Raw genomic sequence first — 57671 nt, 5'->3', positions numbered from 1 at the left:
CATTAGGGATTACTATTTCTCTGAAAGACTGGGAAAGATTACGCAAAAACATTAAGAGAAATACAATCTTGAAGATGGAATTGCGCAATGAAGGTGGCGTAGAAGAAAAACCTGTCATGATAAAAGATATACAGAGAGGAATCCTGAAGGATGAAGTTCTCCATATAGATTTCCTGCAGGTATCAATGGAAAGAAAAATTGAGGTGGAAATACCGATACACCTTACAGGCGAAGCGATCGGGGTGAAAAATAGCGGTATCGTAGAGTTGCACCTCCGAACGATCATGGTTGAATGTCTCCCATCGATGATACCGGAAAAAATTGATTTAGATGTGACGAACCTTGATATAGGTGACTCCATCCATGCAAATGAAATTTCAATACCCGGTGTAAAGATTCTTGAGCATATGGATGTTGCAATTGTTACCATAATTCCGCCATCAGGTGGTGAGGAAAAGGCTGTAACGGCAGAAGCGGTAGAGGTTGAAAAGAAGGAGGAATAAAGATATTTTCGTTTCTATTATGCGGTCTCGGGAACAAGGGTTTTGAATATTCGTACACAAGACATAATATCGGCTATCTTGTTATAGACAGATATTCGGAAAAATTCAATATTCCCCTGACAAAAAAGAGATATGGATGTAAGACGGGTGCCCAGGATAATGTCCTTCTTGCAAAACCCGATACATATATGAACCTTTCGGGTACTCCTGTATCTTCTCTTATCAGGAATATGAATATACCACTGGAGAATTTTATCCTCATCCATGACGATCTTGATATGGATTTCGGGCGTATCAAAATAAAATGGAATGGAGGCCATGGCGGACATAAGGGGGTAGGGTCGGTTATCGGCGCACTTCAGTCCAATCTGTTCCACAGGGTTAAAATAGGTATCGGCAGGAATCCCTCTATGACCCCTGAAGATTATGTTCTTTCAAGATTTCAGAAAGAGGATGCAGAGACACTTCGCGAATCTCTCGATAGTGTAGCAGAAGCACTCCATGTATTTATCTATGAAGGAAAAGAAAAGGCGATGAGTATGTACAACAGGCAGTAAGCCAATGCTGAGAACTTGATTCTTGCCTCTTTTATAATCCTTGTTGATGCCAGTTTTGTGATGACTGTGATATCCTCAAGGGGCAGGTAATGGAGGATTGAGGAATCAAAAAGCATTTTTAAAGCAGGGGCAAACTCTTCATCTCCTTCCCACAAAATAAAGGTGATGGGAACTTTCGGAAATACATAAAGGGTGAAGGATGTATCACCGTAATCCTCTTCTGTTCCGCCAAGTCCCAGACCCGCTTCAAGAAAGGCATGTTTATCTAACCCAAAGGCGGACAAAAGTGGTTTTGCAGCCCTTTTCTCAAAAACAGGCTGATAGCCCCTCAACCCCGGTATGTCTTCATAGGTAATCTTTTCGCCACTCAGGGGTTCGCCAGATGAGGTGTTCATATAGTGAAGGATTATGATCCTTGTCACAAGTGTAATATTGGTATTCTTTGAACTCTTGAATGAGAAGCCCGGGATATTGATGTTTATTGTCTCATCGAAAAACGGTACCGAAACAGTATATGCCTTTTGATTGTTCCTGTACGTTAGTCCGGCGTTTATGAATTTTTCTTCATAATCTGAGATTAACAGTTCTTTACAGGCAATATCAAATACCTTTTTATAAGTTTTTTGTTTTTCGAGAATCAGTTTTATTCTCCCAGAATGTTTCTTATTTCCTGAATTTTCTTTATGTAGTCCTTACTGTGAAAAATTTCCGTACCCATTACCAGTATATCTGCACCTGCATCGACAACCTTCTTTACATTAGATGCTTTAATTCCGCCATCTACCTGAAGGTCAACATGTCTACCTGTTTCTTCTATCATCCTTTTTGCCTTTCTGATCTTTCCATCCATGGAGGATATATATCCCTGGCCACCAAAACCAGGGTTTACTGTCATGATTAAAAGGAGATCAGCATCCTTTATCGCATATTCGATGCTGTTAAGTGGAGTGGCAGGGTTTAGCGTTATCCCCGCCTTTTTGCCGTTCGATTTTATAATATCTATGGTTTTCAGGATATGATTATCTGTTTCCACATGAACGGTAACAATATCGGCCCCTGCTTTGATAAAATCTTCAACGAACATGGCAGGGTTCTCTATCATGAGGTGGACATCGAGAATTTTCGAAGTAATTTTCCTGATATGCTCAACAAAAAGAGGACCGATGGTGATATTGGGAACGAAGTGCCCATCCATAACGTCTATATGTATGAGATCTGCTCCTGCCTTTTCTACAGCCTTAATCTCTTTCTCAAGTGTTAAAAAGTTACATGACAGAATTGAAGGGGCTATTTTTGTTTTGTTCATTTTATCCTCCGGATAAGACCTTTATTTCTATTTCGCCATCATTTTTGAATATCATTTTTGGGGGTGCTGATGTTGTTATGGCCATTTTTGTTGAATTATGTCCCTCCAATACATAATTAACCTTGTATTTTATGTTTTTGCCAGCCATCCCTTCAACTAAATCACGGGGTGTCATATCTTTATAGTCAGGCATTAAAAAATACTGATTCTCTTCGACTCCAACAAAGAGCGTGACACCTTTTCCCTTAATAACATCCTTTCCGCCTTTGGGTGTCTGTGCAACAACCTTTCCTGCTTTTGGATGGGGGACACGTATTATCTTTGCTATTTCAATATTCTTTTCCTTCAAGATGCCCTCAGCGTCTGCAAGGGATTTACCTTCAAGGGTCGGGAGCGATATAAGCTCAGGGCCTTCCGAGACGATAACCATCACTGTCCTGCCCAGCCGGGTAGAGATGTTTGCTTCAGGCCTCTGAACCGTAATATGATTATATGGAACATCATTCCGTCTTTCGTATCTCGATATGCTCAATGATAACCCCTTGTTTTCCACTAAGCGCTTTGCATCTTCAACGGTTTCCCCCCTGATATCCGGGCATATTACATTGATCTGCATTTTCAGTAAGATATTAATGGTGAGATACGCAGAAAAGGAAAAGACGAATATGAATATCAATATGTATAAAAAGGCCTTAAACCAGCTCATATCTTTTTTAATCTTGCGATGAAAAATCCATCCATCTCTGTTTCATAAGGGAGAGATAAAAAATATTCTCTATTAAACAGAAAAGGGAGTGGATTTTCAAGCACAAATGATCTTTTGTTTTTAAACCTTTCTATTACCTGAAGGGTCTCTTCCGGCTCAAATGAACAGACGCTATATACCATATGTCCATTGGTTTTCAGATTATCCCATAGTGAGTCGAGTAATTCGAGCTGATAATTTCCGAAATCAACAATATCTTTCTCATTCCTGCGCCATTTTATTTCGGGGTGTTTTCTTATAATACCAAGTGACGAACATGGTGCATCAATGAGAATAATGTCAATGCTTTCTTTTTTAAAAGGGTTGTGGAGCGCATCTCCCAGCAGGCGATCGGTGTCTCTACTTATAGATTGCAACCTTTTGAATTCGTTATCCATAGCAAAAATAAAGGCGTCGTGTGAGCGTTCCTGTATGTGCAGGGTTTTTGTGCCTAATCCTGCGCATGCGTCTAAAATTATATCTCCTTTTTCCGGCTGAATTGACAGACCCACAAGCTGGGATGCCTCGTCCTGAATGCGGATCAAACCTTTTTTAAAAAGGGTAGTTTTAAATACCGGCATGAGCCTGTCTACATAGAGGGCATATTCCGAATAAGGACCTTTTCTTGTTTTGATACCTTTGCCTTCAAGCTCTTCTGCCGCTTCATCCCTGCTCATCCGGTTGATGTCTACTCTTATGGAGAATTCAGGCGTCTTATTCAGGAACTCGAAAAGTCTTACTGCATTTTCCTTTCCGTATCGTTCAAGCCATCTTTTTGTGAGCCATTCTGGGAAAGAATATGCTAAAGGCAAATCTCGAATCTCAACACCCGTAAGCGGGTACCCGGCATCTCGAATTTTCGAAAATTCATCTGATTCACGGATGAATTTTCGTAAGACGGCATTGATAAAACCAGCCACGTAAGTGCCGTATTCTTTCTTGGCATAGTCGACAGTTTCGTTGACAATGTGATAGTCTCCTTTTTTCATAAAAGAAATCTGGTAGATGCTTGCCCAGAGAAGATACCTGATCTCCTGTTTCACATTTTTTTTGACAAGCCGGGATATTACCCAATTGAGGAAACCCTTCCAGCGTATTACACCGGAAGATATCTCGTAAATTAATGATTTTTGAGCATCAGAAAGGGTATAGCGTGAAAAAAAGCTATTAATGACTTCATCGAGAAAGTAGCCTTCTTCGACCTTCTTAACTATCTGGATTGTCAGCGATCTTAGGGTGGATCCGAAACTATCTTCTATAAGCCATCTCCTCCAATCTTTTTATCCTTTCTTCCATTGGAGGGTGGGTGCTGAAAAGGGCAAGAACTCCTTTTGCAGTAAATGGATTCACAATGAAGAGCGGTGCAGTTGAAGGATTTGCATTGTTCATAGGAGTGAGTGCAACTCCAGCACTTAATTTTTTTAGTGCACCCGATAAGTGCAAAGGATTTCCCGAAAGCCTTGCTCCCCCTTCATCTGCAAGATATTCCCTGGACCTGGAAATAGCGAGTTGTATGAGCATTGCTGCGAAGGCGGCAAAAATAGAGAAGATAATGACACTAAAGATATTGCCTCTGCCATCTTCGTCATCACTGCTGCCTCCGCCAAAGAAAGCTGCAAATCTTGCCCAATTGGCAATCATGGTAATAGCCCCGGCAAGTGTCGCTGCAACAGTCTGGATGAGAATATCCCTGTGTTTTATGTGGGACATTTCATGGGCGATCACGCCTTCAAGCTCATCCCTGTTTAATATGCGTAAAATCCCGGTTGTTACGGCAACCACGCCATTCGATGGATTTCTTCCTGTTGCGAAAGCATTCGGACTCTCATTTTCTATTACGTAAACCCTCGGCATTGGAATGGATGCCTTCTGGGAAAGATTATTGACGATACTGTAAAGTTGTGGCGCTTCTTTCTCTGAAACCGGCTTTGCACTGTACATGGCCAGGACGATCTTGTCACAGAACCAGTAGCTAACAACATTCATTATCAGGGCTATCATAAAGGCAATATAAGCGCCTGTCTGACCACCTATCATGCTTCCCAGGGCAACAAAAATAATTGTTAAAAAAACCATCAGAAAAAATGTTTTTGCTTGATTCATTTAAACCCCCGGATGAATTTAGTATTAAATTATACACATTTACACATTTTGTCAAGGCAGGGCAGGGTTTCAACCGTTGACTCTTTGTTTATATCAGTGTACTATACAGCGAAAAAATGTCTCTGAGGATATTAAATGGAATGGATAAAATATATTATTGATTTTGTAATCCATATTGACTTGCATCTTGGCGCTCTTATTAAGGATTATGGACTCTGGACCTATCTGATTCTTTTTCTCATCATTTTTTGTGAAACAGGTCTTGTGGTAACACCGATTCTTCCAGGGGACTCATTGTTGTTTGCAGCAGGCACATTTGCTGCATTAGGGTCTTTAGATATTGCCTGGCTGTTTGTGCTCCTTTCATTAGCTGCCATAGCAGGCGATACCGTTAATTACTGGATCGGGAGTTTTGTGGGGCCAAAGATTTTCCAAAAAGAAAAGATACGCTTTCTCAATAAAGAACACCTCGAACGTACGCATCGGTTTTATGAAAAATATGGCGGAAAAACCATTGTTATCGCACGTTTTATGCCTATCATCAGAACCTTTGCTCCTTTTGTTGCGGGGATTGGAAGCATGACCTACTGGAAGTTTATCAGTTATAACGTAATAGGCGGTGTTGCCTGGATAGCGCTCTGTATGTTTGCCGGTTATTATTTTGGCAATCTGACCTTTGTAAAAAAGAACTTTTCCTTTGTTATCCTCGCAATCGTTATTATTTCAATTTTGCCTGGTGTTATTGAATTTTTGCGGCATAAATATAGAAAAAATGGTTGATCACATTCGTTTTTTTTTATTACCCGTACTGTTCATTACACTCTTTGGATATTTTTATCCATATCATGTTTATGCGAAAGACAAAACTGTAACTTTTTATGGAGATGATGAGAAAAAGCTATGCAGTTTTAAGGTTGAGCTTGCGTCGACACCTCAGGAGCACGAGAAGGGGCTCATGTTCAGAAAGTCGCTCGGTCAAAATGCCGGGATGCTTTTCATATTCAGCGGTGATGAAATAAGGTTTTTCTGGATGAGAAATACTTTTATCTCCCTCGATATGGTTTTTATAGATTCAAGATTTATGGTTGCCGACATTTACCGTTTTGCAAAACCACATGACGAAACCACTATTGCTTCAAAAGCCCCGGCCAGATATGTCCTTGAAATCAATGGAGGAACAGCGGACCGTTGTAATCTGAAGGTTGGCACGAAAGTTGGTTTTACAGGCTTTTTAACCCGTTAATAACCTTCGCCCCTCTTTATACCTGTTTGCATATAACGCTTAACTTTGCTCAGAGCCTTAAACCTCATTTGCAATTTGGTATTAAGCGGTTGGAGATATTTTCAACATGTTTTGTGAAAAACTTGTTAAAAAGTTGTAGACATCCATTTCCATATTATTGGTATTATAAGGGTTATCTTATTATGACTCTCTGTTAAGCAGTCAAAAAGCCTAATAGAAACAATGGTATTTTCAATTGATTCTATTAGGCTTCATGGCAGGCGAATAGAAAAGTGTAATAAATAAGTTCAGCGTTATTGAGCAGTTACAGTGTATACATTTTTGACACCTTTTAGAGGGCTTTGTAATGGGCTTTCTTGGACCGTCTTTTTTCGTCTTAGTTTTAATTGTTGTGTGATCGACTTCATTAGACTTGACAATACCTGAAAATTTTCATATCTTTATAGGCTCACGGGCCGTTAACTCAGGTTGGTAGAGTATCTGCCTTTTAAGCAGAGAGTCGCAAGTTCAAGTCTTGCACGGCCCAAAAATGTCCCCATCGTCTAGAGGCCTAGGACACTGGCCTTTCACGCCGGCAACCGGAGTTCGAATCTCCGTGGGGACGCATTTTAATTTCCTCGTACATTGATAGCTCTCCGCTATAATTGCTATAAAAACTTTATGGCTCCGCCAAATGGCCCGATATGCTTTCCTGCACGTTCGACAAGAGCATCATCACAAATATAAAATGGAGTGTCCCTGCGGTCTTTAATTTCTATGACATCGTCTGATTTTACGGCCACAATTAATGCCCCTCTTCTGTGATGTTGTCAGTGTGTTGTCGGTTGTCTTTTTGGGAGGTTTGTAACTTATTGAAATTACAAGCCGACGCGGGGAATTGAACCCCGGACCTGCTCATTACGAGTGAGGTTTCTCATCTAATAATATCAAACACTTACAAGCAAGTGGGCGCATTTTGAGAGCAATCCCCTTTTTTTGTTTTACTTAATAGAACGCAATATTTTTCTGGAAAGACCGAGCGCTGGACCTATTTTGTCCATTGCTTTTTTCTGATACGCCGGGGACAAGTGGGCATATATTTTTGTTGTTCTTTTGTCGGAATGGCCGAGGATGTTAGCAATGTTGTCAAGGGTTTCGCCTGACATCGCAAGATAACTGGCTGTCGTATGTCTGAGGTCGTGCAATCTAATATTCGGTATCTTTGCATCTTTAACATACCCGTGAAACTTTCTTGATATGGCGTCTGGCGATCTCCACCTGGGGAAAACAAAACCTATATTGCGTTTTATCGGCTTTAGGATAGCCTTTAATTCTTCCGAAATCGTTACGGTCCGCTCTGCGTGGGTCTTCGTCTTGACAATGATAATATAATCTTCTTTGATATGCTCCCATCTAAGCCTGACAAGCTCCGCACGCCTGCATCCGGTAAGAATGTATGTATAAACCATAGTGCTAAAGTCAGGATCGGTAATTGCCTTGAATAAAACAGCCACTTCTTTTATTTCCAGGTAACGGGGTATTTTTTCATCTTCCTTGTATTGTTTGTGCTTTAAATAAGGGTTTTCTGATAGGTATTTCCAATCTACGGCTTTGTTAAAGGCTGCCTTTAGCCTTCTAATATAGGTGTTCACCGTTGATTTACTCGCGCCCGATGCTAACACGTCGGAATGAAATGTAGAAATGTCTTTGCTGGTAATATTTCTCAATGCTTTATTGCCTACATTGTCGATGAATTTTCTAAAAGAAAGGTCGTCGGATCGTTCTGAGGATGCTTCTTTTGTTGAGCTCACAATCTTAATGTAATCTTTTTTGAATTGTTCAAGGGTAATCGTGCTGCCCTTACTGCTAAGTTCTGTTAGCTTTCCCGAAAGCACACCACGCTTTAGCCTGTTGAAAGCGGTCTGAGCGATACTTTTGTCTTTAGTATGGAGAGATTGTTTTTGGTTGTGCTTTAACTCTACGTAATAAATACCGTTAGCACGTTTAAATAACCTCATGGTGTCGATCTTAAAAAATAACAATTTATCTGTCAAGACAATTATTTCATCCTCGATAAAATCTTATCTGCTATTTCGTGCGCCCGCGCCGTGTCCTCCTGAAAGAACGCATCAATAGAATTTTTATCAACATACCATTTACCACCTTTTTTGCTCCCGGCTATCTCGCCCGTGATAAGATATTTCTTTATTGTGTTTTTTGACATCGACGAATAAGCACAGGCGAGTTTTACCGATAGCCAACGGGGATTTATGTCATCAAGCGTACCCATTCTGTATCCCTCTATGAAACAGTTTTTTTTCTCAGGTTAAAAATCCTTTTGTTGTATTGGTTACGATATGCTTCTACCAGATATAATATTTTGCTATCGCTTGTAGACAGTTTCTGACATTTTGACAGCCAGAACGCAACGCCCCCTTGGTGAAGGGAAAGTATCTCTTTGTCATCAGTTGTCCAGCCGGTTTTACCTGAATTCTTTGCAAGATTAAGCGCAACGCGACCATGGTGGAGGGAAAGTATCTCTTTGTCATCAGTTGTCCAGCCGTTTTTATTTGAATTCTTTGCAAGATCCAATGTAATGGTGTTGCTACTGTATTTTTGTAGCATAAGTATCTCTTTGTCATTGGTGGTCCAGCCGGTTTTAACAGAATTGCCTGCAAGCACAAGCGCAACTTCCCCCCGGCAAAGTTTAAGTATCTCTTTGTCATCAGTTGTCCAGCCGTTTAAAACTGAATTCTTTGCAAGTTCAAGCGCAACCTTACCATCACAAAAAGAAAGTATCTCTTTATCGTTGGTGGTCCAGAGTGTAGCGCTTGAATCAATCGCTAAATAATAAGCCATGTCTTGGTGTTTCTTTAACACGTTAATATCGCTGGTTTTCCAACCACTCATGCAAGAAAAATATGCGAGACAAAGGTAAATATCGACAACATCGACGCACTTATACCTTGTCAAATCTGCCGTGGGCTCATAGCCAGAGCTAACAAATTTTGCAATGCGGCGAGCAAAAGCTTGATCACCGTAAAATTCTTCGAGAATACCTTCTCTGTACGATAAATCACCGCATAAATCGTGTATCTCTTCGATTACATCACGTACTTTATGTTCATATTTATTTCTCGCAGTGTGCATGGCAAGCTCATAAATAACATGGTAATGAAGCTGATTGTCATAGGTTTGGTTATCACAATCTTTATAATTATTGGATAGAGTTAGTTTGTGATTGGCTTTGTTGAGATTGGCTTTGTATAGAGTAAGCATAGAAATCCCCTTTTATTTTAAATTTTATTCACAAAAACTTTTTAGTTTCATATTAAAATGTATTACTATCGACAGGATTAATTATTTGATGTTAGCCAGAAACTAATACATATCCATAGAGAATAACCAGTAGGTCTATCCGAAAAGAATCAATCAAATACCCAACTACCCCGGAGCGAACTCCGAGGAATGTAAACGATTCAAATCAAACCCAAGAAACCCGTTCAGGTAAAAACTATCAAAAAAAGGAGGACATATGTCCGTATACGAAATCATCACAGACAGGATTATTGCCGCCCTCGAAAAAGGCGTTGTTCCTTGGAAGAAGCCATTTACGACAGGATTGCCGCAGAATCTTGTCTCAAAAAAAGAGTACAGAGGGATCAACACTTTATTGTTGCAGTGTGCACCTTATTCAGCCCCTTATTGGCTGACCTTCAAGCAGGCGGGGCAGCTAAATGGAAGCGTAAAAAAAGGCGAAAAAGGGTATCCGGTTATCTTATGGAAGTTCACCGACTTCGTTACCAAGAACACCAATGAGAATGAGACAGAATTAACGGCGGGAGCATTTTCAACGAAGATTACAGGTTCCGCTTCAAAAGGTTCCAAGAGATACCCGTTATTGCGCTACTACACAGTATTTAACGTAGAACAGTGCGAGGAAATAACGTACCCGACACCGCAAAGCATCGTTGCAGATATCGTTGAATGCGAAAACCTTGTCAGAAAGACGGGGTGCACCATAAAGGACGGTACGGAGGCGTACTATACGCCTGCTACAGATACCGTCACAATACCCAAAAAAGAATACTTTCGTAACATGGAGTCTTACTGTTCCGTGATATATCACGAATTGGTTCACTGGACAGGTCATCGGTCGAGGCTCAACAGGGAGGGGGTGCAGAGGGTAAACTTCGGTAGCGAAGTGTACAGCAAAGAAGAGTTGATAGCAGAAATGGGCGCTGCATTTTTGTGCGCTCATACCGGGATTGAAAACAATGCTACTATCGAAAATTCATCGTCCTACATCAGCTCATGGCTTCGCAAGCTCCATGAGGACAAAAAGATGGTCATTTTCGCTGCCGCACAGGCGCAGAAGGCGGCGGAGTTCATCATCAACGGGGGTAACAATGAAAGTCAGGAAGATTAAGAAAGACGCGTTATACATTATCCTTGTGGCATCAGGATTTGCCTATTTCGCCATAGGGATATTCTACAGGGCTTTTCAGATACCTTATGAATGAAATTAGAGGATAGAAACATGAGAAGGGTAAGAAAGTATGAAATACGGAAGGAAGAAATATCTGAACAGGTTGCGGCAGGCCGATACAACCCTGCACTTGTCCTTGATTATCAGAACAGAAGATATGAACTCGAAAACGGATACAGCGACAAACTGACCATATTTGGATCGAAGGATACCGTCTATGTGCTGGGTATCAATAATCCCTTAGGATACGTATCGCTGACTGTTTTTGATAAAGAAGAACAAGGGATTATTGATAGCATTTTCCTTCAATCGGAAAAAGCTGTCAGGGAAGCTCTCGGTCGTAACTTCGACAGGATGAGAGAATCAACAATAATAAAAAGGCTCACTGAATTTTTGAGCTGAAGGGAGAAGATATGAAAGGGTTTAAAAAAAGAGGATTGGTGATGTTGGGTGCGTACCACGTAGAACGTTGCTACGGAGGGCCCGAAGAGGGTGGCTGGTGGCACGACTGGTGGTCGCATCTGGAGACCAGGCTTGTCCCTATGTGGAAAGAGGAAGAGATAAAGCAGGAACTCTGCGAAAAATATCCCGACGATGGACGCTCGCTGGATTCAGTTTTATCCACGGGGGAAACAGTGATTCTTCCTGAGAACCACGTCGGGGAGTTCCAGACAAAACAAAGACCGCGCTGGAGTTAAAAAAACACCGTAAGCCCAGGGTTTCAATACCCTGGGCTTTTTTTGTGGCATACGTAAATAAGTAATACATAATCAAAATCTTCAGTAGGTTTATCCGAAAACATTCAGAAAACATTCAGGGCAACCTTAAAAATCCAAATAAAAAAGGAGGCAACCATGAGCATAAGAGCGTACAGAGTAAACGAAATCAAACTTGGCGGAGAGACTTTCAATCTGTGGCACGACGAGAAGGTCGCACAGTATCTCAATGATAACGGGTATTTCGACAGTTTGAATGCGGACATGTGCGGGGTCATGGAAATTTCGGTTACATCACTCAAAGCAATGTTAAAGATTGCGGACAACGATCAGGTAAGGAGTAACATTAAGATCGACATAGCATTTGCGAAGAAAAACAAAAGAAACTATCTTCAGTATGATTGCTTCTAAGGAGGTGTTGAGATGCTACAGTTCGACACACAAAGCATTAAGCAGATAGATCTCGTAAATTTCTGTGAGCAAAACAGTTTTCACGGGTACAGGCGTTGCGGGAACGGAGCATCATTCTTTTCACCGTTCCGCGATGAAAAAGAACCATCGTTCCAGGTCAGTTATTACAGAGATATATGGACATGGAAGGACTGGGGGTCTGGTGTATCAGGAGACATTATCAGTCTGGTTCAGGCGCTCGATAATTGTTCATTCATAGAGGCGTGTCAAAAACTCAGCGAAAATAACTACGAGTGCCATCCAAAAGTTTTACCATCAAAAGACAAACAAGAGGATGATGACAAAACAGAGTGGGTCCGAAAGACCTATCTCAATCTCCTGAAACGTCCTTTCCTCACAAAGGTTCAAAAATACTTTGAGAGTAAGGGCGTACATTACCATAAGGAAATGGGGGCGGTTATATACCGTGACCCCGAAGGATACGATTATGTAGGCATACCGCTACCTGACCCGTTTCACATGGTGGGACTGGAATGCCGCGGCTACTCAGAGAAAAAAAGAAAAACACTCGGAAACAAAGCGCTGTGGGTCCTGCGAAGAGATCCAAAAAAGGTGCTTGTAGCTGAATCCATCCTCGATGCGCTTGCCGGTGAAATCGTCTTGAATATGAAAAACGTTTCACTCGTTTCCCTGAATGGAGCGGGGAATGCCGGGAAGTTCAAAGAATTATATACCGAAATGCATCCGAAGGAAGTTTATCTTGCCCTGGACAATGATGAACCGGGGCAAAAGGCGAAAAAGGAAATCGAAGATTCGCTGCGCTGGAAATGGTGCAGTGTGAAAACCATCAGGAATCACGAGAAGGCAGGCGTAAAAGACTTATACCGTCTGCTGGTAAATCAATAAAAACAACCTTCAAAACAACAAGGAGACCATATGAAAATACTTCACACGGGAGACCTGCACTTTGACAACCCGCCTCAGTTGTTAGCGGAGATTGTCAAGTGCAGCAACCACCTGATAGGTGTCGCCATTAGTGAGCAACCGGACCTTATCGCTGTTGCGGGGGATACATTCCACGACAGCGTTGAACTTGGTTCTCCTGCCTCATTGGCGGCAATGAAATTTATTCAGCAATGCGCTGACATTGCCCCTGTTGTAGTCATAAGGGGCACGACAACACATGATGCAGAGGGCAGCGTAAATGCCCTTGCAAAACTCAAAGGGAAAAACAGCATATTTGTAACAGACAGGCCAGAGCAGGTATACCTGCTGGATTCCAGGCAGTTTGTAGCTAATTTAGCAACCTGCGATAAGCCGGTTGCTCTCATTTCGCTATTGCCGTCAGTCACAAAGGCAAATGTTGTAAACGGAAATGGCAACGGCAATCAATCGTCACAGGGGTCGAACGAACAGACCGCAGATTTGCTCAGAGATATTCTCCGGGCATGGGGAGAAGTAAACCACTCAGTTCGGTTATCCAGAGGGTCAACCTCCGGCATACCTGCAATCATGGTAGGTCACTTTACCGTAACGGGTTCTGTTCTTCCTACTGGCCACCGGATGATTGGCAAAGAACTCGAACTTACCGTAGGCGATCTGAGATTAGCCGGGGCAAATCTTGTTTGTCTCGGACACATTCATAAATCACAGTCATGGAGAGAAATAAGCTACTGCGGCAGCATCACGCGTCTCGATTACGGCGATGCTGGCGACCATAAGGGCTTTTATATCCACGAATTATCTAAGCAGGAACTTACCTCGCGTTTTATAGAAACTCCGGCAAGGGTAATGAAGGTAAGAAAACCCATGAACGGTATCCCAACTACAGACGACCTCGGCGACATCGCAGCGGGCGACTGTGTGAAACTCACATTCGAAATCAGCGAGGAAGACCTCTCAAAGGTAAACGAGGAAGCGATACGTCAGGCAGCGCTCGCAAAAGGGGCTGCAGAAATAAAAATAGAGAAGATCATCGTACCGAAGGTCACTGTCAGGGCAGAGGGCATCAGCAGGCTTAAAAACGCCGAAGATAAGCTCAGAAAATGGGCTGAACTCACCGGCGTGGAGGTCAACGCAAATATGCTGAAAAAGCTCTCTGACCTCGAAACAATCAATGACCCGGAGGACTTTGCAAAACAATACACGGAGGCAACAACATGAGACCTATTTCATTGAAACTCAAAGGCTTCAAGGGTATCCAGGCCGGCATGGGGTTGGAAGAAATCGAAATTGACTTCTCAAAGATTCCATCTGGTATCGTTACATTCTCCGCCCCGAACGGGACGGGGAAGACAACCATCATGGATAATCTGCATCCTTACAGGTTCATGCCATTCAGGGCATCGAGCTATTCTCCGAAGGCGTTCTCATTTTACGAACACTGTTACGGGGAAGCTCTCAAGGAACTTGTATTCGGGATGAATGGCACAACATACAAAAGTCTTCTGCTTCTCAACATTGAGAAGAAAAAACAGGAGGCATACCTTTACATAGAGGAAAACGGAACATGGACGCCGCTCAATGACGGAAAGCTGGAGTCATACGACCTGGCAGTAGAAAACCTGCTTGGCAACCCCGAACTGTTTTTCATGTCGGTGTTCAGGGCGCAAAACGCGAAATCCATCACAAGTTATTCCAAAGGAGACATCAAGGAGATCTTCACTGAACTTCTTGGCGTAGATCACCTGAAGGCAATCTCCGACAGGGCAGGGGTTATCAGGACAGAGGTGCAGCACCTGCTCGATGTGATAAGAGGGGAAAAGGCATTGATGACACTGGTCCTCGAAAAAGAGGCCAGCATTATAACAGGCCTGGCAGATATGGAACGGTCTATAGAGATAACAAAAGAAGAAATGGCCCGCCTGGACAAACTGATGTCGGGAGGGCAGGAGAAATTGACAAATCTTAATGTACAGTTCGCATCCCAGAAAATGCTTTTGTCTCAAGAGAAAGAGATCGAATCCGAGGTTTCTAAAAGGAAGGAGAGGTTGAAAGCTTTTCTTTCCGGTCAGGAATCGAGGAAAAGGGGACTTGAGGCAAAGATCTCCCGGACAAAAACAAGAATCACCGATTCCGAAATGCTTATCTCCAAGCTGCCCGAACTTCAGGAGGCAAAGAGAAGCAAAGCAGTTTTGGAAGGAAAGGCTAATCTGCTCAAGGGTGAATATAAGGAGATTGATGCGGAATACATCAGCATTAATAACCGCGTCACGACGTTGAACAAAGCAGAAGGACTGATGAAGGAAAAAGAGAAAGTCCTTCAAAAGCTCCGTATGGAAAGGGAAGCAGCAATCAAGATGTTTGAGAAAAACCTTGAGATTGCCCGAAACGAGGAACAGAAACTCAAAAATACCCCTTGCGGCGGATCACTTGCTGAGGGGTGTATCTTCGTTATGAGCGCGGTATCAGAAACAAAGAAGATACCGGAACTTCAGGAGAGACTCGGCAGCCTTAACAACGTGTCACCCGGAGAGGTCGAAATCTCTGGCGAAATCGATAGTCTCAAAGTAATGCTCGCGAACAGGGAAGCCCTTAATAAAACGTTACAGGAACTTCTTCAAAAGAAAAGGGATGTGCAGGCGAATATAGAGAGTTTGGAAAAGAATCTCAACGACCTGAATAAATCCCTTGAATCTCTACCGAAGGTTGAGCTTGCCGAAAAGGAATTACCGCCTTTGAGACAAGAGCTTGAATCGCTCAACAACGAACTTAACGGTATTAATGAAACAACAAAACTGCAGACAGCATCCGATGAAGCTGAAATCAAAAGCCTTGAAGAAAAGCTCTCAGAAATCACCAATGGTTTAGATGGTAGTCTCGTGAACAAGAAGGTTGTCCTGATTGATGAACTTGAACAGATAAAAAGAAAAAGGGCATCCCTCAACGGTGGCTTCGAAGAAGCGACAAAAAAGACAGGTTCGCTAAACGCTGAAGTTCAGCGTGTTGAGGAAGCAAAAGGCAAAATCGAAGCTCTCTCAACAAGAGAAAACCATCTTGCAGAAGAAATATCACAATGGTCGCTGCTTGAAAAAGCCTTTGGAAACGACGGCATCATTGCCCTTGAGATAGATGATGCAGGCCCTCAGATAACCACCTATGCGAACGACCTCCTGAAGATATTCGGGGGCAGGTTCAGCGTCAAGATAGAAACTCAGCTTGCCAAAGCAAAAGGCGGGATGAAAGAAGGTTTCGACATCACCGTTTTTGACAGCCAGACAAACGAATCAAAAAGCATAAAGAGGTTGTCCGGCGGAGAGAAAACCTGGGTGGAAGAAGCAATCACCCGGGCGATATGTCTCTACAGGGCAAATTTAAGCGGCATTCGGTACGAGTGCATCTTCTCTGATGAGAAAGACGGTGCGCTTGATACAGAGAAGAAGAAAGAATTCTTCGACATGAAAAAGCGTGTCCTTGAACTTGGCGGGTATAAAAACGAGTTCTGCATCACACAGACTGATGCGCTCCTGTCGAGGGCTGACGCGGTGATCGAACTCAAGAGAGAACTTGGAATTAACACAATAATACAATAAAAGGAGGTATCAAATATGACAGACAACACAACAGGAACCGTTGCAACATTGGAAAACGGCGATTCAGAATACATTGCAAAAATATCGACACTTCTCGGTCCTAAATACTCGCTCCCGAAGGCGGGGGTTATCAGACCGGGCATCATGGTGTTAAAAGCAGGCTGTACGTCACAGGACGAGAAGGTCTATCGCGACATGACGGCCAAAGAAGCATCATGGGACGATATAGACAAAGCGCTTGGCCTGGATGTGAACAAAGAGTCAAAGCTGAAACCGGCAAACGTGGATTACTTCACGGTCAATGCCGGCGACTGCCTCAATCCGGAAAACGCAGCGATCATAAAAAAGCTCTACGCCGACAAAGACGGGAAGGTCAGAAGGATACCAGTATGGTTCCCGGTAAACGAATGGTGGAACCTTGTGCCCCATTCATTGAGGTGCTGGGGACAGTCGGGAATAAAATTCATGAGCGACATAAAAATTACCGGAAACAAGGTGGAAACCTTATGCCGTTTCCCGCTGAACGCTGAACCAGGAAAAAGGATCTTCGGAGGCAGACAGTGGGGGACACGACCTTGTTCACCCGAAGACTGCCGGGAATACCAGACGGGGGGATGTAAATTCGGAGGAATGGTGCAGTTCTACATCCCCGGCGCTAAAGGGGTGGGCATATGGGTACTCCCGACAACCTCGTGGTACTCACTTGTCGCTATAAAAAGCGTCCTTCAGAACGTATCACAGATAACGGGAGGTAGGCTGGCAAGAATGTTCGACGATGACGGAAAACCTGTATTCCAACTCACAAAGACGGAAGAGATAGTTTCTTCCATAGACAGGAAAACCGGTAAACCAATACAGCGGAAACAGTACCTTATCTATCCTGATATGACAGTAGATATGACAGAACTTGCTCTCATGTATGAGAGCAGGAATGTACTGTCAAAAGGGACAAACGCTGCTGCAATGCTCACAAAAGCGGTCATCACGGATTCCGAATCTGAAAATGAAGTGTTTGCTGAAACCGTTGTTGAAACTGCTGTGGAACCCATTAAGCCTGCCATAGAAGAAACGCCGGAGAAAACAGCAGCGCAGCCTGAAACCGAAGCTCCCAAAGCAGAAGTTTCAAATGCTGACGCTGCTGTTACTGAAGCTCCCGAAAAGGAAACGAAGCAGGAAACCGCTTCAACGCCTGCACAGGCAGAAGAGGAGAACCCCGATCAAAACAAAATAACTACCATCGTCAAAGAGTGCGCCGGCATCAAGGCCAAAATTGCTGTTGATACTTACCAGGGGATACGAAAAAGATATCCCGGGTCCTGGAAGGGATGGACGTTTACACAGGCGCAGGACTTCCATAAGGAGATGCTCGATGCATTGAAGAAGGCCGGTAACGGCAATGGCAATAGCAGAAACAAAGATGTTATGGATGACTTAATCCAGAAAATCAAGGAATTTGCCGGTAGTTACGGCGTTCCGGTCAGTATACAGAAAACTGCTATTAATGCTGAAGCAATTTCTGAAGAGGTCGCTACAAATTGGTTGAATCGTCTGGAACAGGGCGATTTCTCGATGTTCCTGGACGCAATAAAATAATAAATCAAAAGAAACCCCGAAAGGGGTTTCTTGATATTCAAGGAGAAAAAACGATGAACGAAAGCTCAATGACATTAGCAAGAGCACGGGTCGCAAAAGACCCTGAATTAAGATATTCGACAAAAGGAACCCCGTTTCTTAACCTGAGGTTGGTATATAAAGGTGGGAACCACGACATATTTATCAATGGGGTGTTGACCGGAAAGCCGGCAGAAGCTTTCAAGATAGACAAAGGCGATTTGTTGAGCGCAATAGGTGATCTCGAAGAAAACGTCTGGCAAGCGCAAGGCGGCGAAAAGAAGCAGCTCTATATACACATTACAAAGCTGTTTATCCTCAAAAAGAAGGGAGTCGAATCACATAATACCGTGAAAAAAGAAAACGATGATTTTGTCCCTGAAGATATCGACATATAGGGAGGCGAAAGATGATAAATACAGAAATATGGCATAAGAAATACCGCTTCGGCGATGAGAAAACGTTCGAAGACACCGCTTTGCGGGTAGCAAAGCACGTTTCTGACGGGGACAAAACTTTGGCTGCTGCGTTTTATGACGCAATGGTCTCCTTGAAGTTTATCCCGGGAGGCAGGATATTGGCATACGCCGGAACGGGCAACCCCAAGGCGACATTCTCCAACTGTTACGTACTGGGCGAAATCGAAGACTGCATGGAGGGTATTATGAAGTCCCTCGGAGAAAGCGCACTCACAATGAAGGCAGGCGGAGGAATCGGCATGAACTTCTCAACATTGAGACCTTACGGGGATAGGGTAGGGGGCACGAATTCAATCGCTTCCGGTCCGGTATCCTTTATGGAGATGTGGAATGCAATGTCAAGAACCATCTCCGGCGTAGGTGACAGGAAAGGGGCAATGATAGCGGTATTGAATGCGGATCACCCCGACATAGAAGACTTTATTATAGCAAAAAAAGACAACACAGGGGAAACCCCCGTGTTGGAGAAATTTAACATCTCTGTCGGCATTAGTGATGACTTCATGGAAGCTGTCAGAGATAACAGCGAATGGGACCTGAGATATCAGGGGGCAAAGCACAAAACAGTGAAGGCAGGGGATCTCTTCCGGTTGATTGTTGAAAACAACTGGGGAAAAGCAGAACCGGGTGTGATGTTTGTGGATACTATAAACGGCATGAACAACCTGTGGTACTGTGAGAAGATCAATGCAAGCAACCCTTGCGGGGAATTACCAATGCCGCCATACGGGGCTTGTAACTTAGGCTCCATTAACCTGACTCAGTTCGTCGATAAACCTTTTACTGAAGATGCACGAATCGATATTGAAGGTTTAACGGGGATAGTAAAAACTGCGGTGAGATTTCTGGACAACGTAATTGATCTGAACTATTACCCGATTCCGGAACAACGGGAAAAATCGCTTCAGACAAGGAGGATTGGCCTCGGCGTTATGGGACTGGGGAGTATGCTGGCAATGATGGGAGTGAGGTATGGCAACAAAGAGAGTCTTGAAGCAATAACGAAAATATTCGCCAGTATAAGAGACACTGCCTACAGAACATCAATAGAGCTTGCAAAAGAAAAAGGCGCCTTTCCTGCATTTGACAGAGAAAAGTATCTGGAAGGTGGTTTCATAAAAACTTTTCCCAATGACATCATAGGGGGAATAAAACGGTATGGTATAAGAAACTCACACTTATTGACAATAGCTCCTACGGGGACGACAGCACAATTGGCCGGCAACGTGTCAAGCGGCGTGGAGCCATTATTCAGCATCGAATACCTGAGACGGAACGATGGACAAGAAATTATCGTTCGTGACTACGCCTGGCAGAAATACCTGGACGTCGCTAAGACCGATGAAGTTCCCGATTTCTTTGTCACGGCACACGATCTTTCGTGGAGAGAACACATAGCGGTTATGGCTGAGTGCCAGAAGTATATAGACTCCGCTATCTCCAAAACAATCAATCTGTCGCAAAATGTGACCATCGAAGAAATGATGGACATATACACCGAAGCGTGGAAGATGGGCCTGAAAGGCTGCACGGTATACAGAGAAGGATCTCTCGATGTTGAGATTCTTAAGAAGAAAGAAGACAAACAGAAGGTACATGATGGTAAAGCAGACCGGCCATATCAGCTTGAAGGCAAAACGTTCAAGGTGAAAGCGCCAGAAAACAAACATGCGTTTTACCTGACATTTACACATCATAACAACGGTTCAATAACGCCCTATGAATTATTCATCAACACCAAAGATCCATCAGTAGAGGAATGGACAAAAGCCTTGGGGAGGCTCGTCAGTGCGGTATTCAGGAACGTGGATGATCCCACCTTTCTCGCTGATGAGTTAAGAGAGATATATTCTCATTCAGGATTCTTCTCTGCTTCCAGGAGAAAGTACGTCCCGTCGTTGATTGCTGAATTCGGTGAAGTGATGAAGGATTACTTCCGGGAAATAGGTCTTGCTGAGGAAGAATTTCCTTTTGAAGAAATTCTCAACGGCGACGACAATGCTAAAAGCCTCGGTTACTGCAAAGTATGCGGACAGTACGGGACCGTCTACGAAGAAGGATGCCTGAAGTGTCTCGCATGCGGTTTCAACAAATGTGGTTAATCAGGATGACAGTTTACAAGACGGGGGGTAATTCCAAGCCGGTAGTATAAGGTGTTGATAGCCCCATCAAAAGCCACTAACTTTAAAAGGTTAGTGGCTTTTTTTATGTGGAGAATATTTGCCGCAAGTAAACAGGCCCTTAAACCGTTACCGGTCAAGGGCCTGCTGTAAATCAGATTGGAATTATCAATACCCCTTCCCACTGTCTTGGTGATTACCCCGCCTTTTTTTATTCGTAATACACATATATATCGCTGCAAGGGAGAACTATGTATGTAATCTATGGCAATAGAAGGCTTATCAAAAGAGTTAAGGAATTACTTAAAACTCATGATAAAAGATTCGATGAAACAAAATTTCCCGAATATCTCCTTGTGTGGCGCGATCCCTTGCTGATACTGCCGCCCGAACTGCAAATAAAACTGATTATAAAGGATTGTGATAACAGTAATTATTTTACCATACTTAAAAATGCCGGTGATTTGAGCAGCATGTTCACTCCTTTCGTACCGGAGCCAGGAAAAGTTGTAAGAATAAAGTCGGGGCCATACAAAGGACTCGAAGCTATAGTGAAAGGAGTCAAGAAACGAACCTGCATGGTTGAATTTAACATCCTGGGGAGGATCGCAAAAGAAATCGTGAGTCTCGATGATGTGGAAGATATCGAAAATTGACCAAATATGCAGCCCCTGGCTTTAGCCATGGGGAAGTCCAGTTATACATACCGATGTATCAGGATGGTACCTGTTTAACGGTATTGCATATGTATCGGTAGATGTAGAGAAAATATATGATCCGGGTAAAAACTACCCATGGCCCAGGCTAAAACGTTGTATCTCCTGCTAATCATCCCGTATCCGGGGGTACGGATATGTTCAGAGGTGTTTTGAAAGGTTTGCATAACCCCTGTGGGTGAAAACGATACCGGTGTTCTAATTGCCGTATCGTCTGCACATTACGGCCGGATATCTTTTCAAGAGGCTTCCGGCATTCCCTGTGGACCATTCTGTGTTCATTGATGACAAAGATACTTTTTTACCGCTTAATGCTCTGCATTCCCCGCCAGAACCTGCAGTACCGGTATAAGGGACTCATCTTCCGGGCATCGCGGATATATAATCTACCATCCCCTGATATTAATACTCTCAAGGACATCTCAAGGGACTGTGTTCCTGCAAGTCATTCACTCAAATGTGCACTACTCCGCCTATGAGCATGACCCTACCATTTTTCTGCGGCTATCTTGTCCGCACATTCAGGTACTTCTTACAGAAAACCATATAGAGAGGCGTCAGTATAGATAAAGAAACAAAAAAGGTTATTGCTGTCTTCCATTTCGGCGTCATTGCCGATTTTGTCGGGGGAAGAAAACTCTCACGGGGAGAGATGGAACTGATTCTTCGTGAAAAATCATAGGCCCTCTCCCCGGGCCAGGGCCTATGAGAGGGAGGGGAAGTTAGAGAGTTTATTCTTCGAAGAGAAAAAGAACAAAGGGAAATCGCGGGTCATGAATGAAGAGGCTGTTACCGCTCTTATTCATCACAAAGAGGAACGGACGGGAGTCTCCCCTCCCTGTTCTTGAAAGAGGCCAGGGCATAAGAGGATTCTTCCCGGGGGATACATGGTGACCTAAATAGTAATACCTAAATATACCGTGAATACGCATGACCCATTCATACATATGCATCTTAACGTTCGTATTTAATATTACTTCTTTAAGGGGAAATCAAATGTGTGAAACAGAAATAGTCTGTAAGTTGTGGACAAAAATGAGACCGCAGATTGAAAAGCTCGCAAAAAGTGTAGAAAAATTTTCGACTTACTTAGAACCTGCCGATTTTATAAACCAGGCGTATATCGCATGCGACGATGCTATTAAAGTATACGATCCAACTAAGGCGGGAAAGATGACATTGACGACATTCACTTTCTGGTACATCCAAAAACATCTTTACAAAATGGTAGAAGAAGGAGGGGGTGAGGTAGTATATATAGCACGCTCACCGAAAGGTAAAATTAAGATATTGACCAATTCAGAATACCGTAAAAAGAAAAAGAAACTTGAATTAGGAGGATATGTATTTACATCGGAACGGACCGTAAGCCCATTTCCTGAATGGGATAAAAACGAAAATGAAAACGGTCAACACGATGGTAACAGTCACTTCTATTTTGATTACTAACAAAAAAAGGAGGTAACGAAATGACGGAAACGCCAGAAGAAGCTTGTCAGACGAAAGCCGTTGAAGAACCTCAGGGTGAAAAAGAAGGAATATGGGCAACAGTCAAAGAGTATAAAAGAATAAAGCAGTCAGTAAAAAAGAGATTGATTTATAAATACGTTGAAAAAGGTTATTTTGAATCGAAAATAACAAGCACTAATCGCAAGCAAAAGCGTATCTTAATCTTCATCAAAGAAGCTCAGGATGTAGCAAATATCCTCTATCTTAGAGAATTAAAAAAAAATGCGCCTAAGCCCGAGCCGAAGCCCAGAATCCGCCTCCGCACATATCATATGAAGTTGGCATTCCCTGATTTGAATCCAAAACAAATTGAATTGTTTATCAGTGTTGCTAATAATCCCTCATTAATAGGTGAGAGATGTGACAGGATAGACTTTGCCTACGACAAGGATATAGAAGTAGACGAAGACACATACAAAAAAATAATTGCTAAGGCAAAAGAACATGGTATGAAATCAAAAAATATGATGACGAGTGTCGTATATCATATGATGTTAGAGAAGTTACTCAACGATTTTGAGCAATTACAAAGCAATAAGGAGGCAGCAAAATGACAGAAAACAATGCGATAGTAATGGTCAGAACAGAAAGTATCAAACCGGGAGATCGTTTATTCAGAGCTTTGGACGAGGAAGTAGTAAAGGAACTTATGGTAAGCATCCGGACGAGTGGTATTTTTTCTCCACTGCTGGTTGAAAAGGGAGAAGATGGATTTACCCTTCTTTCCGGTTTCAACAGGCTTGATGCGATAAAGCGGTTGGGCCTTACTGAAGTTCCTTGCGAAATCGTAACGGCTAATAATAGAGTAGCTGCGATATTCGACACTGACTTGATCAGGAGGGATCTCGACCATGGAGAAAGGGTAGAGATGAGAAAGATAAAAGAGGATTACAAGAAGAAAAACCGCGAACGCATGGAACAATCTCTGATACCCGCATATCAAGGTTTCGCACAGTACTTAAATGACACCACCCTGCAACACATCTGTAACATTCCTGTCGCGGAACAGCAGCTTTTTTTCAATGCGATCCCCCAAAAGGTCATCGCGGACAAAGTGGAGTTAAAGAAGTTGGAAAAACAAGTGCTGGAAGGTGATGAAGAAATTAAAGAACTGCGCGAGTTTAAAACGAAAATCGAAATGGAAAAGAAAACGTTTGAAGATTACAAAGAAAAATATGAGGCATTGCAGAAGACAAAGCAAAAGGACCTCGAAATATTAGTAGATGCAAAGAAAAAGGAAATGGAAGAGGAATACAGGGATGCAGACGATAATATCCGGATTGCTTATGAAAATGCAAAGGAAGAATCAGAGAAAACCCTCAATGAGGAGATAGAAACACAACGAGTTCTCGCTGTAAATATGTCGTTGGAGGTGGATAAGAGAAACGCAATAATCAAAGCCATGCAGGAACAAATTGACAAATCCGACAATGTAAAGAAAAGCATCGAAAAAGAGAAGGTTAAACTCCAAAACAAAATAAATCAACAGAAAAACATAGTAGCTGCGGTATCAAATCCGCAAACTATAGTAAACCGTTGCAAACTCATTGGAATGGATGCAGATCATATCAGGAACACTATAATACAATGCGGCCCTGATCTGTGGATCAACGAAAGAGATACAAAGAATGCTATTATAAAACATCTTGCCGCCGCCATTGAGGAGATAAATGAAATACAGAAATTTTTGGACACAATTAAACCAGCAGGCGACAAAGGTGTAAAAACCCCTCTCGACAAAGAAGAGTAAAAAGAGATATTGAAGTAGCAATTCTCCACCATCCTAAACCTAATCCCCCTCGCTGCTTAGCGGGGGGTTTTTTGCAACAAAAATCTGTCCATCGGTTTGATGGTCAAAAGCCTGTGCCCTGGGCACAAAAATCTGTCCATCGGTTTGATGGTCAAAAACCTGTGCACTATGCACAAAAATCTGTCCATCGGTTTGATGGTCAAAAGCCTGTGCCCTGGGCACAAAAATCTGTCCATCGGTTTGGGGCGGATTTATGTCTACAATAGAACTAAAGAGAAATATCTCTGAATATCACTACGCTGCTCTACAGCTAACACACACCTAATCCATCTATCACGTACGTCATCTTCCTACCTCTCGTTGTCCCGACAAACACCATCTCGTCTGTCAAAAACTCCCTGTCTGTCTTGGGGGGTATCACGAAAATCACATAATCGCTTTCGCTGCCCTGAAACTTGTGTACCGTGAGCGCATATGCAAGTTTTATATCCTTTGGTTCAATCAATACCGTTCCATCTCCATCTGAGGGGAATTGCAATCCGATAAACCCCATATCCTTTGATACGACATGCCCCATCTGGCCGTTCGAGGCAATGAGTTCGCCATCCACGTAAACATTCTCAGTGACGATCACCTTGTCGTGCGCCTTTATCTCCTGAAAAACACTTTCCGATTGCGGGTTGACGATCTTCTGCAGGAACACGTTCAATCGTCTTGTCCCTAAAGGACCGCCGTGAACAGGGGTGATGACCTGAAATGTCTTGCCATGTTCTTTGAGTGTCGTTGCTATCTTTTTGACAAGCAGCATGGCCGAGAATTCATTATCTACATGGTAAACTTTCACAGAGGGCTCACCGCTATTGGCAAATCTCCACTTTTTTGTGAGTTCAACAACGGGGAGAACATCGGTCATTATTTTGAAAACGCTTTCCCCTTCAACGGGAGGAAGCTGTCCTGGGTCGCCTGAGAATACCACTCTCGGGGCTGCCTTGAGAATTGCATGAAGGGTATGCCAGTTAAGCATAGATGCCTCGTCCACTATAAGCAGGTCACAATCCAGGGTATCTACAGAAAACCCCTTCCTGCCGAATCCGAGCAGGCTGTGGACGGTGACGGCCTTGCTGCCCAGCAGTTTTGCTGCCTTACCTGTTGTTGCCGACAGGATAACACGGCTTGACATCGAGGCGATCTTTTTGAGCAAGGTAGTTTTCCCTGTCCCTGCTGTCCCTGACAGTATCGTATATCTGTGATTCATCAAACTACGGATGTGATCATCATCCGTTGAAAAAATCGGGAGCGTTTCGGGGTTATCAGTCAGCATCATGAGCGCCTTCTTGCTGAGATAAAAGACGGAACTCAGGTAGATACGGTCATAGCTGAAGACAATCTTGTGATGCGGGAGTTTTGTAACCTCTTCCATAACCGGGGATACGTCGCCTTCTTCTACATCGAGAAGTCTGGATACCTGCTCGACTACAACAGCAATGGAAAGTGATCCCTGTGCGTTGCCATACGCTTCATCAACAACATGATAGCTTGTTGCGTATACCTTTTCTGCAAGAGATCCGGGTTGCTGTGTCCTCTCAGAGATGACATATGCGGAATGAAAATCGAGGTGTCCATTGAAGTAAAAGAAGTATGGGTTCTGGAGATATTGTATTTGCTTCTTGTAGGAGAAGGCCAAGAACTTCCTGAGCATCGCCTTCCTCCCCATAAGCCACAGTAGCGCGGTCATCTCTTTGAATAGAAATGAAGGGTATCCCGGGACGGCAAGTTTTTCTTTGACAGCATACCTATTGACGCTCTCATATGACTTGCAGGTATCGATGTTGTATGTCCCTGAATCACCGGCAATGAATATGTTTTTCTTTTTTTCCCCTTTAAATGTGCCCCCTTGTGTTGGGATCACGGAGGGATTACTATTCTTCTCGGGTACATAGACCCATGACCTGCTTCTTACACGGTGCAGATCGCCATTTCTGGTATTTCTGGTCTGTACAACAATGCCCTTAACCATAAATCCCCATGTTAGTTATGGTTCCTGCATGAGCGGCAGCTGAACGATACCCAATGTTTTACAGCTGCTGTCAATAGACATTGATTATATAGATTACAGTCAAAGTTCCGATTATATGGTGCTTTTTTAATTGAAAGAGCTTCGTACAATTGAACAGGTGATGCAGAAGAAGGAAGAGAAACTTCCGAATAGTTTTGTCGGGTCTCATCTCGCAAAGATGGCAGTTCGTTCTCATTTTCCATATGTACTTTCCTTTCGTGTCATTAATCGGGATGTTTAGATAATACGTATTCCTATAGTAATATTACTATTTAGAACCAAGCGGTATACCCCCTTATTTGACGGTATCACTTCCCATTTCAGTTCATAGGAATGACCACTTTTTTATTAGTTGGCAGCAAAAAAAGGTAAGAAGTAATACATAAGCAAAATCATCAGTAGGTATTTCCGAAAACAATCAGCAAACCTCCATTTTGGGAAGGTTTTTTCGTTTTAAATCCAATTATAAAAAATTAAGGAGGGCAACATTATGGCATATACACCAGAATTATCACAACTGGCATCCTCAATGCTCAGAAGGATTGCATGGGCAATAGAAAGACCTATGACCAGTACAATGGAAATGATCTTCAAGGAACTGCCCGGCTTCATCAGGAAGGAGGAGGTATGCAAAAAATGCAGGGATAAATCAATATGTTCAGGGTGTGGCTTTAATCAGAACCATTACGTCGCGGAAGGAGGATAACCATGCAGACAAAAGATGCCGTTGAAAAAATCATTACCAGAACGGCAGAAAGCCTGGCCTATCCGCAGAGCAAGCACCTTTGCACCACCTGCGCAAGATATATAAGAAGTTTCTGTCCGGTAGGAATGGATATTACCCACGGTGATTTTTACCATGAGATACTATCAGACTACATTGCCCCCAGATGGAAATATGGCGACACAATCCCCGGTATAGCCATCTCCATTACTTCATGCACAAAATACAAGAAAGAGCGGCGATAACGTATACGAATGAGCAGAACAGGACACTTCAGCTTGTCTAACCATACCCCTGTAAAGAGTGGCATATAAAAAAGTCGAAGTTTTACTCTTAAAACAAATAGAAGCAACTATCACAGCTACAAAAAATTAAATATCTAAGGAGGCAACATGATTAGAATCGTTTGGGAAAACGGTGGACACGACTACATACTGAAAAAGATGCTTCCCTATTTTGTCAAAATGGGAAAGATAGCATACGTTGTAAAATATTAGGAGATTATATGGGATATTATATTACTATGGAATCAGTTACTTTTGAATCAAAACTAACCCCTGAAGAGATGAGAAATAAGATTGGAGAATTGGAATCGTCAATACTGGGCTCCGTTATCGGGTATGAAGATGATGGTGTAGATTTCAGTATAAATCGCGATGTTGGCCCCGGGAATAAATGCTTCTACGAGCTCGTGCCTTATCAGGGCGATTACTACTTCAGATATGACGAAGAAAAGCTGAAAGCAGTCACAAATTTTATATCGACCGTCATTGCTCCGTGCCGCCATACGCTGTTTCAGTTTTACGGCGATACAGCATGGGATTTGTGGGGATCTCTCGTCACGCGCGATCAGGTATTGCCTGTAGGGTACAAACTGACTGTCGAAACGCCGGAATGTGTTGTTGGATATGACGAGTTTGTCAAAAGCCTGCAACCCCCCGTGACATTTCAGAGGGTAGTCGTCAAAGGGAAGGAATGTCTGTTCAGTGATATCAGAGACGCAACGCCCCCGCCGGGGTACGACTTCAAATACGACATACGCCACGATGACGAACAGTGGGAACCCTGTTCAATAGAAAAATGGGTATTCGTGAATTATTACGGAAGCATTTACACAGAGGAAGAGATGTTTCCTGAATTAAACTGCAAGGACAACCTTGTCGAACTGGATGAGGAAGATTTTGGCTTTGTCGATTAGATCGTAGAATCAAGGGGTGTGGCGCTCAGAAACACTGGTGCCACGCCCTTTTTTGTTTTCAGTTGACATATGTTCTGCCTATCCCGGATACTTCGGGGAATCGCATGGATTCCATGGATATCTTTAGATACAACGGGATTATCGCCCTGTTGTTGGGCAAACCGCCTCCGGACGCCCATTCCTCGGCTACCTCTACACGACTGAAAATAAAGAAGTTATGTTCGAGACTGGTCCCAGTTAACGGAAGCTCAAAACCAAACGCCTCGACATCGGTGCTGTTGATGGCAGCGTTATATTCATAAATCTTCTCCTGCTGATACACATATCCGAGAAGTTCGTTAAAGTGGCGGCTTCCGTTAAAATATGCATCTGCGATTTTAAGATTTTTTACGTCACGCTTCTTGAACAACATAGATAATAAACTCTGAACAAAATTTATAAGCAAATCAGACCTCCTGGATGTAGTTTACTCTCCCTATATTACTTCCGTAATACTCAATGTGTGCATCATTCCGAAAAAAACAGGGGAGGGATCATTCATGAATTCTGCAGCTATAGTCGATGACAAATCCGGGAACAGCACGTTATTCTACGCCTTGTGGTATTTGAATCAAGGATTTTCAATAATCCCCGTAAAAGGGTCTCACTATTCGAAAGGTGTTGTCATAGATGAACGACTGAAAGATACAAAGGCTCCGCTCGTCAAATGGAGCGAATATCAGCAAAGACACCCGACCGAAAATGAGATAAGAGAATGGTTTTCAAAATGGCCGATGGCGAATATTGCAATCGTCACGGGAAAAATATCAAACCTGCTTGTCGTTGACTTCGATTCAACAGAGGCGGTCATGTGGGCGAAAAACAAAGGATATCTCAATACTGCTGTTGTCAGGACCGCCCGGGGCGCTCACGCCTACTATCGTTATCCAGTGAAGGGTTACGTCAAGAACTCCGTTAATGGTGACAATAAAATAGACATCAGAGCGGACGGAGGCTATGTCGTCGCCCCGCCGAGTGTGCATCTGACAGGGATGCAGTATACATGGGAGTCCGTTGATGCGCCCATAACTCCATTGCCTGATATATTCGTATCACAAGAGCAAAATAAAAAAGTTATCGATTTGAAACAGCTCTACAAGGGAGTCAACAAGGGAAGCAGGAACAATACGCTTGCCCGGTTATGCGGAAGTTGGGTCAATGATAGGCTGGACTACGAGGAATGTATGGAAATGGCAGAGGTATGGAATCAGAAGAACGATCCGCCTCTGCCCGCTAAAGAGGTGGAACGAACTGTAAAAAGCATACTTTACCGGCACAGCCTTAACGATGTGACGGTACAGAGGATGTACCACGAAAAAAACCTGTTGCGGTTTCCCATTTTTACTCACAGCAGAACGAGAATACACAAGGTGGAGGAAATATCTGTCGTGCAGGAGTTCGGCAAGGAGTCTAGTAAATGGGTAGTAATCCCCTCGAAGATGGGATTGCCCGGACCTTTTGACGAGGCTGTGTTTATGGCTGTCAATATGGTGCTGTCCGGAATGCCGAAGCCAATTTCGAATCCGGTTGAGGTAGGCGGATTGAGAGATATAGCGCGAATGATCAATTTAAACCACAGTTCGGGTAAGGTATCCAAGATGATAAAAGAATCACTGCTGAGAATAAAGTCCCTGACAATTGTCACAGAGAAAACTTTCTACGATGCGGAAAAAAGAAAGTTTATCACAGATTCGTTTGGTATTTTTGACAGGATCATTTTTTCAGGGCAAAAAGCTGATGACGAAGAGAGGGTATATACCACAAAAATATGGCTAAACCTGGTATTCCTGAAGAATATAAACGCTGGTTTTGCCAGTAGTTTAAACTACAGTACGTACATCTCTCTTAATAACGGTCTTGCGAGAGGGATATACAGATGCCTGTCGCCGGTGCTTGCTATGTCAGATAATCTCAAGGTAAATATATCATATACGCAACTTGCTCAGCGTTTACAGATAAGAGAAGAAAACGGTCCGGCAAGAGTCAGACAACAGCTCTTGGAAGCTCATAAGGAACTCCAGGAGAAGGTCTTCTCAAGGATTAGCATTACTCAAACATCGTCAGGCAAGGTAATAGTAGTGTACTTCAGATAAAATTCTCCATCATCCTCCTTCAATCCCCCTCTCAAAAAGGGGATTTTTTTGCAACTAAATCTTACAAAAAAATCCTGTAGAAAATAAATGCCATTGTACCATCCATATCACAAAAATAATCTTCTACCCGGGGGAAGGTTAACCATCACTCGTTTTTTACATGGGGGGTGCGCACCTGTGGGGAACGAAAAAGGTCTTTTAAGTAATTATATCAACTGGTTACAAGACCCCCCGGCGCGCACCTGTGGGGAAAAAAAGAGGTCTTTTAAGCAATGATATCAGCTGGTTACAGTACACGTGTATTATACCATATAGGAGAGTACCTTAGGGCAGTTGGGGGTTCAAATTTTCACTTTTGCGGTGGGAAGTTCTTTTAACCAAAACACGTTGCGTTAATACATATACAAATACATTCTCTAAAAATATCTGTTCAAGGAGTAGGTGTGAATAAAAACAAGCAAGAACTAAATTATAGAAAAAGCGTCATAGAGGCTGAAAATTCAAGATTTCGTCGCTGTAAATTCTGCAAGCACCGGCAATTATTAGAGCTCCGGGGCATCGATGGCTACCCCTTGGGTCACGGATATCGATGCCCCGCCATCGGACTGGAAATGAGCAGAAGATACGTGGTTGAGGCAGATCACGTATGCGACGAATGGGAAAAATACGCCAGGCGGCAAAGGTGAACGGTAAATATCGGGATAGGGCTTAGAGTTTGGTCGATGGCCGTGAACACAATAAGCAGACATGGGGGAAAGACGGGTCAACTAAACAGGGAAGCAGAAATTGCGTTGGAATGTTCAATGGGACCGAAAATTTAAAAAAAAGGAGGTTTAAGGATGATATTAAAATGTAATTGTGAACACGAATTTCAAGACAAAAGGTATGGCAAGGGCAACCGGCTATGTAACCTGATGGTAAAAGGCACTTTTAGATGTACTGTATGTGGAAAAGTACTGGGAACAGCAAAATCAACCGCTGAAGTACAAGCAAAAAATAATAAGGAGGATTAATCATGGCATCAGTAAATCGTGTAACTTTAATAGGCCGCGTCGGAAAGGATCCTGAATTAAGGTACACAGCCGACGGCACAGCCGTCGCAACGTTCAGCTTGGCAACGTCGGAGTCATGGAAAGACAAAAGCGGAACGAAGCACGAACGAACAGAATGGCATGACATTCATGTATGGCGTAAGCTCGCCGAGATAGTTGGCGAATATGTCAGGAAAGGGCGCATGATCTACGTTGAAGGCAAGATAGAATCTCGCGGATACGACGGGAAGGACGGTTCTAAAAGGAGACAGTTTTCAATCGTTGCAAACAATGTGATCATGCTTCCCTCGGGAGATAAAAAGACTTCTGAAACAGGAAGTAGTGATAAAAAAACAGGTTTCAAAAAAGAAGTAAACAAGGCTGCAAACATAAGCGCCGACGAATTTTTCCCGGAATTCGATGATGATATTGAAATGTAATCTCCAGGAATTCGATGAATAAAAAATAATAGAGGTGCATTTGTGGCCCGGGTCTGTTGATGACGTCATAAATGGGTCGGAAAAATATCTGCCTGTGAGAAGAATAATTGATTAATGCTATTGAATATAAAATAGGCTACCTTGCTGCTTTTATCATTCTGAAGTCGATGCCGGACTATGACTCATATCTTACAAAAATATTGAACTCTGAAGTATTGGCTCTTCTCCCTAAAAAGTATGCCCGGAAAGAATTCAAGATTGGAGAAACGGGAATGGCCTCCATATACGGCATCAACGGTGCGCGGGTAACACTCACCCAGAGGTCTCCGCAATATGTACGAAGGATACTCGAGTATCTGCTGTCTGACATTTGTATAAATCAGGGAATATTAATCAAAAGATCATCTATCATAATCGGGAGGTATATTAAGGTAGCTATTGATACGTCGGATAACCATATCAGCACCAGCTACGAATTATACGATATGCTCAAGCAATATACTGAGGACATAAGGTTTGAGAATTACTTTGGCGAGAAGTTGTCGTTCGTAAAATATTCAAATGACATCAAAGAATTTGTCGTCAATGCGTTATGCCCGCCGGGAAATCTGGAATCGATCGAAGTAGTAACGAGCTTCGACGACGGCAAAGAAGTACATGTTATCGTAGACAACAGATGCCTCGGCCTGTTCATCGGGAAGAAGGGGTTGAACATAACATTGGCATCCAAGCTATGTTACAACGTGAAGATAGAGATAAAGGGAATCAGTCAGGAAGTAATAGAACAATACAGATCAAGGAATCAGTCAGGAAGTAATTGAACAATATAAAAAAGGAGGAAATAAAATATGGAGCAAACGGCAATAGAGACACAAAAAAATGAAGAACAGGAAAGGCTGTTAAGACAGCAAAAACGGTTTGAAAGAAAACTGAGCGATGCGCTCGAACCGGACAGCATATTTATTATACCTGTGGGAGGCCGTATGGGGATTGAGCTTGTCATCAACCTTACCGGTCTGGACAGGGAATTAAATAAACTGAAAAGGCAGGTTGCGTTCCGAATCAAATACGAAGATGCCGTCGAAGTATTCAAAGAACTGGATGATACGGTACATAAACTGTGGGAAAGCATCAAGTCGAATGTCCCGAGCCTGCATTCGTTCAAGCCTGAAAAATGGAGGGAAGTGAACGACTCAAAAGAGAAGAAATTATTGCTCGCTAACAGGAAAATTTCAATGTGCCTGGTTCCGCGTGATGAGAAAATCGGTCAACTGGCTGCGGGCATAAAAGTGCTCAATGAGAAAATATTTGAACTACAGTCGATATCCAGCTACGAAGAGGTTAAAAAGCTCGCGGCGATACATAACGAAGTGAACACGGCCATGCTGGATATAAACAAAAAGATACAGAAGTTAATCAATGGTCCTCAAGCTCCAGGCGAGAAAGGTCCTCAAACATCAGGCGAGAAAGCTACACAAGCTCCAGAAGAGGAGAAAGGTCCGCAAGTATCAAGAGAGAAAAATTTGCCATTCCCTAATGCAAAGAAGTAATATAAAATAGTTATTAAGTATTACGTATACCCTCACACACGACCCCTTAGCAGTTGGAAGGGGTCACCCCTTATCATGCATCTGTTGCCTCCTTTAAAACTTGTAAAATATGCATTTTTTGAAAATCTGACCATACCTGTCTGTAAAATAGTAAAATCCAAAATTTACAAGTTTTAGTCATTTTTAAAACCTTATCGGAAAATTAATCTTGTCCAATAATTTGTAGACAATTTTGTAGACACCCCATTTTAGGGGTTAGCTTTTCGGAATCATTGAGGCATGTGTGAATATAAAACTGGGTACTCAAACATCAGGAGAGAAAAACAATGCAAAGAAGTAATATAAGTAAAATAGTCATCAGTAGATCTCTCGAAAACGTCATTAAGTGAAACTTACCATAATCCCCTCACACACGACCCCTTAGTAGTTTTAAGGGGTCACCCCTTATAAACACATAAGATTCAAAAAACATCAAAAAAAGGAGGAATCCATGAACCTGAAGGATTTCGTGGAGAAATACCACAATAAGCTCGTTGAAAGGCTGGAACAGGATTTAAGGCCTGTATACCAGCCGGACCGCACCGCTGCACCATCGCCAAAAATTGTTTCTCTCCTCAGAAAACCATTCCCGGTACAGACAGAAATCATAAAAGGCATGGCCAAGGCTATGTTCGACCTTGGCAGGAGAAAGCTGTTTGTCTGCGGGGAGATGGGAACCGGCAAAACAACGATTGCGAATTCTATCGTGCATATGTCGCCAAAACCCCTTCGTGTTCTCGTTGTATCGCCACCGCATCTTGTTGAGAAATGGAAAAGAGAAATAGCATTAACAGTCCCATGGGCGACGATAGTTGACCTTGCGGTAAAAGAAGCGATCACAAAACTGCAACGGCTGCGGCACGCATTACCCCCGGAAGCTTTTGAGTTCTGGGTGATCTCGAAAGAGAGAGCCAAGCTGTCTTATCGCTGGAGACCTGCGTACCTCTTAAAAAAGAATCATGAATGGCCTTTTTGCCCATCGTGTGGAAAAATGGCGGTGGACAAGGAAGGCGAACCGTTGGAGATTCGTCAACTTGAGAAAAAACAATGCAAGTGCCACAATTGCGATTCACCGCTCTGGCAAGCCGACAGAAGCCTTAAAAGATATGCACCCGCTGAATATATCAAGCGATATCTAAAGGGAAAATTTGATATGGTGATCCTGGACGAGATCCACGAGTACAAGGCGGGAGACTCATTGCAGGGACACGCGATGGGGATGCTTGTATCCTGCTCGAAATACTTTCTGGGATTAACCGGAACATTAAACGGCGGGTATGCAGACGACTTATTCTATCTGCTGTATCGTCTCAGTCCGGGACACCTTAAAACCTTCGGCTACCAGGGAGTTGAGAACTGGCAAAGAAATTACGGTGTTCTCGAAGAAGTGGAAACGCTTGATGACGAGTCACACACATTCGGTCGCCAAAATAAAAGAAACAAAATCATAAGAAAGAGACCAGGTGTTTCGCCTGAGGTTGTCGGGAAGTATTTTCTCGATAAATCCTGCTTTATCAGGCTCGCTGACGTTGTCGAAAGTCTACCTCCATACGACGAGTATGTTGTGACGATGCCGATGAGTCATCAGCAGTTGGAATATGGGATATTGGAAACTGATATGGCTGCAGCAGTGCGACGCAACGGGCGAAGGGCAATGGCAGGGATGCTCCAATCATTGTTATGTTATCCTGATTCCTGCGTGGTTTATCCCGAAGAGGTTCCCATAAGAGACCGCTACGGCGAGGTATGCGAGGTCGTTACTGCGCCCATGGTTGAGATCGGAAGCGACCTTCTGCCGAAAGAGAAGGAACTTCTGAGGATTATCACTGAGGAGAGAAAAAAGAAAAGAAAAGTGCTGGTGTATCTCGTATTCACCGGCAAACGTGATATCAGGAAGAGGCTCATAAAAATCATTGAGAAAAAGGGATACCGTGCAGGCATCCTTCCTGAATCCATCGAACCCAAAAAGAGGGAGAAGTGGATCAACGATAACGCATGCGATTACGATGTGCTGATTACAAACCCTGAACTGGTGAAAGTTGGTTTAGACCTCGTGCAGTTCCCTACCATCGTTTTTTTCGAGGTCGGGTATAACATCTTTACACTACGGCAAGCTGCACGAAGGTCGTGGCGCATCGGACAGAAAGAGCCTGTGAATGTCTATTACCTCTGTTACTCCGGTACAATGCAGGAAGCCGCTCTTTGTTTGACGGCTAAAAAAACGGAGGTTGCCTTTATGATTGAGGGCGACATGCCGGAAGGGTTAGCGCAATACAACATTGGCGGTGGCTCCATAATAGAGGAACTGACAAACGCCCTTGTTGAAGGAAAACCGTTCACAGGCGCCGAAGCGGTGTGGAGTCAGATGAGGAAAAGAGAAATCGAGGCTTCGCTTGAGATAGGCAACAAGGAGACCAGTTTTACGGAACTTACCACAGGAAAGAAGGGTGAAACAACTGCAGAAAAGAAGCGTGAAACAACTACTGTCAACGATGATGTTGTTATCAACGTGTCGGTGATGCAGAAAGGCAAGAGAAAAATGTCGAGGTTGTCTGTCAGATATGGCGACCTTGAAAAAGAACTAAAGGGCAAAATGGTTCAGTTCGAACTGTTCTGATCCCTTCTATCTATAAATCAAAACCAATAAATACGGAGGCTCAAAAATGGCAAGGTTAGCGTCCCAAATAAAAATGGGGTACTACAAGACCCCGCCCGATACACTAAGATGGCTCAAAGAGAAGGTACGGATTAACAACAATGCCATACTCCTTGACCCATGTTGCGGAGAGGGTGAGGCAATCGCAAGTATGGCTCTCATTGAGAGAGATAACCCTCCCTGGAAGTACCGGGCAGGAGAACAATTATGTCCTATGTACGGCATTGAGCTTGACAATAACAGGGAGCGGGCATCCGATGCCCGCGGTATCAAAACTCTCTGCGGGAGCATTTACGATTCGGTCGTCAGACCGGCAGAATGCTTTTCGCTTCTCTGGCTCAACCCCCCGTACGAATATGAGAAGGGAGAACGGATGGAATATCTGTTCCTCCAAAAAGCTCACAACTGGCTCAGGTCGGGAGGGCTTCTTATATATCTCGTACCTGAACATATCCTTCAGAACCCGAAGGTGGTGCGCTTTATAACACGAAGGTACACCGACATAAGGGTGTACAGGTTCACGCGGGACGAATATCCCGTTTTCAAGCAGGTCGCACTATTCGGCGTGAAGGCAGAGAAAGAAAGCGAAGGCAGTGCTTTCCCGACGGAATATCCTTTCATAGAGGATACCGAAGGTGATTATCGTTACACAATCCCATCCGGAAAAGAACCGACAGTATTCGAACTCAAAGGGATGACAGAGGAAGAGATCGTCTTGCTCAGAGATGATTCCATAAAAGACATAACAAACGCTCTCCAGGGTACGGAGGATGAAATCAGCAGGGTTCTGTCACCGATCTTTCCTTTGAAGAAAGGTCATCTCGTCTCGCTTTTGATGAGCGGGGTCCTAAACGGGAGGCTGACAGAGGATGTCATCTTTAAATGCTTCACGCGAAGAGACAGGACGGAGCACGAAATAGAAGAAGACGGCAAGAACAAAAAAATAACGCTCGATACCTATGTATCAGGCATCAGGGTCGTTGAGCGCGGAAGATGGTACGACGTTGTGTGAAAAACAGGAGGTTCACGATGTTGAAATTAACATACAAAGAATTAACAATCGAAGCAATCACAGAACAATATCCGGAAAGCCCCCTGTTTTGCCCGAAGAGACATCGCGGAACAAGAAATACAAGAAGACGGCAGGAACAAAGTGAATGGGACTTGACCGAAGACGTTGTCTTCGAAAAAATAACGCTCGATAGGATTGTTGAGCGCGGAAGATGTTACGACAATAATTCACGAATACCCATGTTGTGTGAAAAAAAAGGAGATTCACGATGTTGAAATTAACGTACAAAGGATTAACAATCGAAGTAATCACAGACCAATATCCGGAAAGCCCCCGTGAATCGGACAACCTCGGCAAAATGGTCTGCTGGCACAGGCGGCACCGCCTGGGCGACAACCATGAATTTGGCACACCGGGAGAGTTCCGGGCGTTTTTGACGGAAACAAAGGCAAAGACCGTTGTGCTCCCGGTATACCTGTATGATCACAGTGGTTTAACTTTAGCCACTCACCCGTTTAACTGCCACTGGGATTCCGGTCAGGTAGGGTGGATATATGCCACATACTCCGACATACGGAACTATTTCGGGGTAAGGAAGGTTGACGGAGAAATCCTGGCGAAGGCAAAAGCCGCTTTGGCAGGGGAGGTTGAGGAATATAGCTCTTACTTGAGCGGCGACGTGTATGGATACCACGTAAAGGACGAGAACGAAGTAATCGAATCCTGTTACGGGTATATCGGCGGGTACGATGCAGCGATAGCTGATGCAAAATCAGCGGCAAGAAGTATCACGAGATACCAGGTAAAAAATCTGAGGGGCGTTCGCTCCTTCACCCACGCGTAAGCAAGAAACAATAAAATCGAATAAAAAGGAGGAAAAGGTATGGCAAAGAAAATGCCTCCTAAACGGTACTACGATTGCGTGAGATATGCATCCTGCCTCAAAAGGGCAGCCATCAGGGACGAAGCTGCACTCTACTGCGATGATTGTTCACGCTACAAAAAATCGTCAGCAGTAACAAAAATACTAAAATCTGAAAACGGGGTCGTAAAAGACGAAAACCGTTGGTATGTGTCATTCGATACTATAGCGGCCTCGTTCGGAAAGAGAGGGGTATATGCCAAATAACACAGCATTAAAAGAAAACGGGATTAAATATTTCAGTCCGGATGGTTTTTACGGCACCGAATCCTACCATAGGGTAACATTGACGCCGCGCCTGCTCGCAACCGACGGAGCGGTGTATGTATTCCGGGAATTGGAATGCTTCTGGCTTGCCGATGTCATCGGGAGCTATCTGAAGAGGCTCGACAGTTTTTGTGAAGAGTTCAAAGAGTGGTTTTTTGTAGTGAAGTTTCACATTAGTGAAAATAAAGCCGGTATAGTGGAAATTGAGGACGGGAACTACAACTCCATTCTGACCCAGAAAATACCGCTTACCGATTTAACGGAAAACCTTAAATTCTATCTGACAAAAGAGGGCAACGGATACATCTGTTTGCTCCCGAGCGAATATTAATAAAAGGGGGCGTGAATGTTATCTACAGCTGAGCAAATTGAAATAACTGAAGAACAAACTAAAACCATCATCGCGGTGGAGTATCAGGGGATTAAAACTGTCATGGACATGTACCTGTGTGCCCCATCCTGTGGCGGTGGCAACTACGAACCCGTGTTTCTTTCCATGTGGGGTTCGGAGATACAGTGCCGCGGCATCTTTGCGGCGCTGGCACAGTTTTGTACCGTGACGGTGGGAGATAAGGCGATCAGCAGAAGATGGTCGAACAAACTCCGGTACAGGAGTAAAAAAATCGGCTACGGGAAGTACCACGCAGTTACCTGGGAAGAATCACTTAATGAAAAAGCTGTGGTATTTTTCAGACCGGAGGAAGAAGACTCCGCATGGGAAAAGTTTTTTAAGAAGAGGTTGATTCCTGTGGCGAGTGAATGGATACCCGACCTTGTGCAAATTCTCATAGAAAAAGAAATGGTGACGATTCTTACGGGACTGAACGCATACGGCTACATCCTTGATACAAAGGATGATAACGTATGCGATCTGATTGTCGAGAACATTCATAGATAAAAAAGGAGGTGATATGACAAGGGAGACTACGGCAAGCCAGTAGGATAAGGTGATGATAGACCCATCAAAAAGCCACTAACTTTAAAAGGTTAGTGGCTTTTTTTATGCAGAAGATAATTTATGTAGAAAAAGTTTACGAAAGTCTTGAACTAACGAGGCGGTTCAGACTGATGCCTTCCTCTGTTGCTTGAATAACGAGTTTTTGGTGGATATGTGGAGGAACCCGCACCATGAACTTGCCGCTATATTTTTTGCAGGCAATTGGTTCAGGGATGATTTCTCCTTCTTTCTCCATATCTATTAAAACATCTTCGACCAGTTTGCGTATTCCTTTGAGGGCAGCTTCGGGGCTCCCGGCGAGCCAGCTCAAACTGGGGAATTCTGTGCACAGGCCTACATATTCCTTGTCATTTTCAGACCAGGTTACTCTATATGTATAATGATCATTTTTTATAGCCACGATCTACCTCCAGTTTTTTTATTGCCAATAATACCTGTCTTACCTGATAGTCTTTTGCTTTTCCTTTTTTATTCTGTATGTTAATCCTGGGATCACCTTCCCATGGGGTTTTGTAAATTCTGTGGCTGCTGCCGCCCTGTCGGTGCTTGCCGAAATAATATTCACACACCCTGCACAGATCGGCGAAACGGACATTATCCGGGCTTGCCGCCATCTGAGAAACAATATCGTCTATTTTGCCCATGCGTTACTTATAATAGTATCACTAATGGTACTAATGTCAAGCTCTTTTTTGCCGAAAACAAAAAGTAATATTCCTATGATGAAATGGTTCAATCACAAACTAATCACAGGGTTTTTGGTTCATTCGGTAACAGGAGACATTCCCGGGGCGGTCGTTTCAGCCGCGGGGAGTGTATATCCCGATGCGGTGGAGTTCGGATATTCACCTTCCAGGCATAGGAAGCTCTCTCACTGGTGGGTCATATATGGCGTAGCCCTGTTTGCGGTGTATGCAATCCTGAAATATCGTTTCTGGGGCGTATGCGATTTAACGTTGGCAATAAAAAACCTGTCCGGTGGAACTGATGTATTTTTCACCGTGATATTCTATTTTCTCATAGGCTGCATGTTGCATATCGTCCAGGATGCGCTATGCGGACGTGTACCGCTTTTTAATCCCTTTAAAAAATCATTTGGCGCAAGATTGTTCAGGGTTGGCTCCTTCGCGGAATATGCAATCACCGCTGTCATCATTATCATTTTAGTCTTTATACCTCTCAAGGGGTATGCGTTCTGCTTCGAAGAGGCAGGAGAGAAATATAGTATAAATCCCTTGCTGCTGTGGTCTATCGCAAAGGTAGAAAGCAACTTTTACACGCATGCAATCAACAGGAACACAAACGGGACATTTGACTACGGTGTCATGCAGATCAACTCAAGCTGGTACAAAACAATCGGACACGACAGGTGGATGGAACTATCGGATCCCTGTACCAATGTGATGACGGGTGCGTGGATACTGAAACAGTGCATGGACAGGTACGGGTGCACGTGGGATGCGGTCGGATGTTACAACTCCGGGAATAAGGTCCTGGGGAGAAAATATGCGTGGAAGGTGTACCAGGTGATACAGGCATCCGAGAGTAAGTAATATATCTTAAAACATAGTTTTTAAAAAGGCAGACAAAAATGGAAATGTTAAAAAATTTAACCATCAAGCAGAAACAGAGGATTAAGATACTGGTTATCTTAGGGGCGGTGCTGCTCGTTATTATCGTGGGTGTGTCATTCACAGGCAAAAGAAACGCGGCGGTAAAAGAGTCGGCAAAAAAAGACAGGAAATACTCCGTGCTGTCGGAGAAGGTGGAAAAGGACCTCTGGATAGCCGCGGAAGGACAAAACATCAAAGCCCTTGAAAAATCGAATGAGGAATTAAGGGCGGAGATGACTAAACTGCGGCAGCAAATGGATCAGACAAAAAAAACAGAAAAATCAGAAACACATGCGGTAAAAAAGGAAAAGGCTCAAACCCCGGGCGTTCCGCCGGTACCTCCGCCTTCAACGAAAAAAACGGACAAACAGGATATGCATGTTCCAGGTAAGTCTCCCGGTAAGGGCGGCAGCGAAAAGCAGCTTGATAAATCAGGTGGCTCAAGTGGCTCAATCCGTACATGGGAGAACAAGGAAAACAGCGAATCAAAACAGGATAAAAAAACAAAACGGGATGATTCCGTGTGGATACCGACGGGAAGCATCACGAAAGCCGTCATTCTTTCGGGAATGGACGTTCCTACTTCGCTTGCCGCGAAGTCAGAACCGTACCCCACTCTCATGATGCTGTCTGATCTTTCGTTGTTGCCGAACCGTTTCAGGATGGATTTAAAGGAATGTTTCATTATCGGGGCCGGTTACGGAAACATGGTCGAGGAAAGGGCGTACATAAGGACTGAGACCCTTTCCTGTATTAAGAATGACGGTACGCCGTGGGAGGTGTCTCTCAAGGGGCAGGTCATGGGGGAAGACGGCAAACTGGGGATGAGGGGCAAGGTGATAACCAAACAGGGCAGGCAGATTGCCATGTCAATCATCACCGGTATACTCTCGGGTTTGGGGACTGCCTTACAGCCACAAACGGCAATGAGCTACGTAAATGTAACAAAACAGGACGGGAAGATGACGACACTTATGCCCGATCTCGGAGATGTTGCGTTAGGAGCGGGGCTTTCCGGTACAGGAAGCGCCCTCGCCAGGGTATCGGATTATTACCTGAAACTGGCGGAACAAATATATCCGGTCATAGAGATAGATCCCGGCAGGGAGGTAGAAATAGTAATAATAAAAGGCGGAAAGCTGACTCCTCAGGAAAATAAGGGCAAACATCAGGAGACCGCGGATGCATCCCAGGCTAAAAAAGTAAAGACGTCAAACGTAAAATAAAAGGAGAGACAAAAAATGATAAACCGGATGAATCGAACGGCAGCGGCAGTTCTCATAGCAGTTATGGTGCTTGTGTCGGGTTCCATATCTTATGCAGCGGATATCGGTGTGGCTCCCGGTATACAAAAACCGGAAAACGACATATCAATCCCGGGCTTTACCATTAAAAGCATCATCTACAACAACGAACTGGGACTGTACGAAGTGGCAGCGTCAGGTAACATCATCTTCTATCTCACAAAAGACAAGAAATATGCGGTCATGGGCAACATCTTCGAGGTAGACGGGATGAAAAACGTTACCGAACAGAGAAGACAGGAAGCGTTCAAGATCAATTTCAAAGACATTCCCTTAGAAAATGCCATAAAGATGTCGGAAGGCAAATCGAAGATAGCGGTTTTCACCACGTCAGATTGCCCCTGGTGCAAGAAACTGTCAGGGGAACTCAAAAAACTGACCGATGTATCGGTGTACCTCCTGATTACTCCGTTTTTCGGTGATAAACGGAACGATCAGGCCGTATGGTGCGCTCGAAGCGTTGACACGCTCGAAAAGATATATAAAGGAGAACAGGTCACAACCAAAGGGAACTGCAACGCAAAACCCCTCGAAGCAAACATAGAATTCGCGAAAAAGAATGGTATCACCGGACTGCCAACGATAGTGTTCGAGGACGGCTCCAGTATCGTAGGTTACGTACCGGCTGAGAAGATAAAAGATAAGCTGGCAAAGATTGCACAGGAGACGGTAAAGTGAGAAAAATCAAAGCATTCTTCGCCGCATCGGCAGTATTGTTTGCCCTTATTGCAACCGGTTGTTCATCGGCGCAGTTTTCGTGCCCTGCACCTGAGTCGGGCATTAAATGTAAATCTGTTACGGATATTTACCAGCGGGCTATCGATGGGGAAATAGGATTAAAGAGGACAAAGCATGCAAAGGACGAAAAGGATGCGGGTTCCGGCACAGATTCCCCGGCGGTAAGTATTACAAAGAAACTTGAACAGGACAGGCAGATACCTCTCCGTATCCCCTCGAAGATTGTGAGAATCTGGATAGCGCCCTGGGAGGATGACGAAGGTGATCTCAATCAGGGGGGCTACGTGTTCTCAGAGATATCGGATCCGAGAAACAGGTGGATTATCGGTGAAAAATCACCTGCCAACAAACAGATGATGAAGTTTTTCTCCGGGCAGGTACCCACAAAAACCTTCGGAGCTTCTCTGGTGAAAGAAGGCGCATCAACACCCGGGAATAAGAAATCGGCAGCAATAAAGGACAAAAAGGACAAGACAGTTCAGAAGAAATCAGCAACGGGCAAGCAACCACCGTTTACTGTGCGTTCTCTTGCTGCCGGACAGCCCAGCGCTGACAGGCAGAGCGTTGTAGAGAGTGACAGAGAAGATACCTCCGTAGAAGCTGAGAAAACATCACCGGAACCTGCCGCCGGTTGTCAGAATGATGCCTGCAAAATCCAAGAAGAAGTAATACCGGAATGACATGTACGGAGTGAGAAGACTCATAATGGCAATTTTATCAGAGAGCGATGCAGGCGCGCCGTTCTATAAAGAGATTGCCGCCATAGAGGAGCTTACCTATACAGAAATTAAAAACAGATTAGGCAGGGAGGTGACGGAATATTTGAGAAAGAATTACCAGTTGAGAAAAAGGTATTCGGGGAAGAAGATGTCTTTTGATGCGTATCTGAGAGACGATGCAACTATCGAAAACACCGCGTCCTATCTGCTCGGGCTCTACCGGGGAAGGGCGGATTTCTACAAGCTTATAGTTGCAATAAACAAAATTTAAAAAAGAAGGAGAAGAGCAATTATGGAAAAAAATGTTCAAATAAAGACAAAAGGTTTTTTACAGTCACTCACAGCACCGGCAGTTATGTTTTTTTGTATGGTGTTGGTATGGGCCATATCCGCTCATGCGGGAACAGGCGGTACAGAATTTACCGACATATACGATACGCTGACCGGCTGGTCTACCGGCGCTCTCGGCAAGACAATCGCGGCAGGCGCTTTTCTGGTCGGCATCGCAATGGGTGTTGTGAAACAGTCGGTCATTTCCGTTGTAACGGGTATCAGCACGGCTCTCGCAGTCAACTATACGCCTACGATCATTGACGCTGTTGTAACATCATTAATCTAAGCAAATACGGTTAATCTAAACAGATACGGCGGGGGCCGCTTTCCCCGACACCCCCTGCCATATCTGAAAATAAAACGGGATACGAAATGGACATATTAAAAATACACAAGCAACTGTTAAAGCGGTTTTCTTTATCAGAACTGCTGCCATACTATACATACGACGACAATAACGAAGTGTATACGCTCTCGTGCGGCGTGGGGTTTGTTTATGAGTGTTCTCAGGCGTGGGGAGGCGCCACGACGTCGGATGCCCTGAAAGGGCTTTACTATCAGCAGTTTCCGCCCGGGACATCCGTACAGTATACCATCTATGCCTCGCCGACAGTGACCCATCAAATGGATGCCTATGCTCATTTGAGGGAGAACAGAACCACAAAGAGGGGGCTTATCGAGGCGGCAAGGAGGAAGAGGGATTATGTCGTAGCAGGCGCAAAGCAATCCATGCTGAAGGGCTACGACTTCAGAGCGAGAAACTTCCGGCATGTAGTGTCATGTATTGTCCCCTGCGAAACAACGCCCAATGGTTTTGAACAGGGAATGAAGATTGCGTCGAGAATAAAACCGACCGTTGTTCAGGCGTTAAGTACCGCCCATCTTAATCCGAGGGATATGTACCCCGATGAGTTTGTCACATTAATATCAGAGATGCTGAATCCTGCACACAACCACGATGAAGTGCAGCATTACGATGCGAAGACTATCATAAGGGAACAGGTCGTGTACGGTGATACGGAAATCTTTGTAGAAAAGGATTATCTCAAAATTGACGGCAAATATTTGAGAAGTTTTACCGTTAAGCAGTACCCGGAAAAGTGGGACATCGCCGATACGGTTAATTATGTGGGAAGCTTATACGACAACGTGAGACAGATGCCATGTCCTTTTATTATCACGCTGAACACGGAGTATCCGGACAGGGTGAAGGCGATAGATGCCGTCCAGAAGAAGGCCGTTGCCACCTCGTACCAGTTGTTCGGACCGCTCGCAAAGTGGCTTCCCGACCTCGCGGAAAAGAAGCAGGGGCAGGATTCATTTTTGAAGTCCATGAAAACAGGCGATTCCCCTGTAATGGGCTATATGAACATTTTGATCTACGCAGACTCGCCGGAAGAGCTTGAATCGATGTCCGGTCGCTGCCTGCAGCTATTCAGGACTCTCGGCTTCATCCTTCAGGTTGATACCTACATAACACTGCCGATGTTCCTGCAATCGCTCCCGATGGGATATCTGAAAGATGCGCAGGAAGACCTGAGGCGGAAAAAGACTCTAAAGGCATCCGACATAGCGGAGATAGCTCCGATTGCCTCTGACTGGCAGGGTTTCGGGAATCCCGTTCTTCACCTGATAAGCAGGCGAGGGCAGGTACAGTTCTTTGACATTTTCAGCAACCCCGCAGGAGGCTATTCCGGCATAGTCGTTGCCTCTACCGGAGCAGGAAAATCATTTTTTGTGAATGAACTGATAACATCCTATCTTTCAGTGGGGGCGAAGATATGGGTAATCGACGTGGGGCGAAGCTATGAAAAGCTCGCAAATTTCTGTGGCGGAGAGTTCATGGTGTTCGGCGAACATTCGAACGTATGTCTCAACCCGTTCACAGGGGTGCGGAATATCGACGAAGAAATGCCTATTCTTAAATCTATTGTTGCTCAGATGGTATCCATGAATGCCCTCGATGAGCTGTCGCTGGCATATATCGAAGAGGCCATCAAGGATCAGTATCTCATACACGGCAACGACATGACTATCACCAATGTAGCCACGTATCTGGCAGCAAAAGATGAACCGATCGCAATCTCGCTTTCAAAGAGGCTTTATTCCTATACGTCACAGGGGGCATATGCCGGATATTTTGACGGACCGGCAACAATGAGGGCAGAGGCCGACCTGGTTGTCATGGAACTTGAAGAACTCAAATCGAAAAAGGACCTTCAGGAGGTCGTGCTGTTGTCCCTTATTTTTCAGATACAGCAGGCTATGATGGACAGGGAACAATATAAGCTCCTGATTATTGACGAGGCGTGGGATCTGCTCACAGGGGGCAACACAGCCAATTTCATGGAAACGGCATATAGAAGATTCAGAAAATATAAAGGGGCCTGCTATTCGATAACGCAGAGCGTAAACGACTTCTACAGGATTCCTGCCGGTGTTGCCATCGTAGAGAACTCGGATTTCATGTTCCTGCTCCGGCAGAGACCTGAATCCATAAAGATGCTGAAGGAGTCGGGAAGGGTCTCTTTGACGGAGGGCTTGTATGAACTGTTGAGCAGTGTCCATACCGAACACGGGAATTTCTCGGAAATATTTGTCTACACCCCTGTCGGCGTGACGGTGGGACGACTGATCGTGGACAGGTTCACGCAATTGCTCTATACGTCAAAAGCTGATGAGTATACCGCCATTAAAAAATACCTCGAACAGGGGGATACCATAGACGTGGCGATTACAAAAGTCCTTGAGGATGAAATAAAGGAGAGGGAGAAATGATTACCGTATTGTGTGCTGCTTTACTTGCTGTTTCTCAGGCGACAGCCGATATAACTGCTGAGGCAAAGATCGCCCGCTACGAGAAGGGAGACACCTTCATGGTAACACTTGATAAGCCAGTGGTTGTACCGAAAACTCCCTATATCAAGCCCGTGGTTAAAAAAATAAAGAAGTTTACAATCAAACCCGAAGATCTTTTGCCTCCGGTTAAAAAAGAACAGACCGAGACGGTCCGTTTCGACCTCAATTCCTCCGCTCTCAAACCGCAGGAGAAGAAAAAGCTCGATGCCATTACAACGAAGGAAAAGGTCTCCGTAACAGGGTATACATGTGATGCCGGACAGAAGGAATACAACGATAAACTTGCGCTTCGAAGGGCGAAAACCGTCCAGAAGTATCTCAAGACCGACGCAAAGACTGAAGGGAAGGGGAAATGCTGCTACATAAGTGATCAAAAGTCAGCCAACAGAAGGGCAGAGATTAAATACAGGTAATAGCAGGTCGTTCTTACTTGCCCCACTCGAATCCGATTCCGCTTACAGGGGCGACAAATTCTTTCCGGCTTGTATTGTCCGGTTGACTGTCGTAACTCCCTCCATCATGGCATTTTATTGCAGCGTTGCCTTGTTTCAGTTTAACCGCTGTCCCATAGACACTAATACCAATCACGGTGCCCTTCTCGTGGGGAGAGAATATGCCGAGGTTGAACCTTACGCCCATGACGGTATCAGCGCCGACCTGCGATGCGTTCTGAGCCAGTTGCGAAAATGCCTCATCCTCACATCTGCCGAGCATTTTTTCATAGCCCTCAATTCGTCCGCCGGTAAAATCTTTGATAGATGCAAAAAAATCTCTGGCGAAATTGAGACCTTCTACAAGGTTTGCGGTAACGATCCCGCAGTATTCTTTTATATCCCTGTGGTCAATATATCCTGTTGTTACTATCATGATTCCTCCCTGATGTGTGCGAATTATCTGAATGCTTATTACTTCCCCGGCAGGTAGTAATACAGCAAATAGTAATACGTTAATGTCAATTTATGTGAAGGAGGATGTATGGGTAAGGAACAAAGGTACACAACCGGGGTCTTAAAGAGAAGACGGGCAATGTTGTGCATAACGATCATGCTGATATTTGCCTGCTGTCTTAATTTTGCGACTGCAGAAACGATTAATATGCCGGATTATCCGGACAGATTACGGCTTGTTGTCCCGAATGCCGCTACTGATGAAGCTTTGCCTAATGGGGCACTGACCAATGTATTTCTCCGGTTTGAAACCCCAAGGAAATCAAAGGCCAACGATGTAGGCCTAAATACGGCTACGCCTTTTTCTGATAGGAAAATGTGCTCCAATAGCGGGGATATACGGGCAGCAGATAAAGATGGGAACGTCTGCAAGACAATGATAACCGCATATAATACCACGGAGGTATAGAAGATGAAAAAGACAGGGAAGAAGGTTAAAGGTGAAAGGTCAAAGGGCAGGGGCTCAGCACCCGCAAGCGGGTATCCGAAGGCTAAAAGCTGCTTCAGCCTTTTAGCGATTGTAATGATATTTATGCTTTCTGTGTCTCTGCCGGTTTATGGAGATACTGATTATGCAGGCGCTGATTTTACTCCGGCAAATGGATCGACATTGACCGGGAAATATATCAATGTAGGAACATTTACTATTCCTGCAGGAACCACTGTTAATGTTGAAGCTGGGACACTTCTGGAAATACATGCAGTAACGATAAATATTGCTGGAACCCTTAATGGCGACCTCAAAGGATATGCCGGTGGTGCAGGTGGAACCTTTGGTAACCTTACATATAAAGGGGGAGGCGGAGGCGCCGGCGGCTTGCACGGCGGCGGCAAAGGAAGTAACGGGTCATCATCTTCAGATGCCTGGCCCGGGGATGGCGGCGGCGGCGGAGGCGGTGGCAGTCATGGAGGATTTGGCAGAACAGGTTATAACGGTGGCGGAGCAGGAGGCTCCGCCGGTCCCGGTGGAGGAAGTGCAGGTCCCATTTACGGGACACGTAATGGTTATGATATTGATATGGGCAGCGGCGGTGGAGGAGGAGGCGGAGGCGGATGGTCTAACAATACAAGCGGCGGTACTGGATGGGTCGGAAAACCTGGTGGTGGAGGGATTCTTTTAAAAGCTGCAGGCAATCTCTCAGTATCTGGCAGTATTACTGCCAATGGAGACTCTGGAGCATCCGGTGGAAGCAGTAGTTATGTTAATGTAAGGGGTGGTTTTGGTGGTGGTTCATCCGGAGGGGGTATCTTATTAGATGCACCAGCTGTAGTTGTGAGCGGATCTCTTACTGCCAACGGAGGAACTGACGGGGGTGGAGGAAGAATCAAAATATTTACCCCGACTGTGAACAATATTAATTTAGCGAATAGCAACATTAGTGTAAACGGTTACAATGTTGGAACAATATACCCTGCCTTGTTTTCAATTACTGCATCTTCCGGTACTAACGGTTTAATTTCACCGACCGGTGCAATCAAAGTGCTTCAGGGCGCTTCTCAGACCTTTACAATCACTCCGGCCACAGGCTTTCTGGTAGCTGATGTCCTCGTGGACGGCGTTTCTGTCGGAGCGGTATCATCATACACATTCAATAATGTGTCCGAGAACCATACGATCTCGGCAACGTTTACTTATCAGCTTCCCACTATTAACAGTGTGTCATGTCCAGCTTCCCTTCATACCGGGCAGGCAGGCACCTGCACTGTATCCGCCTCGGCAGCAGCCGGCACGCTCAAGTACGCATGGACCGTACCGGGCGGAAGTGCGGGAACGCCCACTGATGCCTCAACTTCGGTTGCCTTTACAGGAGGAACAGGGACTAAACTGGTAAGCGTGATAGTAAGTATCATTGAAGATCCGTCCAGGACAATAACGGCTAATGCCCCGGTAGAGGTAACACCGGTGAATATGTCTCTCACCGTCAATTGCCCCGCAGCAACAGACATGAACACGCAGACAGCCTGCACTGCCGTAGGGTCCTCCAATTGGGGGGAAATCTCTTTTCTGTGGAATACCGATGCGGGCGGCAACATAGTAGGCGCAAACAACACGGCTATGGCAAATGCACTTTTCGGCACGGTAGGTAATCATTCCACCAGGGTAAAGATGTATATCCAGGAGGCCCCGTTTTTGTTTATTGAGAAGGTGGCAAACATCACCGTGGTGTTCCCGCCTCCTACAGTTTACAACGCGGGCTGTACCGAAGAAGAGGTGTATATGGGGCAGCAGGTGAATTGCTCCATAAGCGCCGGATCATCGGAAGGTACCCTGAAACTTCTGTGGAGTGCTGTCGGCGGGCAGATTAGTGACCCGGAGGGTACACACACGGGTATTATATTCAATACCCCCGGGGAAAAAACCGTTACAGTAAAAGCATTCGCCAGGGAATTACCCTTGATAGTGGCGAACAGGCAAATGCAGCTCAATGTCCTGGACAATCCGATTACGGCGGAGGTAACGTGCCCTGACCAGATACTGTCGAAAGAATCATTTACATGTACTGTTCAGGGGAATGCGCCGCTGTGGGGGACACTGGCTTTTGACTGGCTGGTGGGCAGCAGTGCGGTAGCGAAAGGCGGTTCAGCAAATATCACGGCGGGCAAGGAAGGCACGATGGCAGTACGTTTGGTGGCATCGTTGATAGAATCGCCTTCGATAAAAAAAGAGGTAACAAAATCTGTCAAAGTAGTAGGAGAGAAGACCATGGCTCCCGTCATAACGGGCGCCAGAACTGTGTACATTGATACAGGAAACACATATAAAGCGGAGGCGGCATGCCTGGATGCTGCCAAATGCACGGTAAAATGGCGATACAACGGAGAGGAAACGGCAGGGGATACGCTGAATGCAATCTTCGCGTCTCCGGGAAAATATGAGTTAGAGGCGGAAACAATCCTCACAGGGACAGAATTGACAAGAAAGACAACATTTGCCGTAAACGCAGTCGAACTTCCCGGAATCCCCGTTGGTATATCGGGGCAGAAGGCAGTATTTGTTGGTGAAGAGTACACCTATACCGCCGTGATACCTGCCCGGTTCAGTGCCTTGAATGTGGTTACGAGATGGATCTTGCCGGATAACTCTACTGTGGATGGCAGAGAGGTGACGATGACCCCGACCGCAGAAGGAACAAATACGCTTCAATGCGAAGGATGGGTTGATGGTCACAGGGAAGAAACATTAAAAACATCAGCGATTAAAATCACGGCAGTGGGCTACATTTTCCCCGCTCCGAAAATTAATGTGAAAAGGACGGAAGGGTTAGGGCCATACAATGTGACCTTAAATATCGATTATACGGTTAAAAAGATCATGGGGCTTCAGTACCGCATTACCTACAACTGGAATTTCGGTGATGGAGAGACACTGACAACTGACAATACGATTGTCCATCATCTTTTTACGAAGATAGGCACATATAATGTAACGATGACTGCGACAGACCAGTATGACAATACAATAACGGACAATGTGACGATAACCGTTGGCGCGTCTCCTGTAAAAATCGGGTTCAAAGTCTCTGCATCGAACAAGACCATGAGGGCCCCGCTCGATATCTACATAAGAAGCACTATAGCAGGAAAAACAGCTCTCGACAGGATTGAAAGCCATGTATGGAAGATAGACGGGGTTACCGTTGAAAACACGAAGTCTGAATACCTGAGGGCTTCCTTCAGTGAACCGGGAGATCATACCGTTACCTTTACGGCAACCATGAAAAGCGGCGCGGCTGCGACCGATTTTATTGATATTACGGTGGTTCCGAATCAACCTCCGACTTGCACCATCGACCACATATCGGGTGAGGGCTATTATGTGTATCTGAAGGCAAAATGCACTGACCCGGACGGAAGGATTTCTTCATACAAATGGAATCTGGACGACGGCAGGGACTACAGGAACGGTTCTGGTAACATATCATTCAAGGCGCCGGCGACACGCACATACAACATCGGCCTTAAAGCGACGGACGATTCCGGCGCAGAAGCCGAATTTACAAAAGAGATTACGGTTACAAGGTAATACTGCTTATAATTCCAGGGAGGTATAGAAGATGAAAAAGACAGGGAAGAAGGTTAAAGATGAAAGGTCAAAGGGTAGGGGCTCAGCACCCGCAAGCGGCGGGTACCCGAAGGTTAAAAGCTGCTCTATCCTTTTAGCGATGGCAATGATATTTATGCTTTCTGTGTCTCTGCCGGCATATGCAACAGATGCCACGGGCGGCACGATTACCTACGACGGTAACTATAAAATTCATACCTTTACCGGTTCCGGTACGCTGAACGTTACCGAATCCGGGAATGTTGAGTATCTGGTAGTGGCAGGAGGTGGTGGTGGTAACAACAGTAATGACTTGTACAGTGGCGGCGGCGGCGGAGCGGGAGGCGGCGTTCTTAGCGGAACGCTTGCTGTTAGTACCGGCAACCTTGCCGTGACTGTAGGTGATGGTGGACTTACAAAAAGCAATGGATATAATTCTGTATTTTCATCAATAACCGCTACCGGAGGTGTAAAAGGAGTATATAATACCTCGAACGGAGCAGGGGCAAACGGGAATGCTTCTACGATCTCTGGAACATCTGCCTATTATGCCGGCGGTGGAGGAGGGGGAAAAAGTTATTATGATAATACTCCATACCCCGGAGGACTTGGTGGTGGAGGAAGAGGGGGGTATCAGAGTCAGAATGGGGGGTGGGGTACCGCCAACACGGGCGGAGGCGGCGGTGGGTCTTCAAATCAAGGGAGCCCGGGGTATGGTGGTTCCGGCATTGTGATTGTTCGTTATGAAATCCAAAGATTTACTATCACGGCTTCTTCCGGCGACAACGGGTCAATCTCATCGACCGGCGCAACAACGGTAGATTTTGGCGCTTCCCAGTCTTATGTTATTACCCCGGCCAATAGTTATAGGATTGTTGATGTTCTTATAGATGGGTCAAGTGCAGGAACGGGTGGTGCATATACTTTTACTAATGTGTCTGCAAATCATACAATATCTGCTACTTTCGATATTGGCGTTAATGCTTATTCAATTACTGCTTCGGCAGGCGCCAACGGCACTATCAGCCCCGCTGGCGTAACCACAAAAAACCAGAGTGCTTCTCAAACTTATTTTATAACACCCAATAGTGGTTATAAAATAAGCAGCGTCCTTATAGATGGGATAAGCGTTGGTACAATGGCAGCATATACCTTCTCTAATCTAAATGCAAACCATGCAATATCTGCCGTCTTTGCTGAAAAAACATATACGTTCGCTACAGGCGGCACGGTAACTTACGATGGTAATTATAAGATCCACACCTTTACCGATTCTGGTACGCTGAATGTTACCCAGAACGGCGATGCCGAGTACCTGGTTGTTGCAGGCGGCGGTGCGGGCGGCGGCAGCAATGCCAGTGGTGGTGGAGGTGCGGGTGGTTTTCTCAACGGAATGTCTTCTTTGTCTATTGGAAGCAAAACGGTAACAGTAGGCAGTGGCGGAATAAGCAGTGCACTTACTCAAGGAACTAATGGTTCAAACTCTGTTTTCAACTCGATAACCGCTATAGGCGGCGGTGGAGGAGGAATAAATGGCGGAGCAACAAGGGGAAGCAACGGTGGTTCAGGAGGAGGAACTGGTAATAATACAAGTGCACCTCCTTTAGGAATAGGAAATGAACTAATTACTGGAACTGGAGTTCCCGGACAGGGATACGCCGGCGGAGAAGGTTCTTTTGGTTATAGTCATGGCAGCGGCGGAGGAGGAGCTGCATCTGCTGCTTTTGGATCATCTCCAAACCATTGTGAAGGATGTACCGTTAAAATCAATGGCGGAACCGGGCAAGTCTCATCTATTTCTGGTGTATCTACATATTATGCAGGCGGCGGTGGTGGTGGTGCTGCTTGTATCTACAATGATTCAGGAATTGGTGGCTTAGGCGGTGGAGGTAGAGGAGGATATTACGGATCTTCTATTTCTGCTGGTATTTCCGGATCGGCAAATACCGGAGGCGGTGGCGGTGGCGGTGGATGGGGTGGTGGATGGACTGTTGCCCTGAGTGCGTTAGGCGGTGCCGGCGGTTCCGGTATCGTAATTGTCCGTTATGAACTCGAACACATTGCCATTCTCTCATCTTTTGGTGCCAATGGCAGCATCAGTCCTCCCGGTGCAACCACAGTAATTTCGGGAGCTTCACAGAGCTATACAATTACACCCGATAATAGCTATCAGATTTCAGATGTCCTTGTTGATGGGGTATCAGTTGGTGCAGTAAACACATATACATTTAGCAATGTGACTGCTAACCATACGATAAGCGCGACATTTATAACAGTTACCTATACGCTCACAGCTTCTTCGGGTGCTAATGGTTCAGTCTCTCCGACCGGGGTGACAAGAGTAACTCAGGGCGCTTCTCAGAACTATACAATTACTCCGGCTGCAGGCTTTCTGGTAGCAGATGTCCTTGTTGACGGCGTTTCGGTCGGAGCGGTAAGCGCATACACTTTCAGTGATGTATCTGCGACCCATACAATCAGTGCCACATTCACAACAGCTACCTATACGCTCACGGCTTCTTCAGGCGCAAACGGTTCAATCACTCCTTCCGGTGTGACCCCATTAAATTATGGCGCTTCACAGGCCTATACAATCATTCCGGCCACAGGCTATAAAGTAGCCGATGTTTTTGTTGACGGAAGTTCTGTCGGTGCGGTAACAAGCTACAACTTCTCCAATATAACCGCAAATCATACAATATCTGTTACATTTACCGAAAAAACCTACGTTGTCGCCACGGGCGGCACGGTAACATATAGTGGTAACTATAAAATGCATACCTTTACCGGTTCCGGTACGCTTACCGTAACTCGGGGTGGAGACGCCGAGTACCTGGTGGTTGGCGGCGGCGGACGTGGTATGGGTGGCGGAGGCTCAGGCTCGGGGTATACTTATGGTGGCGGAGGCGGAGGCGGAGTCATGCAAGGTTCGCTGTCAATAAGCATAGGGAACATATCTGTGACAGTAGGCGCGGGGGAAAATAGTTCTGCATTTTCATCAATAACTGCTCCTCCTGGAGGAAACGGCAGGACAGGCAGCGATCGCGATTGCGGCGGGTCAGGTGGAGCAAGCGGAGCTCCCCAGAATAATCCTGGCGGAATACTCCTTCCGGGAAGTTCTGGAATGACTTGGTACCCCTATTGCTCTCTACAGAGCGGCGGAGGCGGCGGAGCGGGGGGTGCCGGTAGCAATACCAGTGGGCTTGATTGGCAGGTGAAAGGACACGGAGGCCCCGGGATTGCTACCGCGATCTCTGGAACCCCTGTATATTACGGCGCCGGTGGCGGTGGTGGAGCAAGCGGTTGGGGTGCAATGGGTGGAATTGGCGGCGGGGGGAACGAAACTAAGAATGGCACTCCCAATACCGGTGGCGGTGGCGGTGGAAGGTATAATTTTGGCACCCCGGGTTATGGTGGTTCCGGTATTGTAATTGTCCGCTACGAAGTTCAGAGTTTTACCATCACGGCTTCATCGGGCGAAAATGGTTCAATCACTCCTTCCGGTGTGACAACGGTAAATCAGGGAGCTTCTCAGTCCTATACAATCACTCCGGCCACAGGCTATAAAGTAACTGATGTTCTTGTTGACGGCGTTTCGGTCGGAGCGGTAAACACATACAATTTTACCGATGTATCTGCGACCCATACAATCAGTGCCACATTTGGGGTTGCTACTCATACCATCACGGCTTCATCCGGTACTAACGGTTTAGTTTCGCCGACCGGTGTGACATCTGTAAACCAGGGCGCTTCTCAGTCCTATACAATCACTCCTTCTGAAGGTTACCAGGTTGAGGATGTCCTCATAGATGGAAGTTCGGTGGGTGTGGTAACAGCTTATGCTTTTGACAATGTGGTTGCCTCACATACGATATCTGCAACATTTAAAGTGGCAACCTACACAATTATATCCTCAGCGGGCGAAAACGGGGCAATCAGTCCTTCGGGTCCTACATCTGTAACTCACGGTGCTTCACGGGCATATACAATCACTCCGGCTACAGGCTACAGCGTTACCGATGTCCTTGTCGACGGCGTTTCTGTCGGTGCGGTGTCAACTTATGCATTTACTAATGTATCCGTAAACCATACGATCTCGGCAGCGTTCGGTATTAACACCTACACTATTGCAGCTTCATTCGGTGAAAACGGGGCAATCAGTCCTTCGGGTTCTACATCTGTAACTCATGGGGGTTCTCAGAACTATACAATCACTCCGGCTGCAAACTACAGTATAGTTGACGTCCTTGTCGACGGCGTTTCGGTTGGTGCGGTGAGTACATATGAGTTCACTAATGTGACTGCCCCTCATACTATATCCGCTACTTTCTCTATTAATACTTACGCCATTATTTCCTCTGCGGGTGCCAACGGTTCTATAACCCCTTCGGGTTCTACATCTGTAACTCATGGGGGTTCTCAGGCATATACAATCACTCCGGCTACAAACTACAGCATTGTTGATATTCTTGTCGATGGTGCTTCGGTTGGATTTCCTCTATTTTCGGTGAGTACATATGAGTTTACTAATGTGTCCGCAAACCATACGATCTCGGCAACGTTCGATATTGCCACTCACACCATTACTGCATCAGCGGGCGAAAACGGCTCAATCACTCCTTCTGGTGCAATCACTGTGAATCAGGGCACCTCTCAGAACTATGCAATAACCCCATCTACGGGCTATCAGGTAGCCGATGTCCTCGTGGACGGCGTTTCTGTCGGTGCAGTCAGTACGTATACATTCAACAACGTAGCAGTCTCTCATACGATCTCTGCAACGTTCGATATTATCACTTATACCATCACGGCTTCTTCCGGTACTAACGGTTCAGTTTCGCCGACCGGTGTGACATCTGTAACTCATGGTGCTTCACTGACCTATATAGTCACTCCGGCTGCAAACTACAGTATAGCTGATGTCCTCGTTGACGGTGTTTCTGTCGGTGCGGTGAGTATATATGAGTTTACCGATATAACCGTAAACCATACGATCTCGGCAACGTTTGGTATTAACACCTATACTATTACAGCTTCATCGGGCGAGAACGGTTCTATTTCACCGACCGGTGTGGCATCTGCGGATTATGGAGCTTCCCGGCATTATACGATTACTCCGGCTACAAACTACAGCATTACTGATGTCCTTGTCGATGGAAGTTCTGTCGGTGCGGTGTCAACTTACACATTTACTAATGTGTCCGCAAACCATACGATCTCGGCAGCGTTCGATATTGTCACTCATACCATCACTGCATCAGCGGGCGAAAACGGCTCAATCACTCCTTCTGGTGCAATCACTGTGAATCAGGGCACCTCTCAGAACTATGCAATAACCCCATCTACGGGCTATCAGGTAGCT

58 protein-coding genes and 2 tRNA genes (1 of these 60 running past the window's edge) are annotated in these 57671 nt (G+C 44.9%); 46 read left to right on the top strand and 14 right to left on the bottom strand.

From position 1 onward, the window contains the following. A protein-coding gene (locus NTX75_01900) for a 50S ribosomal protein L25 (GenBank protein MCX5814982.1) crosses the window boundary here: on the top strand, nucleotides 1-503 show its 3' portion. 115 nt of this gene lie to the left of the window's left edge; the window shows 503 of its 618 coding nt (coding positions 116-618); its start codon lies off the left edge, out of view; its stop codon occupies nucleotides 501-503. 2 nt (nucleotides 504-505) lie between these two features. Beyond that, nucleotides 506-1060: an aminoacyl-tRNA hydrolase gene (gene pth / locus NTX75_01895; protein ID MCX5814981.1), complete on the top strand. Its 555-nt coding sequence runs from the start codon at nucleotides 506-508 to the stop codon at nucleotides 1058-1060. Here the strand turns inward: pth and NTX75_01890 are convergent. The 5 genes from NTX75_01890 to htpX form a co-directional block, all read right to left on the bottom strand. Then, nucleotides 1015-1614, bottom strand: coding sequence for a DUF3786 domain-containing protein (locus tag NTX75_01890; protein ID MCX5814980.1), 600 nt, complete (start codon nucleotides 1612-1614; stop codon nucleotides 1015-1017). The genes pth and NTX75_01890 overlap by 46 nt on opposite strands. A gap of 89 nt (nucleotides 1615-1703) precedes the next feature. Then, nucleotides 1704-2366: a ribulose-phosphate 3-epimerase gene (rpe, locus tag NTX75_01885; protein MCX5814979.1), complete on the bottom strand. Its 663-nt coding sequence runs from the start codon at nucleotides 2364-2366 to the stop codon at nucleotides 1704-1706. A 1-nt stretch (nucleotide 2367) separates the two neighbouring features. Continuing rightward, a complete protein-coding gene (locus NTX75_01880) occupies nucleotides 2368-3072 on the bottom strand; it encodes a PASTA domain-containing protein (protein MCX5814978.1) in 705 nt (234 codons plus the stop codon). Further along, a complete protein-coding gene (gene rsmB, locus NTX75_01875; GenBank protein ID MCX5814977.1) occupies nucleotides 3069-4337 on the bottom strand; it encodes a 16S rRNA (cytosine(967)-C(5))-methyltransferase RsmB in 1269 nt (422 codons plus the stop codon). The genes NTX75_01880 and rsmB overlap by 4 nt, the downstream gene beginning before the upstream one ends. Before the next feature lie 22 nt (nucleotides 4338-4359). Next, entirely contained in the window at nucleotides 4360-5214 is an 855-nt protein-coding gene (gene htpX / locus NTX75_01870; GenBank protein MCX5814976.1) for a zinc metalloprotease HtpX, read from the bottom strand. Nucleotides 5215-5349: 135 nt separating this feature from the next. On the opposite strand from htpX, the gene NTX75_01865 reads away from it, so the two are divergent. From NTX75_01865 to NTX75_01850, 4 genes are all read left to right on the top strand, one after another. Continuing rightward, nucleotides 5350-5994, top strand: coding sequence for a DedA family protein (locus NTX75_01865; GenBank protein ID MCX5814975.1), 645 nt, complete (start codon nucleotides 5350-5352; stop codon nucleotides 5992-5994). Next, a complete protein-coding gene (locus tag NTX75_01860; protein ID MCX5814974.1) occupies nucleotides 5987-6457 on the top strand; it encodes a DUF192 domain-containing protein in 471 nt (156 codons plus the stop codon). Before NTX75_01865 ends, NTX75_01860 begins: the two co-directional genes overlap by 8 nt. Nucleotides 6458-6909: 452 nt before the next feature. Further along, nucleotides 6910-6983, top strand: a tRNA-Lys gene (locus NTX75_01855). Nucleotides 6984-6988: 5 nt separating this feature from the next. Beyond that, a tRNA-Glu gene (locus tag NTX75_01850) sits at nucleotides 6989-7061 on the top strand. 43 nt (nucleotides 7062-7104) lie between these two features. On the opposite strand, the gene NTX75_01845 is transcribed toward NTX75_01850, so the two are convergent. The 4 genes from NTX75_01845 to NTX75_01830 form a co-directional block, all read right to left on the bottom strand. Next, nucleotides 7105-7239, bottom strand: coding sequence for a hypothetical protein (locus NTX75_01845; GenBank protein MCX5814973.1), 135 nt, complete (start codon nucleotides 7237-7239; stop codon nucleotides 7105-7107). A 198-nt stretch (nucleotides 7240-7437) separates the two neighbouring features. Continuing rightward, nucleotides 7438-8490, bottom strand: a complete 1053-nt coding sequence (locus NTX75_01840) for a tyrosine-type recombinase/integrase (GenBank protein MCX5814972.1) — start codon at nucleotides 8488-8490, stop codon at nucleotides 7438-7440. Nucleotides 8491-8495: 5 nt separating this feature from the next. After that, nucleotides 8496-8726 carry a helix-turn-helix domain-containing protein gene (locus tag NTX75_01835; protein ID MCX5814971.1) on the bottom strand — a complete coding sequence of 77 codons (231 nt, stop codon included), beginning with the start codon at nucleotides 8724-8726 and terminating at the stop codon, nucleotides 8496-8498. Nucleotides 8727-8737: 11 nt separating this feature from the next. Beyond that, entirely contained in the window at nucleotides 8738-9715 is a 978-nt protein-coding gene (locus NTX75_01830) for a hypothetical protein (protein ID MCX5814970.1), read from the bottom strand. Nucleotides 9716-9971: 256 nt separating this feature from the next. Between NTX75_01830 and NTX75_01825 the strand changes: the two genes are divergently transcribed. From NTX75_01825 to NTX75_01760, 14 genes are all read left to right on the top strand, one after another. Then, nucleotides 9972-10865: a zincin-like metallopeptidase domain-containing protein gene (locus NTX75_01825; protein ID MCX5814969.1), complete on the top strand. Its 894-nt coding sequence runs from the start codon at nucleotides 9972-9974 to the stop codon at nucleotides 10863-10865. 111 nt (nucleotides 10866-10976) lie between these two features. Beyond that, the gene (locus tag NTX75_01820; protein ID MCX5814968.1) at nucleotides 10977-11327 is read left to right on the top strand and encodes a hypothetical protein; all 351 of its coding nucleotides are present in this window, start codon (nucleotides 10977-10979) and stop codon (nucleotides 11325-11327) included. An 11-nt stretch (nucleotides 11328-11338) separates the two neighbouring features. Beyond that, on the top strand, nucleotides 11339-11623 hold the full coding sequence (locus NTX75_01815; protein MCX5814967.1) for a hypothetical protein: 285 nt from the start codon (nucleotides 11339-11341) through the stop codon (nucleotides 11621-11623). Between the two features lie 156 nt (nucleotides 11624-11779). Further along, nucleotides 11780-12052: a hypothetical protein gene (locus tag NTX75_01810; GenBank protein ID MCX5814966.1), complete on the top strand. Its 273-nt coding sequence runs from the start codon at nucleotides 11780-11782 to the stop codon at nucleotides 12050-12052. A 12-nt stretch (nucleotides 12053-12064) separates the two neighbouring features. Next, nucleotides 12065-12958, top strand: a complete 894-nt coding sequence (locus NTX75_01805; protein MCX5814965.1) for a toprim domain-containing protein — start codon at nucleotides 12065-12067, stop codon at nucleotides 12956-12958. Between the two features lie 30 nt (nucleotides 12959-12988). Further along, entirely contained in the window at nucleotides 12989-14215 is a 1227-nt protein-coding gene (locus tag NTX75_01800) for a metallophosphoesterase (GenBank protein MCX5814964.1), read from the top strand. Beyond that, a complete protein-coding gene (locus NTX75_01795; protein MCX5814963.1) occupies nucleotides 14212-16584 on the top strand; it encodes an AAA family ATPase in 2373 nt (790 codons plus the stop codon). The genes NTX75_01800 and NTX75_01795 overlap by 4 nt, the downstream gene beginning before the upstream one ends. A 15-nt stretch (nucleotides 16585-16599) precedes the next feature. After that, on the top strand, nucleotides 16600-18177 hold the full coding sequence (locus tag NTX75_01790) for a hypothetical protein (protein ID MCX5814962.1): 1578 nt from the start codon (nucleotides 16600-16602) through the stop codon (nucleotides 18175-18177). A gap of 53 nt (nucleotides 18178-18230) precedes the next feature. Further along, nucleotides 18231-18593 (top strand): single-stranded DNA-binding protein, encoded by a 363-nt coding sequence (locus NTX75_01785; protein ID MCX5814961.1) that lies wholly within the window; start codon nucleotides 18231-18233, stop codon nucleotides 18591-18593. An 11-nt stretch (nucleotides 18594-18604) separates the two neighbouring features. Continuing rightward, complete coding sequence (locus tag NTX75_01780; protein ID MCX5814960.1) at nucleotides 18605-20776, top strand: adenosylcobalamin-dependent ribonucleoside-diphosphate reductase; 2172 nt, start codon at nucleotides 18605-18607, stop codon at nucleotides 20774-20776. A gap of 269 nt (nucleotides 20777-21045) precedes the next feature. Then, nucleotides 21046-21450, top strand: a complete 405-nt coding sequence (locus NTX75_01775) for a KOW motif-containing protein (GenBank protein ID MCX5814959.1) — start codon at nucleotides 21046-21048, stop codon at nucleotides 21448-21450. A gap of 1056 nt (nucleotides 21451-22506) precedes the next feature. Continuing rightward, complete coding sequence (locus NTX75_01770; GenBank protein MCX5814958.1) at nucleotides 22507-22959, top strand: hypothetical protein; 453 nt, start codon at nucleotides 22507-22509, stop codon at nucleotides 22957-22959. 20 nt (nucleotides 22960-22979) lie between these two features. Further along, on the top strand, nucleotides 22980-23573 hold the full coding sequence (locus NTX75_01765) for a hypothetical protein (protein ID MCX5814957.1): 594 nt from the start codon (nucleotides 22980-22982) through the stop codon (nucleotides 23571-23573). After that, a complete protein-coding gene (locus tag NTX75_01760; GenBank protein ID MCX5814956.1) occupies nucleotides 23570-24769 on the top strand; it encodes a ParB N-terminal domain-containing protein in 1200 nt (399 codons plus the stop codon). The genes NTX75_01765 and NTX75_01760 overlap by 4 nt, the downstream gene beginning before the upstream one ends. A 310-nt stretch (nucleotides 24770-25079) precedes the next feature. On the opposite strand, the gene NTX75_01755 is transcribed toward NTX75_01760, so the two are convergent. Continuing rightward, the gene (locus tag NTX75_01755; GenBank protein MCX5814955.1) at nucleotides 25080-26786 is read right to left on the bottom strand and encodes an AAA family ATPase; all 1707 of its coding nucleotides are present in this window, start codon (nucleotides 26784-26786) and stop codon (nucleotides 25080-25082) included. A gap of 529 nt (nucleotides 26787-27315) precedes the next feature. On the opposite strand from NTX75_01755, the gene NTX75_01750 reads away from it, so the two are divergent. The 3 genes from NTX75_01750 (at nucleotide 27316) to NTX75_01740 (ending at nucleotide 28747) form a co-directional block, all read left to right on the top strand. Then, nucleotides 27316-27531, top strand: coding sequence for a hypothetical protein (locus tag NTX75_01750; GenBank protein MCX5814954.1), 216 nt, complete (start codon nucleotides 27316-27318; stop codon nucleotides 27529-27531). 2 nt (nucleotides 27532-27533) lie between these two features. Then, on the top strand, nucleotides 27534-27794 hold the full coding sequence (locus tag NTX75_01745) for a hypothetical protein (protein MCX5814953.1): 261 nt from the start codon (nucleotides 27534-27536) through the stop codon (nucleotides 27792-27794). Nucleotides 27795-28054: 260 nt separating this feature from the next. Continuing rightward, the gene (locus tag NTX75_01740; GenBank protein ID MCX5814952.1) at nucleotides 28055-28747 is read left to right on the top strand and encodes a hypothetical protein; all 693 of its coding nucleotides are present in this window, start codon (nucleotides 28055-28057) and stop codon (nucleotides 28745-28747) included. Nucleotides 28748-28805: 58 nt separating this feature from the next. Here the strand turns inward: NTX75_01740 and NTX75_01735 are convergent, their stop codons facing one another. Further along, complete coding sequence (locus tag NTX75_01735; GenBank protein MCX5814951.1) at nucleotides 28806-29192, bottom strand: hypothetical protein; 387 nt, start codon at nucleotides 29190-29192, stop codon at nucleotides 28806-28808. A 94-nt stretch (nucleotides 29193-29286) separates the two neighbouring features. Between NTX75_01735 and NTX75_01730 the strand changes: the two genes are divergently transcribed. From NTX75_01730 to NTX75_01675, 12 genes are all read left to right on the top strand, one after another. Next, nucleotides 29287-30879: a bifunctional DNA primase/polymerase gene (locus tag NTX75_01730; GenBank protein MCX5814950.1), complete on the top strand. Its 1593-nt coding sequence runs from the start codon at nucleotides 29287-29289 to the stop codon at nucleotides 30877-30879. A 443-nt stretch (nucleotides 30880-31322) separates the two neighbouring features. Continuing rightward, on the top strand, nucleotides 31323-31565 hold the full coding sequence (locus NTX75_01725; protein ID MCX5814949.1) for a hypothetical protein: 243 nt from the start codon (nucleotides 31323-31325) through the stop codon (nucleotides 31563-31565). A 329-nt stretch (nucleotides 31566-31894) separates the two neighbouring features. Further along, the gene (gene ssb, locus NTX75_01720) at nucleotides 31895-32350 is read left to right on the top strand and encodes a single-stranded DNA-binding protein (GenBank protein ID MCX5814948.1); all 456 of its coding nucleotides are present in this window, start codon (nucleotides 31895-31897) and stop codon (nucleotides 32348-32350) included. 107 nt (nucleotides 32351-32457) lie between these two features. After that, entirely contained in the window at nucleotides 32458-33171 is a 714-nt protein-coding gene (locus NTX75_01715) for a hypothetical protein (GenBank protein MCX5814947.1), read from the top strand. Between the two features lie 27 nt (nucleotides 33172-33198). Beyond that, entirely contained in the window at nucleotides 33199-33900 is a 702-nt protein-coding gene (locus NTX75_01710; GenBank protein MCX5814946.1) for a hypothetical protein, read from the top strand. Between the two features lie 490 nt (nucleotides 33901-34390). Then, a complete protein-coding gene (locus NTX75_01705; protein ID MCX5814945.1) occupies nucleotides 34391-36556 on the top strand; it encodes a DEAD/DEAH box helicase in 2166 nt (721 codons plus the stop codon). Between the two features lie 46 nt (nucleotides 36557-36602). Next, nucleotides 36603-37607 carry a DUF6094 domain-containing protein gene (locus NTX75_01700; protein MCX5814944.1) on the top strand — a complete coding sequence of 335 codons (1005 nt, stop codon included), beginning with the start codon at nucleotides 36603-36605 and terminating at the stop codon, nucleotides 37605-37607. A 17-nt stretch (nucleotides 37608-37624) separates the two neighbouring features. After that, on the top strand, nucleotides 37625-37882 hold the full coding sequence (locus NTX75_01695; protein MCX5814943.1) for a hypothetical protein: 258 nt from the start codon (nucleotides 37625-37627) through the stop codon (nucleotides 37880-37882). Further along, nucleotides 37876-38451, top strand: coding sequence for a hypothetical protein (locus NTX75_01690; GenBank protein MCX5814942.1), 576 nt, complete (start codon nucleotides 37876-37878; stop codon nucleotides 38449-38451). The genes NTX75_01695 and NTX75_01690 overlap by 7 nt, the downstream gene beginning before the upstream one ends. A 39-nt stretch (nucleotides 38452-38490) precedes the next feature. Continuing rightward, a complete protein-coding gene (locus NTX75_01685) occupies nucleotides 38491-38736 on the top strand; it encodes a hypothetical protein (protein ID MCX5814941.1) in 246 nt (81 codons plus the stop codon). Next, nucleotides 38726-39127, top strand: a complete 402-nt coding sequence (locus NTX75_01680; GenBank protein MCX5814940.1) for a hypothetical protein — start codon at nucleotides 38726-38728, stop codon at nucleotides 39125-39127. Before NTX75_01685 ends, NTX75_01680 begins: the two co-directional genes overlap by 11 nt. Before the next feature lie 15 nt (nucleotides 39128-39142). Further along, nucleotides 39143-39694, top strand: coding sequence for a hypothetical protein (locus NTX75_01675; protein MCX5814939.1), 552 nt, complete (start codon nucleotides 39143-39145; stop codon nucleotides 39692-39694). A 133-nt stretch (nucleotides 39695-39827) separates the two neighbouring features. Here the strand turns inward: NTX75_01675 and NTX75_01670 are convergent, their stop codons facing one another. Together NTX75_01670 and NTX75_01665 are read right to left on the bottom strand one after the other, a co-directional pair. After that, nucleotides 39828-40154 (bottom strand): type II toxin-antitoxin system HicB family antitoxin, encoded by a 327-nt coding sequence (locus NTX75_01670; GenBank protein MCX5814938.1) that lies wholly within the window; start codon nucleotides 40152-40154, stop codon nucleotides 39828-39830. Next, nucleotides 40138-40398: a toxin HicA gene (locus NTX75_01665; protein MCX5814937.1), complete on the bottom strand. Its 261-nt coding sequence runs from the start codon at nucleotides 40396-40398 to the stop codon at nucleotides 40138-40140. Before NTX75_01665 ends, NTX75_01670 begins: the two co-directional genes overlap by 17 nt. 75 nt (nucleotides 40399-40473) lie before the next feature. Between NTX75_01665 and NTX75_01660 the strand changes: the two genes are divergently transcribed. From NTX75_01660 to NTX75_01625, 8 genes are all read left to right on the top strand, one after another. Next, nucleotides 40474-41307 (top strand): lytic transglycosylase domain-containing protein, encoded by an 834-nt coding sequence (locus tag NTX75_01660; protein ID MCX5814936.1) that lies wholly within the window; start codon nucleotides 40474-40476, stop codon nucleotides 41305-41307. 38 nt (nucleotides 41308-41345) lie between these two features. Beyond that, nucleotides 41346-42593 carry a TraB/VirB10 family protein gene (locus NTX75_01655; protein MCX5814935.1) on the top strand — a complete coding sequence of 416 codons (1248 nt, stop codon included), beginning with the start codon at nucleotides 41346-41348 and terminating at the stop codon, nucleotides 42591-42593. 15 nt (nucleotides 42594-42608) lie between these two features. Next, nucleotides 42609-43349: a DsbC family protein gene (locus NTX75_01650; protein MCX5814934.1), complete on the top strand. Its 741-nt coding sequence runs from the start codon at nucleotides 42609-42611 to the stop codon at nucleotides 43347-43349. After that, nucleotides 43346-44089, top strand: a complete 744-nt coding sequence (locus NTX75_01645) for a TraV family lipoprotein (GenBank protein MCX5814933.1) — start codon at nucleotides 43346-43348, stop codon at nucleotides 44087-44089. Before NTX75_01650 ends, NTX75_01645 begins: the two co-directional genes overlap by 4 nt. A 25-nt stretch (nucleotides 44090-44114) precedes the next feature. Beyond that, nucleotides 44115-44399 (top strand): hypothetical protein, encoded by a 285-nt coding sequence (locus tag NTX75_01640; protein ID MCX5814932.1) that lies wholly within the window; start codon nucleotides 44115-44117, stop codon nucleotides 44397-44399. Between the two features lie 21 nt (nucleotides 44400-44420). Then, nucleotides 44421-44747 carry a hypothetical protein gene (locus NTX75_01635; GenBank protein ID MCX5814931.1) on the top strand — a complete coding sequence of 109 codons (327 nt, stop codon included), beginning with the start codon at nucleotides 44421-44423 and terminating at the stop codon, nucleotides 44745-44747. A gap of 86 nt (nucleotides 44748-44833) precedes the next feature. Continuing rightward, nucleotides 44834-47239, top strand: coding sequence for a type IV secretion system protein TraC (traC, locus tag NTX75_01630; GenBank protein ID MCX5814930.1), 2406 nt, complete (start codon nucleotides 44834-44836; stop codon nucleotides 47237-47239). Beyond that, nucleotides 47236-47733, top strand: a complete 498-nt coding sequence (locus tag NTX75_01625; protein ID MCX5814929.1) for an OmpA family protein — start codon at nucleotides 47236-47238, stop codon at nucleotides 47731-47733. Before traC ends, NTX75_01625 begins: the two co-directional genes overlap by 4 nt. 13 nt (nucleotides 47734-47746) lie before the next feature. On the opposite strand, the gene NTX75_01620 is transcribed toward NTX75_01625, so the two are convergent. Beyond that, entirely contained in the window at nucleotides 47747-48187 is a 441-nt protein-coding gene (locus NTX75_01620) for a YbjQ family protein (GenBank protein MCX5814928.1), read from the bottom strand. A gap of 108 nt (nucleotides 48188-48295) precedes the next feature. Here NTX75_01620 and NTX75_01615 point away from each other — a divergent pair, with 108 nt between their 5' ends. The 3 genes from NTX75_01615 to NTX75_01605 all read left to right on the top strand — a co-directional run. Beyond that, nucleotides 48296-48676, top strand: a complete 381-nt coding sequence (locus NTX75_01615; GenBank protein MCX5814927.1) for a hypothetical protein — start codon at nucleotides 48296-48298, stop codon at nucleotides 48674-48676. Between the two features lie 3 nt (nucleotides 48677-48679). Continuing rightward, nucleotides 48680-52291 carry a PKD domain-containing protein gene (locus NTX75_01610; GenBank protein MCX5814926.1) on the top strand — a complete coding sequence of 1204 codons (3612 nt, stop codon included), beginning with the start codon at nucleotides 48680-48682 and terminating at the stop codon, nucleotides 52289-52291. A 31-nt stretch (nucleotides 52292-52322) separates the two neighbouring features. Then, the coding region (locus NTX75_01605) for a hypothetical protein (GenBank protein MCX5814925.1) at nucleotides 52323-57671 on the top strand (5349 nt) is incomplete at its 3' end.

The organism is Pseudomonadota bacterium (assembly GCA_026388315.1).
In the GTDB taxonomy this organism is placed as follows: domain Bacteria; phylum Desulfobacterota; class Syntrophorhabdia; order Syntrophorhabdales; family Syntrophorhabdaceae; genus MWEV01.
This window is presented reverse-complemented; position numbering and strand designations above follow the sequence as displayed.

What these genes read in the sequence shown, in the direction of transcription:
- NTX75_01625 (MCX5814929.1), top strand. Translation starts at nt 47,236, where the DNA reads ATGATTACCGTATTGTGTGCTGCTTTACTTGCTGTTTCTCAGGCGACA.
- NTX75_01680 (MCX5814940.1), top strand. Translation starts at nt 38,726, where the DNA reads ATGCCAAATAACACAGCATTAAAAGAAAACGGGATTAAATATTTCAGT.
- NTX75_01705 (MCX5814945.1), top strand. Translation starts at nt 34,391, where the DNA reads ATGAACCTGAAGGATTTCGTGGAGAAATACCACAATAAGCTCGTTGAA.
- NTX75_01690 (MCX5814942.1), top strand. Translation starts at nt 37,876, where the DNA reads ATGTTGAAATTAACGTACAAAGGATTAACAATCGAAGTAATCACAGAC.
- NTX75_01610 (MCX5814926.1), top strand. Translation starts at nt 48,680, where the DNA reads ATGAAAAAGACAGGGAAGAAGGTTAAAGGTGAAAGGTCAAAGGGCAGG.
- NTX75_01780 (MCX5814960.1), top strand. Translation starts at nt 18,605, where the DNA reads ATGATAAATACAGAAATATGGCATAAGAAATACCGCTTCGGCGATGAG.
- NTX75_01620 (MCX5814928.1), bottom strand. Translation starts at nt 48,187, where the DNA reads ATGATAGTAACAACAGGATATATTGACCACAGGGATATAAAAGAATAC.
- NTX75_01825 (MCX5814969.1), top strand. Translation starts at nt 9,972, where the DNA reads ATGTCCGTATACGAAATCATCACAGACAGGATTATTGCCGCCCTCGAA.
- rpe (MCX5814979.1), bottom strand. Translation starts at nt 2,366, where the DNA reads ATGAACAAAACAAAAATAGCCCCTTCAATTCTGTCATGTAACTTTTTA.
- NTX75_01695 (MCX5814943.1), top strand. Translation starts at nt 37,625, where the DNA reads ATGTTGAAATTAACATACAAAGAATTAACAATCGAAGCAATCACAGAA.
- NTX75_01750 (MCX5814954.1), top strand. Translation starts at nt 27,316, where the DNA reads ATGGCATATACACCAGAATTATCACAACTGGCATCCTCAATGCTCAGA.
- NTX75_01830 (MCX5814970.1), bottom strand. Translation starts at nt 9,715, where the DNA reads ATGCTTACTCTATACAAAGCCAATCTCAACAAAGCCAATCACAAACTA.
- NTX75_01685 (MCX5814941.1), top strand. Translation starts at nt 38,491, where the DNA reads ATGGCAAAGAAAATGCCTCCTAAACGGTACTACGATTGCGTGAGATAT.
- NTX75_01860 (MCX5814974.1), top strand. Translation starts at nt 5,987, where the DNA reads ATGGTTGATCACATTCGTTTTTTTTTATTACCCGTACTGTTCATTACA.
- NTX75_01745 (MCX5814953.1), top strand. Translation starts at nt 27,534, where the DNA reads ATGCAGACAAAAGATGCCGTTGAAAAAATCATTACCAGAACGGCAGAA.
- NTX75_01665 (MCX5814937.1), bottom strand. Translation starts at nt 40,398, where the DNA reads ATGGGCAAAATAGACGATATTGTTTCTCAGATGGCGGCAAGCCCGGAT.
- NTX75_01755 (MCX5814955.1), bottom strand. Translation starts at nt 26,786, where the DNA reads ATGGTTAAGGGCATTGTTGTACAGACCAGAAATACCAGAAATGGCGAT.
- NTX75_01770 (MCX5814958.1), top strand. Translation starts at nt 22,507, where the DNA reads ATGTGTGAAACAGAAATAGTCTGTAAGTTGTGGACAAAAATGAGACCG.
- NTX75_01790 (MCX5814962.1), top strand. Translation starts at nt 16,600, where the DNA reads ATGACAGACAACACAACAGGAACCGTTGCAACATTGGAAAACGGCGAT.
- NTX75_01700 (MCX5814944.1), top strand. Translation starts at nt 36,603, where the DNA reads ATGGCAAGGTTAGCGTCCCAAATAAAAATGGGGTACTACAAGACCCCG.
- NTX75_01675 (MCX5814939.1), top strand. Translation starts at nt 39,143, where the DNA reads ATGTTATCTACAGCTGAGCAAATTGAAATAACTGAAGAACAAACTAAA.
- NTX75_01775 (MCX5814959.1), top strand. Translation starts at nt 21,046, where the DNA reads ATGTATGTAATCTATGGCAATAGAAGGCTTATCAAAAGAGTTAAGGAA.
- NTX75_01880 (MCX5814978.1), bottom strand. Translation starts at nt 3,072, where the DNA reads ATGAGCTGGTTTAAGGCCTTTTTATACATATTGATATTCATATTCGTC.
- NTX75_01710 (MCX5814946.1), top strand. Translation starts at nt 33,199, where the DNA reads ATGGAGCAAACGGCAATAGAGACACAAAAAAATGAAGAACAGGAAAGG.
- NTX75_01805 (MCX5814965.1), top strand. Translation starts at nt 12,065, where the DNA reads ATGCTACAGTTCGACACACAAAGCATTAAGCAGATAGATCTCGTAAAT.
- NTX75_01785 (MCX5814961.1), top strand. Translation starts at nt 18,231, where the DNA reads ATGAACGAAAGCTCAATGACATTAGCAAGAGCACGGGTCGCAAAAGAC.
- NTX75_01640 (MCX5814932.1), top strand. Translation starts at nt 44,115, where the DNA reads ATGGCAATTTTATCAGAGAGCGATGCAGGCGCGCCGTTCTATAAAGAG.
- ssb (MCX5814948.1), top strand. Translation starts at nt 31,895, where the DNA reads ATGGCATCAGTAAATCGTGTAACTTTAATAGGCCGCGTCGGAAAGGAT.
- NTX75_01800 (MCX5814964.1), top strand. Translation starts at nt 12,989, where the DNA reads ATGAAAATACTTCACACGGGAGACCTGCACTTTGACAACCCGCCTCAG.
- NTX75_01865 (MCX5814975.1), top strand. Translation starts at nt 5,350, where the DNA reads ATGGAATGGATAAAATATATTATTGATTTTGTAATCCATATTGACTTG.
- NTX75_01635 (MCX5814931.1), top strand. Translation starts at nt 44,421, where the DNA reads ATGGAAAAAAATGTTCAAATAAAGACAAAAGGTTTTTTACAGTCACTC.
- NTX75_01765 (MCX5814957.1), top strand. Translation starts at nt 22,980, where the DNA reads ATGACGGAAACGCCAGAAGAAGCTTGTCAGACGAAAGCCGTTGAAGAA.
- NTX75_01820 (MCX5814968.1), top strand. Translation starts at nt 10,977, where the DNA reads ATGAGAAGGGTAAGAAAGTATGAAATACGGAAGGAAGAAATATCTGAA.
- NTX75_01730 (MCX5814950.1), top strand. Translation starts at nt 29,287, where the DNA reads ATGAATTCTGCAGCTATAGTCGATGACAAATCCGGGAACAGCACGTTA.
- NTX75_01815 (MCX5814967.1), top strand. Translation starts at nt 11,339, where the DNA reads ATGAAAGGGTTTAAAAAAAGAGGATTGGTGATGTTGGGTGCGTACCAC.
- NTX75_01760 (MCX5814956.1), top strand. Translation starts at nt 23,570, where the DNA reads ATGACAGAAAACAATGCGATAGTAATGGTCAGAACAGAAAGTATCAAA.
- traC (MCX5814930.1), top strand. Translation starts at nt 44,834, where the DNA reads ATGGACATATTAAAAATACACAAGCAACTGTTAAAGCGGTTTTCTTTA.
- htpX (MCX5814976.1), bottom strand. Translation starts at nt 5,214, where the DNA reads ATGAATCAAGCAAAAACATTTTTTCTGATGGTTTTTTTAACAATTATT.
- NTX75_01835 (MCX5814971.1), bottom strand. Translation starts at nt 8,726, where the DNA reads ATGGGTACGCTTGATGACATAAATCCCCGTTGGCTATCGGTAAAACTC.
- NTX75_01650 (MCX5814934.1), top strand. Translation starts at nt 42,609, where the DNA reads ATGATAAACCGGATGAATCGAACGGCAGCGGCAGTTCTCATAGCAGTT.
- NTX75_01615 (MCX5814927.1), top strand. Translation starts at nt 48,296, where the DNA reads ATGGGTAAGGAACAAAGGTACACAACCGGGGTCTTAAAGAGAAGACGG.
- NTX75_01810 (MCX5814966.1), top strand. Translation starts at nt 11,780, where the DNA reads ATGAGCATAAGAGCGTACAGAGTAAACGAAATCAAACTTGGCGGAGAG.
- NTX75_01795 (MCX5814963.1), top strand. Translation starts at nt 14,212, where the DNA reads ATGAGACCTATTTCATTGAAACTCAAAGGCTTCAAGGGTATCCAGGCC.
- NTX75_01740 (MCX5814952.1), top strand. Translation starts at nt 28,055, where the DNA reads ATGGGATATTATATTACTATGGAATCAGTTACTTTTGAATCAAAACTA.
- NTX75_01655 (MCX5814935.1), top strand. Translation starts at nt 41,346, where the DNA reads ATGGAAATGTTAAAAAATTTAACCATCAAGCAGAAACAGAGGATTAAG.
- NTX75_01660 (MCX5814936.1), top strand. Translation starts at nt 40,474, where the DNA reads ATGATGAAATGGTTCAATCACAAACTAATCACAGGGTTTTTGGTTCAT.